The organism is Streptomyces sp. NPDC023527 (assembly GCF_055560115.1).
The window spans coordinates 1-57,671 of the sequence record NZ_JBVHJJ010000017.1; the positions used below are offsets into that span (position 1 = coordinate 1).

Genomic DNA, 57,671 nt, shown 5'->3' on the forward strand with positions numbered 1-57,671 from the left:
AGTCTGGCGTTGACTTTTGGCACGCTGTTGAGTTCTCAAGGAACGGACGCTTCCTTTGGTCCCGTTTCCGGGCCCTCCGGGCGCTTCCCTTCGGTGTTCCACCACTCTATCAGGACTTTTCCCGCTCCCTTACCGCTCGTTTTCCGCAGTCACAATGGACACACGGGCATACAGAAGCGGATCCGGGAAATGGATCGTATCCGATAGGTTCCGCCCTCGCCTCGCTCGCAGTTGTCTGCGGCCTCGGTCGTGGGCAGGGATCCGACAGTACATGTCCTGGCTCCGGCGAGGCAAATCGATTGTTGAGCCCTTCCGGCCGCCTCCATGGTCGCCTCCATGGTCACGGAGAGTTCCGTCGGCCGACCCTCGCTCGTGCGGAACCCTCAGTTCCTATGACATACGCTTCTGACCAGTGCGTCGTCCAGGACAGGCAGTGACGGCGCGTGATGAATCTCCACCCCTGGGAGGCTTCCCATGACCACCGTGACGTCCCCTCTTGCCGGACGTGCCATCGGACTCGCGGCAGTGCCCGATCCGGTCTTCTCCGGCGCGATGGTGGGACCCGGTACCGCCATTGACCCCGTGCGTGAGCCCCATGCCGCGGTCTCGCCCGTCGACGGCGTCATCGTCTCGCTCCACCCCCACGCGTTCGTCGTCGTCGACGCGCTCGGGCACGGTGTGCTGACGCACCTCGGCATCGACACCGTGCAGCTCAACGGCGAGGGCTTCGAGCTGCTCGTCAACAAGGGCGACACCGTTACGCGCGGGCAGGAAGTCGTGCGTTGGGACCCGGTCGCCGTCGAGCAGGCCGGCAAGTCGCCGATCTGCCCTGTCGTCGCGCTCGAGGCCACTGCCGACTCGCTCGGCGATGTTCGCGAGGACGGCGATGTCAAGGCAGGCGACTCGCTGTTCAGCTGGCAGTAGGCCGACCCCGTCCCCGGTAAGAGGGGACGGCACGTACGACATCCACCGCGGCGGCCCGAGCCGCCGCATCAACCGGAGACGGGTGAAATGGAGACAACGCTGCGAGGCGTCGGCGTGAGCCACGGTGTGGCGATCGGCGAGGTGCGGCACATGGGCACGGCGGTTCTCGAGCCGCCGGCCAAGCAGATCCCGGCCGATGAGGCGCCGCGCGAGCAGGGGCGCGCCCGCCAGGCCGTGGAGGCTGTGGCCGCCGACCTCATCGCGCGCGGCAACCTGGCCGGTGGCGAGGCCCAGCACGTGCTCGAGGCCCAGGCCATGATGGCGCAGGACCCGGAGCTCATGGCGGACGTCGAACGGCGCATCACCGTCGGCAGCACCGCCGAGCGTGCGGTGTACGACGCCTTTGCCGCCTACCGCGCGCTGCTCGCCAACGCCGGCGAGTACCTGGCCGGCCGGGTGGCCGACCTCGACGACGTGCGGAATCGTATCGTCGCGCGTCTGCTGGGCGTTCCGATGCCGGGCGTGCCGGACAGCGACGAGCCCTACGTGCTGATCGCGCGGGACCTCGCGCCCGCCGACACCGCGCTGCTCGACCCGACGCTGGTGCTCGGCTTCGTCACCGAGGAGGGCGGGCCGACCAGCCACAGCGCCATCCTGGCGCGGGCGCTCGGCGTGCCGGCGGTCGTGGCGCTGCCCGGCGCCGGCGAGCTGACCGAGGGCACGGTCGTGGCCGTCGACGGCAGCACGGGTGACATCTTCGTCGACCCGAGTGCCGAGAAGCGCGCCGAGCTGACGAAGGCCGCGGAGGCGCGCAAGGCCGCTCTCGCCGCCTCGTCCGGTCCGGGTGCGACGTCGGATGGGCACAAGGTGCCGCTGCTCGCGAACGTCGGCGGTCCGGCGGATGTGCCGGCCGCGGTCGAGGCGGGTGCGGAGGGCGTCGGTCTGTTCCGTACCGAGTTCCTCTTCCTGGACGACAGCAAGAAGGCGCCGTCCGAGGAGAAGCAGGTCGAGGCCTATCGCAAGGTGCTCGAGGCGTTCCCCGAGGGCCGTGTGGTCGTGCGGGTGCTGGACGCGGGCGCGGACAAGCCGCTCGACTTCCTGACGCCGGCCGACGAGCCCAACCCGGCGCTGGGCGTGCGCGGTCTGCGGACGCTGCTGGACCACCCGGCCGTGCTGCGCACGCAGCTCACCGCGCTGGCGAAGGCCGCCGAGGGACTGCCGGTCTACCTTGAGGTCATGGCCCCGATGGTGGCGGACCGTACGGACGCGAAGGCGTTCGCGGACGCGTGCCGTGAGGCCGGGCTGCGGGCGAAGTTCGGTGCGATGGTGGAGATTCCGTCCGCCGCGCTGCGGGCCCGCTCGATCCTCCAGGAGGTCGAGTTCCTGTCGCTGGGCACCAACGACCTGGCGCAGTACACCTTCGCCGCCGACCGTCAGGTCGGCGCGGTGTCGCGGCTCCAGGACCCGTGGCAGCCGGCGCTGCTCGACCTCGTCGCCGCGTCCGCCGAGGCCGCCAAGGCCGAGGGCAAGAGCTGCGGCGTGTGCGGTGAGGCCGCCTCGGACCCGCTGCTGGCCTGCGTGCTGACCGGTCTGGGTGTGACCAGCCTGTCCATGGGTGCCGCGTCGATTCCGTACGTGCGCGCGACCCTGGCGAAGCACACGCTGGCCCAGTGCGAGCGTGCCGCCGCCGCGGCCCGTGCCACGGACACCGCCGAGGAGGCCCGTGTGGCCGCGCAGGCGGTGCTGTCCGGCGAGTGAGCCGGTGGCGCTCGACGCCCCTTTGACGTGAGGTGCCCCGCCGACCGGCGGGGCACCTTTCGCGTATCGGCTCGCGTATCGGCGCGTCGGTGTGTCAGTGCGTCATCCCGGCCTCCCCCTCCCCCGGTTCCTCCAGGGGGATGCCCGCGCGGTAGTCGACGCCGGGCTCGGGGGGCACGGGTTCGCCGGTCCGCGCGTCCGTGCAATAGGCGGCGAAGACCTCGGCTTCGCTGAGGGGCCTCAGCCATCCGTCGCGCAGGCTCCAGCCCCGTACGGTGTCGCGGCTGCCGGGCACGGTGGTGCGCAGGACGACGCCACCGGGGCGGTCGGTGGCGATGCCGGCGGCCAGCACCGTGCAGAAGACCAGGGTCGCCGCCTCCCTCAGGTGCAGGAGGCCGTCCTCGCGGTGCCCGGCGTGGAGGACGGCGACGAGCGGTGTCTCCCCTTCGGCCGGGACGCTGCACACCAGGTGGTGCGCGCCGGGTCCGACCGCGCGGACGAGTCTGCGCAGCGCCTGGGTGGCGCGGGCGAAGGCCGCCCGGCCGGTGTCCTCGCCGCAGGAGGCGCAGTCACCGCCGCGGGTGAGGAGGGCGGAGGCGTATTCCCAGGTGGCCTGCTGTTCCGCCTCGTTGATGAGCTGCGGGAGCAGGCGCCTGATGGGCTGGCCCTCGTAGGTGAGCCTGGTGCCGGTCGCGGCGATCTCCGCCGTGTAGCGGGTGCGGCTGGCGGGGGTGTCGGGGTCGAGGTGGGCGTCGGCGCAGAACTCCTCGTAACCGACGGGGTCGAAGAGGGCGACGCTCGTGTGCGTGCCCTGTCTGCTGAGTGAGTGCAGCAGGCCCTCCATCTGCCGCAAATACGTCGCGTGGTCGTCGAAGTGGAAGGATCCGTATCGCCGCATGGCGGCGAAGTCGGCCTCGTCGGCCAGCACGGCCACGGTGCTGGGCACTTCGCGGCGCAGTGCGCGCCGCGCCTTCAGTTGTCGATTGGCCTCGTTCCTGGCGTGCGCCATCTTTCCCCCTCGGCACGAACGATCAATGCTCACTCACCGTAACCGAGGGCACTGACAATGCCGTCCGCTCGCGGTCGCGCACCAGTCGTCGCTGTGCGCAGGACACGGCGGCGAGGCCGGTGCCGAAGGCGAGCCAGCCGAGGGGGCCCGCCGCGATGGCGGCGGTCACGGTCAGTGGTCCGACGCTGCGCTGGACGGCTTGGCTGAGGCCGTGGACCCCGAGGTAGGCGCCCTGGGCCGTGGGCGGGGCGAGGGCGACGGACAGTTCCCAGGACACGGTCGCGTGGAGCATCTCGGCGACGGTGAAGGCGGTGGCGGCCAGGATGAGCGCGACGGCGGCGAGCCATGGGGTGCCGGTGGTCGAGGCGGCGAGGGCGGCTCCGCCGGCGAGGAAGACGGCGGCCAGGGGCAGCAGGGCGTTGCGGGCGGCGGACGGGGTGGTGCCGAAGCGTGCGAAGGGGACCTGGAAGCAGACCACGAGCACGTTGTTGAGCACGAGCAGGAGGGGGACGAGTCCGTGCGGCGCGGTCGTGGCCGTCACCGCCCACAGCGGCAGACCGATCTTGAAGACGGAGTCGTCGAGGAAGAGGACGACTTCTGTGGCGGTGTAGGCGAGATAGCGGCGGTCGCGCCAGGGGTTGGCCGGTGATGGCGCGGAAGGCGTCCCGGACGTGCCGGTGGTGACGATCCGGGAGGCCGACGGCGGTTCGCCGCAGCGCAGGCTCAGTGCCGCGGCGGCGACGAAGGTGAGCGCGTCGCCGATGAGCAGGGCGCGGTAGACGGTGGCCGATCCAGCGGTGAGGGCCGCGGCCGCCACGAGTCCGCCGACGGCCCAGCCGATGTTGGAGGAGGTGCGGTTGACGGCCTGGTAGCGGGCGCGCTCGGAGCCGGCGACGCGGGTGGCGTAGAGCCTGGTGAGGACGGCGGACGCGCGGTCGCCGAGGCTGCCGACGGCGGCGATGGCGAGCAGGGCGGGCAGGTCGGTGGTGGTGAGGAGGGCGAGCGAGGCGGCAGCGCGTACGACCTGGACGGCGAACAGCAGGGGCCGCAGGGGCATCCGGTCGGCCAGGAGGCCGCCGAGCGGTGGGCCCGCGATTCCGATGGCGCCGGAGACGCCGAGCAGGAGGCCGATCTCCGCGGTGCCGAGTCCGGCGACGTAGGTGAAGTAGAGGGCGGCGGTCGCCCCCCAGAGGCCGGAGCCCATCTTGTCGACGAAGGTGACGGCGAGCATGCGGCGGCCGTCCGGTCCCCCGGGTATGTGCATGAAGTGTTTCCCCCTTGACCCGACGCTCTTGACCGAGCATTTGTACTGATACATACTCAGATCTGTGGCAACACAATATGAGTTCACGGGTACGAACGCCAAGGGAATCGCCGCGTCCATCGAACGGGGCGTCGCCGACGGGGCCCTCCCGCCGGGCAGCGCGCTGCCGCCCGTACGCACGCTGGCCGAGCGGCTCGGAGTGAGTCCGGGGACGGTCGCGGCCACGTACAAGGAGCTTCGCGGGCGCGGCATCGTCATGACGCGCGGGCGTGGCGGGACGGTGGTGGCCGAGGCCCCGGCGGTCGCCTCCCGGCGGCCGCCGAAGGTGCCGGAGGGGCTGCGCGACCTGGCGGGCGGCCATCCCGACGAGGCGTTCCTCCCGCACGGCCTGCCGTCCGTGCGGCTCGTGCCGGGGGCGCGTTCGCACCGGTCGTCGCCTCGGGTGGCGCGGCTGGAGGAGCTCGTCCGCGCCTGGTACGAGCGGGACGGCGTGCCGTCGGGCCATGTGACGTTCGCGCACAGCGCGCTCGACTGTGTGGCACGGCTGCTGTCGGTGGAGCTGCGGCCGGGTGACACGGTGGCGATGGAGGACCCGGGCTACCACCATCTGCTGGATCTCGTCCCCGCGCTGGGGTTCCGGTCCGTGCCGGTGGCGGTGGACGACGAGGGGATGCGGCCCGATGCCCTGCGGTCCGCGCTGCGGGCGGGCGTCCGGGCGGTGGTCTACAGTCCACGGTCGCAGAATCCTTACGGCGGGTGGTTCTCGCCCGAGCGGCGCGACGCCCTGGCGGCGGTGCTGGCGGAGGCGCCGGATGTCCTGGTCGTCGAGAACGACCACACGGCGGAGATCGCGGGGGCGCCGCTGCACAGCCTGACCGCGCGCGGACCGGCGCGGTGGGCCCAGGTCCGTACCGTCACCAAGTACTTGGGCACGGATCTGCGGTGGGCGTCGCTGGCGTGCGACGCGACCACGCTGGCCCGGCACGACGGGCGGCTGCTGCTGACGTCCGGCTGGGTGAGCCACGCCCTGCAGGAGGCGGTGGCCGGGCTGCTGACCGACGCGGCGACCCAGGCGCTGGTGTCCGAGGCCCATGACACGTATGTGCTGCGGCGCGAGGCCCTGCTCGGGGAGTTGGCGCGGCACGGGATCGCCGCGCACGGGGCCAGCGGGTTGAACGTGTGGGTGCCGGTGCGGGATGAGGCGGCGGTCGTCAATGGGTTGCGGTCGGCGGGGTGGTGGGTCGCCGCCGGAGCGCGGTTCCGCATTGCCGCGGGGCCGGGGGTCCGGGTCACGACGGCGGGTCTGGGGGTGGCGGAGTCGGTGGGGTTCGCGGCGGACTTCGCCGCGGCGCTGGGTGAGACGCAGGCCACGTATGGGGGGTGAGGGGGTGGGTGCGGCTGGGTGGCTGGCGTTTTGTCCTCAACCGCCGGACGGCTGGTGTTTTGCCCTCAATCGCCGGACGGGCTCGGTGGTACCGCGGGCGGCTCGGTGGGGGCTCGCGTCCTGTCCTCAACCGCCGGACGGGCTTGATTTTGCGCGGTCGCGGGCCAGCTTCTCGTAGAAGTGGAGGAGGTCGACGTTGTCGACCGAGCCGGGGTTGACCGCCTTTTCCATGGGGGTGCCCTGGAGGAGGCGTTTGACCGGGACCTCTATGCGCTTGCCGGTGAGGGTGTGCGGGATGCCGGTGACCTCGATGACCTCGTCGGGGACGTGGCGGGGGGAGAGCTGTTGGCGGATGGTGCTCTTGATGCGGTCGAGGAGGTCGTCGTCGAGCTCGGCGCCGGGCGCGAGATGGACGAAGAGCGGCATCCAATAGCCGCCATCGGGCTGTTCGACGCCGATGACGAGGGACTCACGGATCTCGGGGAGCCGTTCGACCGCCTCGTAGATGTCGGCGGAGCCCATGCGGACACCCTGGCGGTTGAGGGTCGAATCCGAGCGGCCGTGGATGACGACGCTGCCGCGTGAGGTGAGGGTGATCCAGTCGCCGTGGCGCCAGACGCCGGGGAACATGTCGAAGTAGCTGTCGTGATAGCGGCTGCCGTCGGGGTCGTTCCAGAAGTGGATCGGCATCGACGGCATGGGGCCCGCGACGATCAGCTCGCCGACCTCGTCGACGACGGGCTTGCCGTGCGCGTCCCACGCCTGGAGGTCGGTGCCCAGGCAGGGGGCCTGGAGCTCGCCGATGTGCACCGGCAGGGTCGGCATGGCGCCGGCGAAGCAGCTGCAGACATCCGTGCCGCCGCTCACCGAGGCGATCCACATGTCCTGCGCGACCTCGTCGTGGATCCAGCGGAAGCCGTCGGGCGGCAGCGGTGAGCCGGTGGTGGCGACGCACTTGACGCGGGAGAGGTCGAAGTCGCGGCCCGGGTGGACGCCGGCCTTGCGGCAGGCCATCACATAGGCGGCGGAGGTGCCGTAGAGGGTGGCCCCGGTGCGTTCGGCGATGCGCCACTGGGCGGCGGTGTCGGGGTAGCCGGGGCTGCCGTCGTAGAGGACGACGGTGGAGCCCACCAGGAGGCCGGAGACGAGGAAGTTCCACATCATCCAGCCGGTCGAGGTGTACCAGAAGAAGCGGTCGCCGGGGCCGAGGTCGCAGTGCAGGGCGAGCTGCTTGAGGTGTTCGACGAGGATGCCGCCCTGGGACTGGACGATGGCCTTCGGCAGGCCCGTGGTGCCCGAGGAGTACAGCACCCACAGCGGGTGGTCGAAGGGGACCTGCTCGAAGACCGGCTCGACGTCGGCCGAGGTCAGAGCGTCCCAGTCGAGCGCGCCTTCGGGGGCCGGGGTGCCCAGCAGCGGGATGTGGACGACCGCGCGGACCGTGGGCAGTCCGGCGCGCAGCTCGGCGACCGTCTCGGCCCGGTCGTGGCGCTTGCCGCCGTAGTGATAGCCGTCGACGGTGAAGAGGACGACGGGCTCGACCTGCTGGAAGCGGTCCAGGACGCTGCGGGCGCCGAAGTCGGGCGCGCAGGAGGTCCACACGCCGCCGACGGCGGCGGTGGCGAGCAGGGCGACGACGGCCTGCGGGATGTTGGGCACATAGGCGCTGACGCGGTCGCCGGGGCGGACGCCGAGGCGGCGCAGCTCTGCCGCGAGGGAGCCGACCCGCGCGCGGAGCTCGGCCCAGCTCACCGGGGTGGGCTCATGGGCCTCGTCGACGTGCAGGAGGGCGGGCTCGGCGGCGCGGGCGGGGTCCTCGGCGGTGCGCAGGGCGTGCTCGGCGTAGTTGAGGTGGGCGCCGGGGAACCACCGGGCGCCGGGCATCGCGGGATCGGCGAGGACCCGCTCGTACGGGCTGGAGAAGCGGACGTCGCACCACTCGGTGAGGGCCTGCCAGAAGTCCTCGACGCGCTCGACGGACCAGCGGTGCAGCGCGGCATAGCTCGCGGCGGGGTCGCCGGCGACGGGGGCGGGCGCGCCGTGGCGCTCGGCGGCCCAGGCGTGGAAGCGGGTGACCTGGGCGCGGGCGACGCGGTCCTGGCCGGGGGTCCACAGGGGCTCCGGCTGGGTGGCGGGCTGCGGTGCGGTGGTCATCTGGCTGCTCCCGGCTGTACGCGTCGTGGGCGTCGCCGCGCGCACCGGCGGGTTCTGCGCGGGACACGGCTGACGAGGACGATGCCATGTGATCGACTCGTACACCAGCCCTGTGGATAACCCGCGGCGGCCGGCGGGCTCCCGGCGGGGTGAACGACAGTTGAACGCACCACGCGCCCGCGGGCCGCGGTGGCAGGCTGAGCAGCATGGATGCGCGGGATCTGCGGCGGTTGATGAGGACGGTCGGGACGGCACAGGGGCTGCGGTCCGTGCGGTCCGCGTGGCGGCGGCGCCGGGCGGACGCGGCGGGGCTGCCACGGCCGGGCGCGGAACGGGCGCGGGTGCCGGGCGCGGCGCTGGGGGCCGATCCGGGGCCCGGCGGCGGGGTGGTGAGGTTCGCCCGGTCGTCGCTGCTGGTGCGGGTCGCGGCGGGCGGCGCGGTGTTCTGTGGCTGGGACGGTGCCGGGCCGGATCCCTCCTACGCGCTGGCCGGGCCCGTACCGGAGGTGGACGAGCGGGCCGTGCTGGAGCCGGACAAGGACGGCGGCTGGCGGGTGGTGTCCGAGCGGGTGCTGGTGGTGGTGAGCCGGCACGGCGCGGTGGAGGTGCGCACGCCCGGCGGGGTGCTGCTGCGGCGCGATCTGCCGCCGCGCTGGTGGGAGCCGGTGGATCCGGCCGCCGGGCGGACCGCGGGGGCGCGCTGGACGCAGCGGTCGGAGGTGCCGGCGGACGCCCGGTTCTTCGGGCTGGGCGGCCGGGCCGCGGGCCCTCGGCTGCGGGACGGCTCGTACCGGCTGTGGAACACCGATCCGGGGCCGTTCGAGCCGGAGGAGGATCCGCTGTACATCACCATGCCGGTGCAGCTGGTGGTGGCGGACGCCGGCACGCATCTGGCCTTTCACGACAACTCCTGGGACGGCCGGGTGACGTTGCGGGAGGGCGAGGAGGGGGCGGGCTCGGGGCACGACCGGCCGGGCCGCTGCGAGCTGCGGATGGACGGCGGGCCGCTGCGCTCCTGGGTGATCGTGGGTACTCCCGCGCGCGTGCTGCACGGCTGGGCGGCGCTGACCGGGGGCGCGGCGCTGCCGCCCGCCTGGGCGCTGGGTCACCACCACGCGCGCTGGGGATTCGGCAGCGAGCGGGAGGTGCGGCGGGTGGTGGCGGGCTATGTGGAGCGGGGTCTGCCGCTGTCGGCGCTGCATCTGGACATCGACCACTACCGCGGCCACCGGGTCTTCACCGTGGACCGGGAGGCTTTCCCGGATCTGCCGGGGCTGGCGGCCGACCTGCGGGAGCAGGGGGTGCGGCTGGTGTCCATCGTGAACCCGGCGGTGAAGGCCGAGCCGGGTCTGTCGGCGTACGACAGCGGTACGGAGGCGGGGGCGTTCGTGCGGGACGCCCGGGGGCGTCAGGTGCGCGGGGTGGTGTGGCCGGGCGAGGCGGTCTTCCCCGACTTCACCGATCCCGCGGTGCGTGAGTGGTGGGGCGGGCTGTACGCGGAGCGGCTGGCGCAGGGTTTCGCGGGCTTCTGGCACGACATGAACGAGCCGGTGTCGTTCGCGGCGTTCGGCGATCCGACACTGCCCCTGTCGGCCCGGCACGCGCTGGAGGGCCGGGGCGGTGACCACCGTGAGGCGCACAATGTGTACGGGCTGACCATGGCGCGCGCCGGCTATGAGGGCGTGCGCGCGCTGCGGCCGGACGACCGGCCGTTCCTGTTCTCGCGGTCCGGCTGGGCGGGCATGCAGCGCTACGGCGGGACGTGGTCCGGTGACGTGGCCACCGGCTGGCCGGGGCTGCGGGCGTCGCTGGCGCTGGTGCTGGGTCTGGGGCTGTGCGGGGTGCCGTATTCCGGTCCGGACATCGGCGGGTTCACGGGGTCGCCGTCGCCGGAGCTGTATCTGCGCTGGTTCCAGCTGGGCGCGTATCTGCCGCTGTTCCGTACGCACGCGGCGGTCTTCGCGGGGCGCCGGGAGCCGTGGGAGTTCGGCGCGGAGATCCTCGAACACGCGGGGGCGGCGCTGCGGGAGCGGGTCCGGCTGGTGCCGTATTTCGTGACGCTCGCGCATCTGGCGCGGCGCACCGGTGCCCCGTACGTCCGCCCGGTGTGGTGGCGTTCGCCCGAGGACCGGGCGCTGCGGGACTGCGAGGACGCGTTCTTGCTGGGTGATTCGCTGTTGGTGGCGCCGGTGCTGGAGCAGGGTGCGGACCGGCGGGCGGTCCGGCTGCCGCGGGGGCGGTGGTACGACACGGCGACGGGGCGGGCGCACGAGGGGCCGGGGCAGGTGTTGCTGGACGCTCCGCTGTCGCGGATCCCGGTGCTGGCGCGGGCGGGTTCGGTGGTGCCGGTGGCCGGTGCGGACGGGCAGGTGGAGCTGGAGGTGTGGGCGCCCGCCGCGGGGCGTACGGGCGGCGGGGTGCTGATCGCGGACGCGGGTGACGGCTGGGGGCCGGTGGAGGTGGCGCGCTTCACGACGCGGCTGCGGGGCACGGAGGTGGAGGTCGAACAGGAGGGCGCGAGGGAGGTGGCGTATCCGGTGCGGGTGCGCGGGGTGAAGGACGACGGGTGAGCGCGAGGAGCCGGGGTGCGCAGGGTGAAGGACTACAGGTGAGCGCGAGAAGCCGGTGCGCGGCTCTTCCCTCCGTGCCCGTCTTCCTGGTATCGCAGGGCGCATGCCAGCACTCCGCGTCGCATTGCGTGCTCTCGCCCTTCCGCTCGCCGCCCTCCTGGCCCTCTCGTCCGCGCCCGCCGCACGGGCGGAGTCGGTGCCGGGCCGGCCGAAGGGGTTCGTGGCCCTCTCGGACGTCGATCCCACGATCGTCCAGGAGATGCGCTACGCCACCGTGCACAACTTCACCGGCCATCGCGTGGACGGCTACCGGCGTCCCGTGTGCCTGCTCACCCGCCCGGCCGCCGAGGCCCTGCGCACGGCGCAGCGTGCCGTGCTGCGCCGTGGGTACACCCTGAAGGTCTACGACTGCTACCGGCCGCAGCGCGCGGTCGACGACTTCGTGGCGTGGGCGGAGGACCTCGGCGACGAGCGGATGAAGGGTGAGTTCTTTCCGCGCGTCGAGAAGTCGCGGCTGTTCGAGGACGGCTATATCGCCGCGAAGTCCGGGCACAGCCGGGGCAGCACCATGGATGTGACGCTGGTGCGGCTGCCGGTGCGGCCGACGCGCCCCTACGTGCCCGGGGAGCCGCTCGTGCCCTGTTACGCGCCCAGGGCGGAGCGTTTCCCCGACAACTCGGTCGACATGGGCACCGGTTACGACTGTTTCGACACGCTGTCGCACACCCTCGACCCACGGATCCAAGGTGCTCGGCGGACGAACCGGCTGCTGCTCAAGTCGACGCTGGAGGAAGCCGGTTTCGTCAATCTGGCGGAGGAGTGGTGGCACTTCACGCTCCGCGGCGAGCCGTTCCCGGACACCTATTTCGACTTCCCCGTCCGCTGAGGCGGTCCTGGCCCGTCGGCGAGGGTCGTCCCCGTGCTGTCGTTGCGGAGGCCCAGCCGCAGGTGGATGATCCGCGCCAGGTCGGCGATGGTGCCGTTGCTGCGCAGGAGCTCCATGGGCGGAATGTCGATGTCGTACTGCTGCCGCAGGGTGACCAGCATTTCGGTGGCCATGAGGGAGTCCGTGCCGTATTCGTCGAGCCTGCGGTGGTGGTCGAGCTGATCGGCGGGCAGCTGCAGGACGTCGGCGAGCATGCCGGCCAGGGAGGTGGCGATGAGTTCCAGGGCTTCGTCGGTGGTCATTCCGGCGAGAGCCCGCAGCAGCTCCTCGTGAGTGGTGGCTCCGCCCTCGACGAGCGCCGGCAGCAGGTCGAACAGGCGCGGTGCCCCGATGGTCGGCAGCAGCCGGTGTGCCACGGCCCAGTTGAGGCGTGCGGCGCCGGTGAGCGGCACGTCGGCGACGAGGACGTCGTCGGCGACGTCGAACGCCTCCCGGAGGGTGATCGGTTCCAGCCCGGCCCGGGACAGGAAGGGGGTGAGGTCGTTGCGCACCGCGTATCCGGTCTCGCCCAGGGCTCCCCAGGCGATCGCGGTGCCGGGCAGGCCGTCCCGGCGGCGCCGGCGGATCAGGGCCTCCAGGGCGAGGTTGGCGCCCGCGTAGGGGGCCTGGGCGATATTGCCGGTGGCCGAGGCGACGGAGGAGTGGACGAGGAAGAGGTCCAGGGACCGGTCGCGCGTCACGGCGTCCAGGACCGCGGCGCCGGCCAGTTTGGGGGCGAGGACGGCGCGGAGGCGTTCGTCGGTCAGTTCGGTCAGGGGTGCGTCGTCGAGGTGCATCGCGGAGTGGACGACGCCGCGGAGGGGGTGCCCGGTGGCGTCGGCTTCCTCCACGACGCGGCGCACGGCGGCGAGGTCGGTGACGTCGGCCGCGTGGGCGCGGGCGGTGACTCCCCGGGCGGAGAGTTCCGCCAGGAGGGCGGGCGCTTCCGGTGACCGTTCTCCCCTGCGCCCGATGAGGTCGAGGTGACGTGCTCCCCGGTCGGCGAGCCAGCGGGCGGTCGCGGCGCCGAAGCCGCCGAGGCCGCCGGTGACCAGGTAGGTGCCCTGCGGGTCGAGGCGGGGTGCCGGCCGGTGGCGTTCGACGGTCACGGGGTCGTCGGAGGGGTCGAAGGAGACCACGGCCTTGCCGATGTGCCGGGAGTGCTGGAGCAGGGCGAAGGCGTCGGCGATCCGGGCGGCCGGGTGGACGCTGTGGATGAGCGGCCGGCAGCGCCCGGTGCGGATCGCCGTGGCGACCTCGGTGAACTGTGCGCGGGCCAGTTCCGGTTCGGCGAGCAGCGCGGTGAGGTCGACCCCGAAGAAGGCGATGTTGTTGGCGAACGGCCGCAGCAGCAGGGGCTTGTTCTCGTGGATGTCGCGCTTGCCCAGCTCGACGAAGCGGCCGCCGGGGCGCAGCGCCTCCAGCCCGCGGGTGATGGCCTCGCCGGCGAGGGAGTTGAGGACGACGTCCACGCCGCGGCCGCCGGTCAGCTCGCGGACGTCCTCGGCGAAGGCCAGGGTGCGTGAGTCCAGGACGTGTTCGGCGCCGAGGGCGCGCACCAGGTCGCGTTTGAAGGGGTTGCCCGCGGTGGCGACGACACGGGCGCCGCGCCGGCGCGCGTACTGGAGGGCGGCGAGGCCGACGCCCCCGGCGGCACCGTGCACGAGGACCGTCTCGCCGGGGGCGAGCCGGGCGAGGTGACCGAGGCTGTAGTGGACGGTGAGGAAGGCGATCGGCAGCGTGGCGCCCTCGGTGAACGACATGCTCTTGGGGAGCCGGCCCACGGCGTGCTCGACGGTGCGGACGTGGGAGGCGAACGCGCCGGGAGCCAGGGCGAAGACGCGGTCGCCCGGTCGCACGGAGGTCACCCCGGGGCCGGTCGCCGTGACGAGGCCCGCGCATTCCATGCCGACCCCGGTGGCGGCCGGGCCGTGGCGGGGATCGGCGGGCAGGAGGTCGACGGCCTGCATGATGTCGCGGTAGTTCAGGGCGGCGGCGCGGACGGCGACGACGACCTCGCCCGGGCCCGGTGCGGGGATGTCGTTCTCCACCCAGGCGAGGCGGTAGCCCATCCCGAGGTCGCGCACCTCCAGGGAGAAGGCCGGTACGCGGCTGCCGTGGGCCGTTCCCTGGGGGGCCTCGGTCCACTCCACCGTGCGGGGGACGAAGCGGCCGCCCGCGGTGAGGGCGATCTCGTCCTCCTCCGTGGGGGTGAGGAGTTCGCCCACGACCCGCCGGCCGTCGGCGGCCGCGTCGTCGCCGCGTTCGAGGGAGAGGCGCTTGACGGTCACATGGGGGTGTTCGTTCGCCAGGGAGCGGGTGGCGCCCCACAGGGCCGCCGTGTGGGGGTGCGACGCCTGTTCCGGCGCGGGCAGGGCTCCGGTCGGCCGGGTCACCAGCCACAGGTGCGGCTGCCGGCGGTCGCCGAACTGCTCGAAGGCGGTGGCGAGGGCGCGCAGGACGGCTGTTCTGCGGGTGGTCAGGTCCAGCAGGGCATCGGCGGGGAGCGGCTCGGGGGCGTCGTCCAGTACGAGGACGACCGTCACGGCCGGCCGGTCCTCGAAGAGCTCGCTCCAGTACCGCGGGTCGCCGCTCGCCCCGGAGGCGCGCAGGACCGCGGCGCCCGCGGTTTCCAGCGCCGCGGCCACCGCGCCGGGCAGGTCCGTACGGTCGCCCTCCTCACCGGCCACGATCCAGGACCGGGTGCCGTCGGGCGCCGGCAGCGGCGTCTCCGGCACCGGACCCCCCGGGGCGGCTGCGAGCAGGACCGACATCCCGGCGGGGACGTCGCCCTTCTTCCTGTCGCCGGTGCGCACGACGCCCGTGAATCCGCAGTCGCGCAGCAGGCCGGGCCACTGCCGGGCGGGGAGCAGGAGGGAGTCCGGGCGGAGTTCGCGGTCGGTGAACGCCCAGAAGCTTTCGAGCATTCCGAAGAGCGGGGCGAGGACTTCGTGGTCGTGCATCTCCATGGCCAGGAGATGGCCGCCCGGGGCCAGCAGCCGTTTCGTCCCCCGCACCGCCCGGGCGAGGTCCTTGGCCGTGTGCAGGGCGTTGGCCGCCACGACGACGTCGAATGTGCCCGGGACGAGGCCCTGCGCACAGGGGTCGGTGTCGAGGTCGAGCGTCCCGTACGTGACGAAGTCATGCGCCGCGAAGCGCTTCTCGGCCCGTGCGACGAACAGTGCGGAGAGGTCGGTGAAGTGGTAGCGGGTGCGGTCGGGCGGCATGACCGGCAGGAGGGCCGCGGTGGTGCCGCCGGTACCGCCGCCCACTTCCAGGACGCGCAGCGGCCGGCCGGCGGGCCACAGCGCGGCCATCTCCCGTACCAGCGCCTGCAGCACCCGGTTGTGGAACCGCATCAGGGGGCTGATGTCGAAGAACTGCTCGAACCTTTCGGGGCCGCCCTCCTCGAACAGGGCCTCCACGGCGTTGCTCTCCCCGAGCAGGTCCTCGAAGTCCGCCGCGCGTCCGTACAAGGAGAGGTCCGCACCGAATGCGGGGAAGTCCCGGCCCATCCGGAGCATGCGCTCGGCCGCGTCGAACCCCGCCGGGGCCAGGGTCCACCGGCCGTCCTCGATCCACCTCGCCAAGGCGCCGTGGCGCTCCGCCAGGGCGATGAGCTGGGTCAGCAGACGGCGGTGGCGGGGCAGGACACCCGCGTCCAGCAGGTCCTCGACGCTGAAGGGGCGGGCAGGGTCGGGCAGCAGAGAGGCGATGCCCTCCCCCACGCCTTGGGCGACGCATTCCTTGAGCCCGTGGAGCACCTGGTCGTAGCGGAAGCGCCGCCAGTCGTCCCGCAGTTCGCGGATGCGCGGCCGGGCCGCCGCCAGGATCGTGGCGGGGCGGGGCAGCGGAGATCGCTCCGCCGGTGCGTCCGGGTGAGGCGCGGCCCTCATGACGAGCCGGTGCCGTTTCAGCGGAGTGGTGCCCGCTCGGTCGAAGCGCCGCAGCCGGCAGCCCTCCAGCTCGGCCGTGACCGTGCCGTCCTCATCCGTGACGGTGATGTCCCAGCAGATCTCGGTCCGGGTGCGTCCGCGGTCGCGTACGTGCACGAGGCCACGGGGTGCCGGGGTGCGCCAGATGCGGATCGCGTCGAACGCGGAGGGCAGGTAGCCCCGCTGCCCGTCCGTCACGAGGTCGGTCACGAGCGGCAGCCCCGCCTGGAGCGCGCCGTCCAGCAGGGCCGGGTGCACCACGTACCCCTCGGACGGCAGGTCGTGGCGGTAGGCGGCCAGGGTCTCCCCCTGTCCCACGCGGACGTCGTGGAGGGGCCGGAAGGCGGGGCCGTAGTCCAGGCCGAGGGCGGACATGGCCCGGTGGTGCGCGTCGCCGTCCATGCGCCGATCACACCGCTCGCGCACGGCGTCGAAATCGGGGGCGGGCGGCCGGCGGCGCAGCAGGGGCCGGACGCGTCCCCGGGCGTGGAGATCGGGCGTACCTCCGCGTCCCCGCCCGGCGGTGACGGTGAGGATTCCGTCGTCGGGTGAGAGGGTGCTCTGCAGGTGGACGGTGCCGGGGTTCTCCCAGGGGATGACGAGCACACGGGTCAGGTCGAAGGCCTCCACCTCCGTCGGGCCGTTCCACAGGCGTCTTCCGGCCGCCAGGGCCATCTCCGCGTAGCCCGTGGCGGGCATGATGACCGAGCCGCCGACCCGGTGGTCGGCCAGCCAGGGGACGAGTACCGGATTCACGGGGCCGTGCCAGGCCGGCTCGGCGAAGGGGAGCCGTTCGCCCAGCAGCGGATGGTCGTAGAGGCCGTTGCCCGCGCCACCGGTCCATGCCTCCGGGCCGCCGTTCCAGTGCGGTTGACGCTGCCAGGGGTAGGCGGGGAGGTCGCTCACCCGGCCCGGGACGGGGAAGTGGGCGCTCCAGTCCACGGTGGCCCCGGCGGCGATCGCGCGGGCCACGGCGGTGCGCAGGGCGACCGGACCGGCCTCCTTCCGGGAGAGTGTCGGAACGACGGCGACCGGTGAGGTGTTGCGGGCGGCCGCCCGCAGGTGCGGGCAGAGGATGGGCTCGGGTCCGACGTCGACGAAGACGTCGAATCCCTCGCTCATGAGGTGTTCGACCGCCGACCGGAACCTCACCGGGCGGCGTACGTTGTGCCACCAGTAGTCGGCGTCCAGGGCGGTTCCGTCCACGGGTCCGCCCGTGACGGTGGAGATCATGGGGAGGTGTGCCGGGCCGGGCCGCAGCCAGTCGAGCGCGGCCTTCAGGGGCTGCTCGACCGGGTCCATGGCCCTGCTGTGGAAGGCGTGGTCGAGACCGACGTCGACGCAGGGCGTACCGCTGTCCCGGTCCAGGGTGTCCGCCAGTCGCGCGAGCTGGTCGGCGGGGCCGGAGAGGGTGACGTGGCGTTCGGAGTTGACGCAGGCGATCTCCAGGTCCGGGAAGGGCGCACTCACCCGTGCGGCCTCCTCGGGGGTGAGGGCGACGACGGCCATCCGGCCCTTCCCGGCCGTCACGGCCTGGGCGCCGCCCCGTGCGGCGACGAGCCGCGCGGCGTCCTCCAGGGTCAGTGCGCCCGCCACGTGGGCCGCCGTGATCTCGCCGACGCTGTGCCCCACCACGGCCTGCGGGACGATGCCCTGCTGCCGCAGCGCCTCCACCAGCCCCACCTGGACGGCGAAGAGGAGCGGCTGCGCGACCTCCGTGGCGGAGAGCCGGACCTCCTCGGCCGGGTCCGTCAGCAGGTCCACCGCCGACCACCCGACGTGCGGTGCCAGTGCGGCGTCGGCCGCTTCGACGCCCTTGCGGAACGCCGGGCTGCCGGTGAGCAGGTCTCTCGCCATGCCCGGCCACTGCGCGCCGTTGCCGGGGAAGGCGAAGACGACGCGGCCGCGGCCGACGGTCTGTGCCGTGGCTCCGTTCCGCTCCTCCGGCGGTGCGTCGGCCTCCTCGGGCGACCGCTCGGCGAGCCGGGTGAGTCCCGCGGCCGCTTCCGCGGCGGTGTCGGCGATGACGACGGCACGGTGCGGGTGCTTCCCGCGCCGCCGGCCGGCGGTGTAGGCGAGGTCGTAGAACGCGTCGGGTCCCGCCTCCGCCAGGTGGTCCGCCGTGGCGCGTACGGCGGCGTCCAGGGCCGTACGGGAGCGGGCGGTGACCACGAACGGGCGCGGGGCGGGCGGGGGCACCGAGCGGGGCGGGAGCGGTGGGGGTGGGGCCAGGATGACGTGCGCGTTGGCGCCCCCGAAGCCGAAGGAGTTGATCCCGGCCACGGAACGGCCGTCGACGGCGACCGGGCCGGGCTCCAGGGCCGGGGCCAGGCGCAGGGCCGCGAAGTCGATGTGCGGGTTGGGCGGGGTCGCGTGCAGGGTGGCCGGGATCGCGCGGTGGCGCAGGACCAGGAGCGCCTTGAACAGGCCGGCCATGCCGGAGGCGGGTTCGAGGTGCCCGAGGTTGGACTTGACCGAACCGATGGGCAGGTCCCGCCGGGTGCGGCGGGTGCCGAGGGCTCTGCCGACGGCCCGGCACTCGGCGGGGTCCCCCACGGGTGTGCCGGTTCCGTGCGCCTCGAGGTAGACGAGGTCGTCGGGGTGCACGCCGGCCCGTGCGTAGAGGTCCCGCAGCAGGGCCTCCTGGGCCTCCGGGGACGGGAGGGCGAGCCCCATGGTCCTGCCGTCGCTGTTGGTGGCGCAGTCCACGACGACGGCGTGGACGCGGTCGCCGTCGGCGAGCGCGTCGGCCAGCCGCTTGAGCAACACCACGCCGCCGCCCTCGGCCCGTACGTATCCGTCGGCGTCGGCGGAGAAGGACCGGCAGCGGCCGCTGGGCGAGAGCATGGACGCCTGGGAGAAGCCCACGAAGTGGTAGGGGCTCAGGAGGAGGTTGACGCCGCCGGCGAGAGCGGCCCGGCCGGTGCCATCGAGCAGCGTGCGGCACGCCTCGACGAGCGCGACCAGCGACGAGGAACAGGCGGTGTCCACGGCCATGCTGGGACCGCGCAGGTCGAGGAAGTGCGAGAGCCGGTTGGCGGCGATGGCGGAGGCCGCGCCGGACATGGTGTACGCGTTGACGCTGTCGGTCATCAGCATCTGCAGGGCGCCGTAGGAGTGGTCCGAGATGCCGATGTGGACGCTGGTGTCCGACCCCGCCAGTGCGGCGGGCGCGATGCCCGCGTCGTCGCACGCCTCCACCGCCATCTCCAGCAACAGGCGTTGCTGAGGGTCCATTTGGGCGGCTTCCTTGGGGGCGATGCCGAAGTAGTCCGCGTCGAATCCGGCGATGTCCGTCAGGAATCCGCCTGCGCCGGTGCAGCTCTTGCCGGGCCGCGGCATCGAGGTGTCGACGAAGCGCGTGGCGTGGAAGCGTTCGGGCGGCACCTCGGTGACCAGGTCGCGCCCCGCCCACAGGGCCTGCCAGAGTGCGTCGAGATCCGTGATGCCGCCGGGCAGCCGGCAGGAGGCCCCGACGATCGCGACCGCCCGCTCCGCCTCGTACGCGTCCATGTCCGACCACCCGGCCTCTCACGCAGACGGCGAGCGGGCCCGTTCACGCCTGCCCTCCCATGGAGAGCGTGCGGAACCGGGCGGGTACGGCACAATCGACCCCTCACTCCTTCGAGTGAACGGTCAACCAGCGCGGGCGCATCGCCCATGGTCGAAGGGGTGAGGCGCGCGGAAGCGCAGGCGAGCGCCTGACGGGCCGCGGGCGCCATGACGCACCCTTTGAGGCGGTTGACCACCAGGGTGACAACTCCCCTTTGGGGGAACGCACTTGAGCGCGGATGATGTATACGCGCGGTCTGCCGGGCCCGCCACCGCTGGGGTATCGTGCCGTGGCCACGCAGCAGCCTCTTCAGGTCAGGAGACGCCATGACGGGCTCGTACGTCGCCGCGATCGACCAGGGCACCACCTCCAGCCGCTGCATCGTCTTCGACCGGGCGGGCGCGGTGGTGGCCGTCGACCGGCGTGAGCACCGGCAGATCTTTCCCCAGCCGGGCTGGGTGGAGCACGACGCCGCCGAGATCTGGTCGAAGGTGCGGTCCGTGGTGGCGGGTGCGCTCGCCGCGGCGGGGCTGCGGGCCGACGAGCTGAGCGCGCTGGGCATCACCAACCAGCGGGAGACCACCGTCCTGTGGGACCGCTCGACCGGCAAGCCCGTGCACAACGCCCTGGTCTGGCAGGACACGCGCACCGCCGCGCTCTGTGCGGAGCTGGGCGGCGCGGACGGCCAGGACCGGTTCCGCCAGGCCACGGGGCTGCCGCTGGCCAGCTATTTCTCCGGCCCGAAGGTGGCCTGGCTGCTGGAGCACGTGCCGGGGTTGCGGCGGCGGGCCGAGAACGGCGAGATCGCGTTCGGCACCGTCGACTCCTGGCTGATCTGGAATCTGACCGGCGGACCGGACGGCGGCGTGCACGTCACGGACGTGACCAACGCCGGGCGCACCCTGCTGATGAACCTCGCCACCCTCCAGTGGGACCCGGCCATCCTGGCCGCGATGAACATCCCCGAGGCGCTGCTGCCGGAGATACGTTCCTCCGCCGAGGTCTACGGGACGGCGGTGGGCCCGCTCGCCGGGGTGCCGGTGGCCTCGGCGCTGGGTGACCAGCAGGCGGCGCTGTTCGGGCAGACCTGCTACGGGGTGGGCGAGGCCAAGAACACGTACGGCACGGGCAGTTTCCTGCTGCTCAACACGGGCGGCACGGCGGTGCCGTCGAAGAACGGGCTGCTGACGACGGTGGGCTACCGGCTCGGCGGCGAGGAGCCGGTGTACTGCCTGGAGGGGTCGATCGCCGTGACGGGCTCGCTGGTGCAGTGGTTCCGCGACCAGCTCGGCCTGATCCGCTCCGCCGGGGAGATCGAGTCGCTGGCGGCGAGCGTGCCCGACAACGGCGGCGCCTATGTGGTCCCCGCGTTCTCCGGGCTGTACGCGCCCTATTGGCGCTCCGACGCCCGCGGTGTCATCACCGGGCTCACCGGCTACGTCACCAAGGCGCATCTGGCGCGGGCCGTGCTGGAGGCGACGAGCTGGCAGACGCGCGAGGTCGTCGACGCGATGTTCCAGGACTCCGGGGTGCGGATCAGCTCGCTCAAGGTGGACGGGGGCATGACCGCCAACGCGCTGCTGATGCAGCACCAGGCGGATGTGCTGGGCGTGCCGGTGATCCGCCCCGTGATCTCCGAGACGACGTGCCTGGGCGCCGCCTACGCGGCGGGGCTGGCCACCGGGGTGTGGCGGGACCCGGACGAACTGCGGGCGCACTGGCGGCAGGACGTGGAGTGGACGCCCCGGATGGGGGCGGCGGCGCGCGAGGGCGAGTACCGCAACTGGCGCAAGGCCGTGGAGCGCAGCTTCGGCTGGCTGGAGCCCGGCCGCTAGGCGCTTTGGCGGCCCGCCGCCCCCGCCGCTCCCGTGGCGATGGCGTGCTCGACGACGGAGACCAGGACGTGCTTGACGGACTCGCGTTCGCGGGCGTCGCACAGGATCACCGGGACCTCGGGGTCGAGGTCGAGGGCATCGCGCACGTCGTCCTCGGGGTAGCGGTCGGCGCCGTCGAAGCAGTTGACGGCGAGGGTGAAGGCGATGCCGCGCCGCTCGAAGTAGTCGACGGCGGCGAAGCAGTCCGCGAGCCGCCGGGTGTCGGCGAGGACGACCGCGCCGAGGGCGCCGCGGGCGAGCTCGTCCCACAGGAACCAGAAGCGGTCCTGGCCGGGGGTTCCGAAGAGGTAGAGGACGAGGTCGTCGCGGAGGCTGATGCGCCCGAAGTCCATGGCGACGGTGGTGGTGCGCTTGCCCTCCACGCCGGCGGTGTCGTCCACCGGACGGCCCGCCTCGGTGAGCAGCTCCTCGGTGCGCAGCGGTTTGATCTCGCTCACCGCGCCGACCATGGTGGTCTTGCCGACGCCGAAGCCGCCGGCCACCAGGAGCTTGAGCGCCACCGGATCGGTCGCGGAACGTTTGCGTCCGCGGTCAGAGCGCCCGAAGACCATGGTTGTCTCTTCCTTCGATGTGCAGGGACCCGCGCGGCACCTCACGAGCCGGCGGGGCGATGACCTCCCCCGTGCGGGGTGATCGTTCCGTAAAGACCATGGTCACGACAACCCCCTTCGGCGAAAATCCGACCGCCCGGTCCGATTCGGCCGGGCGGCGGGCCCCGGCGCTCAAAGCGCCCGCAGGCCGTCGATCACCTCGCGCAGGATGCTCGCGTCGGGCAGTTCCGCCGGCGGCACCGGACGGGAGACCCGGACCAGCCCCGCGCCCATCAGGTCGCCGACGAGCACCCGCACCACACCGACCGGCAGGTCGAGGCCGGTGGCCAGCTCCGCGACGGACCGGGGCTCCTCCTGGGTGAGGTCGACGATGTCGAGGTGTTCCGGGGACAGCGTCCGGTCGGCGAGGGCGTGGGCGCCCCCCGGCGGCACGGTCAGGCCCTCGTCGGCGATGACGACGGCGATCAGGTCGAGCTCGCCCTCGGCCGCGCTGCGGGTACGGCCGCGGGTCATGGCGTACGGGCGGACGACCGGTCCCGCGGCGTCGTCGTACCAGCGCGCCGCCGCCTCCTCGGCGGGGTTCGCCCACGAGGGAGCGGCGGGCCCGGTACCGTCTCCGGTCATGCCCGCCGTCACTCGTCGGCGGCCACGCCGGTCCGCGGAGCGGTGGCCAGGTGCGCGCCCACTCGCTTGACGAGCAGCGTCATCTCGTAGGCGACCAGGCCGATGTCGGAGTCGGCGTCGGCGAGCACGGCCAGACAGCTGCCGTCGCCGGCGGCGGTGACGAACAGGAACGCCTGGTCCAGCTCGACGACGGTCTGGCGGACCGTGCCCGCGTCGAAGTGCCGGCCGACGCCCTTGGCGAGGCTGTGGAAGCCCGAGGCGACGGCGGCCAGATGCTCTCCGTCCTCCCGGGAGAGGTCCTTCGACGAGCCCTTGGGCAGGCCGTCGCCGGAGAGGACGAGCGCCTTGCGGATGGTGCCGACGCGCTCGACCAGTTCGTCGAGGAGCCAGCTCAGCTCGCCCGCGGCCCCCTCCTCGCCCGCTTCGGTCGGCGCGGTACGTATGACGGCGGTGCGTATCGCGGCCTTCGGTGCGGTCATGGACCGTCCCCCTCAGATGTGGTTCCTGGTGCTGTCGTTCTCGGCGGAGTGCCGGGTGGTGTGACGTGCGTGGTCCGTGGTGGGTCCGCCTCATTCTCCTCCCGGCCGCGCTGCCAGCCGCGCTGGAGGGCGGCCATGCGCGCCCGTACCTCGTCGGCGTCGCGCTCGGGCTCCGGACCGGCGGCCTCCGGAGCGGCCGCGGCCCGTCCGTGCGACGGCGTCGGGTCGCTCCTCAACTGCGGTGCGAGGCTGGCCTGGCGGACGCGCCGGGGCAGACCGCCGGTCGGCGTACGGTCCTCCGCCGGCTCGTCCGGCGTGTCCGGGGACTCGACCCGGCGCCCGTGGTCGGAGACGAGCACGGGAGGTCGGCGGCGCGGGAGCGGGAAGGGCGTGTCGTTCGCCTGGTGATGCTGCGCGTCCTCGTCCTCGCCCGTCCGGCTCTCGAACGGGCAGGGTTCCGGCTCCTGTTCCCGCGCCCCGCCGGGCGGCGCCGCGAGGGCCGACAAGGGGGACAGCGGTCCCACTCCGCGGGACGGCGTCTGCTCGCCGGTGTCCTCGTCCGCGCCCGGACCCTTGCCCGCGGACCCCTCGGTGAGCAGGGCCAGGGGGATGAAGACGGCGGCGGTGGTGCCGCCGTACGGGGACGGCTGGAGGGTGACCCGTACGCCGTGGCGCTGGGCGAGGCGGCTGACGACGAACAGCCCCAGGCGGTCGGTGTCGGAGAGCTCGAACTCCGGGGTCTCGGCGAGCCGGAGGTTGGCCTCCAGCAGCGCGTCCGGGGACATGCCCAGGCCGCGGTCGTGGATGTCGAGGGTGAAGCCGTTGGAGACGCGCTCGCCGTGGACCTGCACGCCGGTGTGCGGCGGGGAGAAGACGGTCGCGTTCTCCAGGAGTTCGGCGAGGAGGTGGGTGAGGTCGCCGACGGCGGGGCCGAGCACCGACAGGCGGGGCAGGCGGCGCACCTCGATCCGCTCGTACGCCTCGACCTCGGCGACGGCGGCCCGTACGACGTCCATGAGCCGGACCGGTTTGCGCCACTGCCGGGCCGGGGCCGCGCCGGAGAGAATGACCAGGCCCTCGGCGTGGCGGCGCATGCGGGTGGTGAGGTGGTCGAGGCGGAAGAGGTCGGCGAGTTCCTCGGTGTCCTCGGTGCGGCGCTCCATGGCGTCGAGGAGGGCCAGCTGGCGGTGGAGGAGGACCTGGCTGCGGCGGGCGAGGTTGACGAAGACGTCGGAGACGCCGCGGCGCATGTCGGCCTGCTTGACGGCGGCCTCGACGGCGGCGCGCTGGAGGGTGTCCAGGGCCTTGCCGACCTGGCCGAGCTCGTCGGAGCCGTAGTCGCGGTGCGGGGCCTCGGTCTCCACGTCGACGCGTTCGCCGGCGGCGAGGCGGCGCATCACGCTGGGCAGCCGTACGCCCGATGCCTCGTGGGCCTGCTTGCGCAGCCGGCGCAGGTCCCGGATCAGGCCGCGGCCGACCCGGAAGGAGATGGCGAGCGAGCAGACGAGGGCGGCGAGGCCGAGGACGCCGGCGACGGCGGCCTTGGTGAGGACGCCGATGGCGACGGGCTCGACGCGGTCGGCGTAGCGGTCGCCGGCCTGGGAGTTCATCTTGGCCAGTCCGTCGAGGACGGTGCTGGCGGCGCTCTGCCAGCGCTGGGCGTCGACGGCGTGCGCGGAGCGGCCGGGGGCGGCGAGGATCACGGCGTCCTCGGCGGTGCGCAGCGTCTGGGCGTCGGCGCCGCGCCAGTAGTCCTCGAAGGTGTTGCGCTCGGTGGCGGGCAGCACGCCCAGGCTGGTGCGGTAGAGGACCTGGCGCTCGGCGACGCGGTCGGAGACGGCGCGCAGTTCCTGTCGGCTCAGGGCGCCGGCGGTGAGGGCGGCGGCGAGGAGGGCGTCCTCGCGGGAGAGCGCCTCGCGGGCCCGGGCGATGCCGACGAGGGCGCGGCCCTGCTTGTCCATGTCGGCGTCCTGGAGGGCGCTGAGACTGCCGAGGAAGGCGTAGTAGGGCTCGACCAGCTCGTTGTACGCCTCGTACGCGCCGCGGCGGCTGATGGTGTCCTCCTCGACCCTGCGGCGCAGGCTGTCGAGGTCGTCGAGGCTCTTCTCGATGCCGGTGAAGCGGTCGGCGGCCTCGGAGCTCATGTCGTCGCGTACGTCGGTGCGGGCGCGGGCGCGGAAGGTGTCGACCATCGTGTCGGTGGCGCCCTGCCGTTCGCGCAGCGCGGCGAGCGCGTCGGAGCGGCGGGGGTCGGCGAGGTAGACCAGGGTCTGGCGGCGTTCCTTCTGCAGGGCGCGGACCATGTCCTCGGCGGGGAAGCCGACCTTGCGCATGACGTCGGCGACGGAGAGCAACTGGGCGGCCTCGCTGCCGGTGATGACGGTGGCGAAGGCCCACAGTCCCGTCAGCGACACCAGCGGCACGAGCAGCAGCGCCACGATCTTCCGGCGGATCGACTTCCCGCGAAAGCGCATGGCCTCCCCAACGTCAACCCCCGGCGCACGGGGTGGTGTCCCGACAACAATGCGGCGTGAGCCTACTACTGCGAGGTACGAGTCTCGAAGACCAGTACGGCCGTCCGCCCCGGCCGGGGCACCCTATGGCTGGAATTCGGCACCCGTGGGAACTCTCGGCCCCCTTGGTTCGCTCTTCATTCAAGGGGAAGCCGACGAGGGGAAGCCCAAGGCGAGGGGGGAGCCGACATGGAACGCGAGCACGCCCGAAATCGCGACATATCTCCGTACGGGCCCCGGTCGTTGTGGGTCGAGGAGCCCGCCCGGCGCCACCGGATGCCGGACCCGGTCCGCACGGCCGCGGTGCGCGCGGTGCTGATCATCGCGGTGACGATGGTGCAGGCGATGATCGCGGCGCTGTTCACCCTCGGCGGTTCGTGGCTGGCTCTTCCGGCGTTGCTGTGCTCGCTGGCGAGTGTCGTGGCCGCGACGTGGGCGGTGCTGGATGTGTGGGTGACGCGTCAGGTGTGGCGTCAGCGCCATGGAGTGGTGTCCGTTCCCAGCAGTTCGGCGCGGGCGGCACGGGAGATACGCCGGGCCCGGCGGCCACGCTTCCCCTGATTCTCAACTGCCGGGTAGGTTCGGCGGTTGACGGTGCGTGCGCCGGTCGCGCGACGGTCGGGTTGAGGGGGGGCGGCACGATGGCGGAGCGGGAGCGGGCGGTGCATCGCATTCCGGGGATCCTGCGGGACAGCGGCTGGACGGTGTGTCTGGTCGGCGAGGAGCAGTCGGGCAAACTGGCCCAGGTCACGGCGGGGTTGCGGCACGGCCCGGATCCCTCGGGCTCCGGGAAGCTCATCACCTCCGGCTTCTCCTACTGGGGCCTGGAGTCGACGGTGGCGTGGGCCCACGCGTGCAATGACCTGTATTACCCGGTGATGCGCGAGAGCATCGGCTCGTTCAGCCGCCGCTGGCGCGCCCTGGCCGACAGGCTCCCGGCCGGTCCGCTGCACTATGTGAGCCTGGGGCCGGGCACGGGCCAGAAGGACCAGGCCGTGCTGCGCCATCTCGACGGCCGGGGCAGAACGGGCTGCTATCTGCCGGTGGACGTGAGCGCCGAGATGCTGCGGCTCGCGCAGCGCGAGGCGCTCCAGCATCTGCACGTACCGGCCGCCGATGTGCTGCCCGTACAGCTGGACTTCTCCATTCCGGGCAATCTCGACCGGCTGAGCACCCTGGTCCGCCGGACGGTGGGCGACGAGCCGGTGCTGTATTCGCTGCTGGGCAACACCCTCGCCAATTTCGACAGCGACACCCCGCTGCTGGCGATGCTCGCCGAGAAGCTGCTGCGCCCGCAGGACCGCTTCCTACTGGAGGTCGCCGGCACGGCCGGGCAGGACGAGGCGGCCGCGCGGGCGGCGGCCCAGGAGTACGAGAACAGCCCGCGCTTCCGGGAGTTCGTCACCAGCGCGCTGATGCAGTACACCGATCTGCGGATCGACCTCAACAGCCTGTACTGCGAAGGGCTGGTGGAGGACGATCGGGCCCTGTTGGTCAAGGTCGTCTACCGCAACCGCACCGGCGGCCCGGTGGTGCTGACGCTGCCCGACCGCAGCACGGTGCCCTTTCCCGACCAGGACACCATCCGGCTCTACCTCAGCCGTAAGTACACCCGGGCCGGGCTGGAGAAGATGCTGGTGGACGCGCGGGTGATCAAGGTGGGCGAGACCCATGACGCCGGGCACGCCGCCTTCGACCGGCCGGCGTTCGGGATGTCGCTGCTGTTGCTGGAGGCGGGGGACGTGCCGCGGCCCACCGGGCCGAATCCGTTCAACTCCTGACGGCCGGCCCGATGGTTCGTCCTTCACCGGGTCGTCCGGCGGTCCTGCTGGGCCGGCTCAGCCGGCAGTTCTTCGCCGCCGCCACCATCGCCTGTCTGCTGTTCGCGCTCGGCATCTGCGGCTGGTGGCTGGCGACCGCCGACGAGGCGGACAGCCACTTCGAGCCCGCCACCTCCGGGCTCGCCCTCGTCGCCGCCATCACCGGGGTGTACGCGGAGCGGCGCGCGGCGGCGCGGGAGCGGCGCGCCCAGTCGCTGTGCGCCCTGGCCGAGGAGCTCGTGAAGAACACCGAGCTGCTCACCGGGGAGGGCTTCGCACCGTTGGACCCACGGGCGCCGCGGGCGCGGGTGCACCCGCGCCTGGTGCAGTCGGCCACCGACGCCGCACTGGTCTCCGGGGTGTTCTCCGAGCCCGGCCACGACGAGCTGCTGGCCCTGCTGCACCGTTGGCGGGACGCGGTGCACGACTTCAACCGGCGGCTGGACCTCGCGGAGCTGCGCACGTACGTCGGCGAGGTCCCGGCGGCCGAGCTGTTGGCGATCGACGCGGCCATGCACCGGGAGGACGGGCAGCTCGCGGGGTTGCGGCGGCAGCGCGGCGTCCTGGAGGCGCTGTTGCGCGAGCGCTACGCGGAACAGCCGGGCGTCGCCGCCCGGCTGGACCGGCTCGGCTGATCCGCTAGGACCGGCCGGTGGACACCGCGGTGCCCTGGGCCGGTTCCTCCTCCGCCGGGCGGCGGAACATCCGCGTCGCGGTGATCTCGCCGTGCACCCGCTCGGCCTCCGGGTCCTGCTCCTGCGGCAGGCCCGGCCGCAGGTGCTCCTCGACGCTGATGTACTTCAGGCCCGCCCGCAGGTCGGCGTCATTGCGCAACCGGATGACCAGCGGGAACTCCGCCAGGGCCGTGGTGTCGAAGAGGCCCGTGGTGTAGAGCAGCTGGACGCCCAGCGCGTCGGCGACGGCTCGCTGGAGCTCCAGCAGATACGTGGCGTTGGCGCGGCCGATGGGGTTGTCCAGGAACAGCGTGCCGGCGTGCCGCTGCTTGTCGCGGCCCCGGTCGTTGCTGCGCAGCGCCGCCATGGTGCAGTACAGCGCGATGGCCGCGGTCAGCAGCTGGCCGCCGGAGAACACGTCGCCCATCTGACCCACCGGCACCCGCTCGGCGCGCAGCACCGCGTCCGGCTTGAGAATCTCCACGGCCACGCCGCGCGGCTGGAGCGCCGCCGCCACGCCCCGCAGCAGCAGCGACATGCCGTCGCGGCGCAGGTCGGAGTTCTTCTTGACGGCGGAGCGGGTCGCCTCGTCGATGACCTCGCCCAGCCGGTCGGTGAGCGTGGCCTGGTCCGGGTCGTCGAAGCGGATGCGCAGGAACTCCTGGCCCGACCACTCCCCCAGGCCCTCGGGCAGCCGGGACAGCCGCTGCGCCGAGCGCAGCGTGGTGAGCGACGACTCCACCAGGCCGCGGAGCCGGTCGACGATGCTGTCGCGGTTGCGCTCCAACTGCTCCAGCTCGTCGGTGAGCACCCGCAACCGGGGCGCGAACGCCTCCGCCCAGGCGACGGCGTGCTCGGGCAGGGCGGCGGCGGGCAGCTCCCGGATCTGCTGGCGGGCGGGGGTGCGCACCTGCTCGTACCGGGTGGAGTTGGCGTGGCGCACCAGCACGTCGCTCGCCTCGCGGACGGCGGCCTCGGCCGATGACAGCTCGCCGGCGCAGCCGCGCAGGGAGCGGCGGGCCTCGGCGGCCGCCTGCCGGGCCTCCTCCAGCGTGCCGGCGTACGGCTCGGGGCCGTCGGCCTCGTCCTCGGGGGTGTTGTCGCGCAGCAGGTCGCGCAGGAGGGACGCGGTGTCGTCGAAGCCGCCGGCGGCGTCCTCGGCGGAGCGGTGGGCGCGCAGCAGGTCGCTGTGGGCCCGGCGGGCGCTCTCCAGGGCGTCGTCGCGGGCGGCGAGCTCGGCGGTGGCGGTGCGCAGCAGCTCCTTGGCGCGGTCGGCGTCGGCGGGCGCCAGGTCGTCCGGGAGCTCGGTGTGCGTCTCGCCGTCGGCGGGGGCGAGCCGCTCGGCCTCGCCGCGCAGCCGGCCGAGCTGCTCGCTGGCGGTGGAGGCGCGGGTCTCCAGCATCTGTACGAGCGCCTCGGCGCGGGCCGCGGCGGCCTGGCGGGAGGGGCCGTCGGCGCCGTCGGTGCCCTCCAGGAGTTGGGCGGCGCGGGTGCGGACCTTGTTGGTGAGGCGGTCGAGCTCGGCGCGGGCGGCGCTCTCGTCGCTCTCGGCGCGGGCCTGTTCGGCGCGCAGGTCGGCGCCGACCCCCACCTTCTCGTACAGCTGCGAGGCGGCGCGGTAGGCCTCGCGCAGGGCGGGCAGGGACGTGGTGGCGGCGGGTGCCTCGGTGGCGGCGACGTCGTCGGGGGCGCCCGCGATCTCGGCGCGCTCGGCGCGCAGGGCGCGGGCCGTGCGGCGCGCGTCGTCGGCGGCGCGCTGGGCGGCGCGGCGGTCCTCGTCGGCGGCGCGGGCGCGGTCCACGAGGACGGCGGCGCGCTCCTCGGCCTCGGCGGCCTCCTCGGCCAGCTCGCGCAGCCGGGACTGCCAGGAGGCGCGCTCGCGGAGCCGGTATGCCAGACCCGCGAGGGCGTCGGCTACGCGGCGGGCGCGCTGGGCGGTCTCCTGGCGCTCGTCGCGGAGCCGTGCCGTCTCGGCGGCGGCCTCGTCGGCCTCCGTACGGGCGGTGCGCAGCTCGGCCAGCTCGCGCCGGGCGGTGTCGGCGGCGGTCCGGGCGCGCCCGGCCTCCTCGGCCAGCTCGGCGAGGCGGCCCGCCGGGCAGCCGGCGCGCCAGGACGCCAGCCGTGCGGCCAGCGTGCGGTCGCCGGCGAGGCGGGACGCTATGGCGCGGATCTCCTCGTCGCGGGCGGCGGCGCGGGCCCGCAGGGCGTGCCGTTCGTGGTCGGCGGCGCGCTCGTCGTGCATGGCGGGGTTCGGCGGCACGAGGAAGACGCCGGTGTCGTGGACGTCGGACGGCTGTGCGGGGGCGAGGAGCGCGGCGGAGGTGCCGACCGCCACGGCGGAGCGCGGCAGCAGCGAGGCGGCGCCGAGGACCTCACGGGCGCGGGCGTGGGAGTCGGCGTCGGTGATGACGACGCCGTCGACCAGCTCGGGCCGGGCGGCGAGCACCGCCGCGTGGTCGGCGGGGTCGACGGCCTGGGCGAGGTAGCGCCAGCCGGGGAGGGCGGGAATGCCGTGCTCGCCCAGATACTCGACGGCCGCGAGGACGTCGGCGCTGGGTGGCAGCAGCCCGCCGTCGCCGAGCGCGCCGAGGATCCGGGCGTCGTCGGCGGCGGCGGTCTGGAGGTCGAACATCTGCCGTTCGGAGCTCGCGACGCTGCGGTCGAGCATCTCGCGCAGCGCGTCGGCGTTGCGGTCGAGCTCCTCGGCGGTCAGCGGACCGTTCGCCGTGGGGCGGCCGGCGGCCGCGGCGCCGGCGGTCGCGGCCGCCCAGGTGGCGCCGGGGTAGCCGGCGGCCACGCCGCCCTCGCCGGGCGCCGCGGCCCGCGGGCCCGGCACCTGGCCGGTGGCCTGCGGCTGGGGAAGGCCGAGGAGTTCGACGATGCGCTGGTCGGCTCCGAGGGATTCGGCGGCGCGGCGCTCGGCGTCGTAGGCCGACTCGGCCGCCGTGGCGGCGTCGGCGGCGCGGGCGGCGGCCAGCTCGCAGCGGGACTCGGCGGCGGCCGTCTCCTTGGCGTGGTCGGCGGCCCGGCGGGCCTCTTCGCGGGCCGTCTCGTAGGCGGCGACGGCGGGCTTCTCGGCGTCGCTGGCGGCGAGCGCGGCGCGGGCGGGGTCGGCGTCGGGCTCGGTGTCGTCCAGCCAGCCGGCGCGGACGGCCTCGGCGGTCTCCTGCTCGACCTCGGCCAGGCGCTGGCGCAGGTGGCCGATCTCGCTGCGGGCGCGCTGGGCCTCGGTGGCGGCGGTGGTCGCGTCGCGGTGGGCGGCCTCGCCGGCCTCCTGGAGGGCGGCGGAGCGCTCCTCCTCCTTGTTGGCGAGCCGCTCGCCCTCCTCGGCGGCGGTGTTGAGGGCCCGTACGAGCTCGGTGGCGGCCTGGGCGCGGGCGGCGAGCGCCGGGGCGGCGTCCCGCTCGGCCTCGCGGATGGCGACGGCGACACGGGCGGAGCGGTCGGCGGCGGCGCGGTGGCGGAGGACGGTCTCGGCGGCCTGCCAGGCGGAGTGCAGCGTACGGGCGTCGAGGAGCTCGCGGCGCTGGGCGGCGGCGGACTTCTCGGCGGCGGCCAGGGCCAGGGAGGCGTGGCGGTAGGCGATCTCGGCGGCGACCAGGGAGCTGCGGCCACGCTCGGTCTCGGCGTCGGTGACGGCGTGCGCGGCGGTGGCGACCCGCTCGGCGAGCTCGGCGGCGCGGCCGCGCTCCTCGAGGCCGCGCGCGGACAGCCGGCGGGCGAGGGTGCGGGTGCGGCGCTCGGCGCCGGCGTGCACGCCGCGGGCCGTCTCGCGCTTGACGGCGGACTCGGCGATGCGGGAGAGCAGGTCGAGGGAGCCGGCGGTGAAGTCCCGCTCGGCGGTCAGCTCGGCGCGGCGGCCGAGCTTGTGGGCGAAGCCGTGCACGAGGTCGGCGAGGCCGTCGGTGTCGCGGGTGTCGGTGACGGCGCGCAGGAGGAGGTCGGTGAAGTCGGAGTCGTTCTTGACGGCGAAGAGGCCGGCGGCCTCGCCCTCGTCGGCGTTCATCTCGCGCTGGTAGCGGAAGAGTTCGGGGTCCAGGCCCAGCTCGCCGAGGTGTTCGTTCCAGCGCTCGTGGATCTCCTCCCACACCACGTCGAGGTTGGGGTAGGCCTTGCCGGCCTCGGTGAGGACGTCGCGGAAGCCCTTCATGGTGCGGCGGCGGCCGCGCGCGCCGGAGGCGCCGTCGGCGGCCGGGCGCATCGCGGTGGCCTCGGCGACGGGCAGCGAGTCCAGGCTCAGGCCCGGGCCGGGGCGGAAGGAGTACCACGCCTCGGCGAACTTGCGGGGGTCGCCCGAGACCTGGCGGCCGCGCCACTCGCTGACCTTGCCGACGACGATGGACTCGCCGGTCAGGACGTGCTGCCACTCCAGGGCGACGTGCCCGCAGTCGTCGGCGAGGAGGAACTTGCGCAGCACGCCGGAGCTGGCGCCGCCCAGGGTGTTGCGGTGGCCGGGCAGCATCACGGAGAAGATCAGCTTGAGGAGGACGGACTTGCCGCCGCCGTTCTCCAGGAAGAGCACGCCCGCGGGCGCGGGGCGGCGCGGCGGCCCGGTGGGCTCGTCCTCGAAGAACTCCGCCTGGGCGGGCGCCGGGGAGGACACCGGCTTGCCGACCCCTCGCAGGTCCAGCACGGTGTCGGCGTAGCGCGCACCGGCGGGCCCGATGGAGTAGAGGCGGACCCGGGACAGCTCGTACATGGCGGCGGACTCTCGTTGTGTGCGGGGTGTGGTCGGGGGGGGCTGGCTGTCAGGACGAGTGGAAGGGGAGGCCGGCGTCGGCGACCAGGTCGAGGTCGTCGGCGTCGTCCGGGGGCAGCAGGGTGGCGCCGCCGTCGCCGACGGGCACGACGCCCAGCTCCAGCAGCTCGGCCATCGCGGCGTTGCCTGCCATGTCACGGACCTGGAGCTGGTAGCGGGCGGTGGTGCGGTACGCGCCGCCGGCGTCGTCGCCGGTGCGCTGGAGGAAGCCGGAGTCGACGAGGAAGGCGACGGCCTTGGCGATGATGCCGGTGGTGGACCCGGCGAGGCGGCGGGCGTCCTTGGTGGCGCCGGTCGCGCTGCGGCGGGCGTACACCCGCCAGGCGGCCTCCAGGCCGGGGGCGCCGGTGGTGGGGTCGGTGTTCTCGCCCTGCTCGGCGGCCTTCTCCTCCAGGCGGCGGCAGGCCTGGCGTACGAACGCGTCGACGCCGTTGACGGTGATGCGGCCGATGTAGCCGTCGTCGGCGAGGTCCTCCGGGCGCGGGAAGGCCAGGGCGGCGACCGCGAGGTGGGCGAGGCCGTGCAGGAAGCGGTCGCCGGAGTCGGCGGTGGCACGGCGGGCGTAGTCGCCCATGCGGACGGCGAAGACGGAGTCCTCGGCGGCGGTGACGGCCATGCCGGCCCGGGTGGACACCTCCAGCACGATCAGCCCGAGCCCGGCGGCAACGGCGTCGGCCAGGCGCGCGAAGGCGGGGTCGTCGCGGTGGCGGCGCAGGAGCTCGGCGTACTCCGCGTCACGGGCGGGCAGCAGCTTGGGCTGCAGCCCGAACGCGATGAGCCGGGCGGCGTCGGCGGCGTCGGCGGGCGTGACCTGCGCGCTCCCCGCGGGGCTCGATTCCGCCTCCGGCACGTCCGGCTGCGCCGGTTCGTGGACGTCGTACTCAGTCACGGTTTAGCTCCCGCTGGGTTCCATGGGGTGAGGTGGGCCGGGCTGCGGCCGGGTGACTCCGTCGGGGTGGCCCGCTGTCGCGGCGGGAGGCTGTGCCGTGAGTGCCGTGACGGCGGAAGGGCCGCGCACCGGCGCCCCCGGACGGCCACCACGGCCGGTACGGCACCGCCGGGCGACTCCGTCGTGGTGATCCGCCGTCGCGGCGGGAGGTCCTGCCGGGACCAAGCGTGGGCCGCGCCCACGACCTCGCCGCGACGGCGCGACGCCGCACGGCGCAGCCCGGCGGTGCCAGGCCGCCAGCAGGTGCGGACGGCCACCACGGCCGGTACGGCACCGCCGAACAACGCCGTCGGGGTGACCCGCCGCCGCGGCGGGAGGTCCTGCCGGGACTGCGAAGGGGCCGCGCACCGGCGCCCCCGGACGGCCACCACGGCCGGTACGGCACCGCCGAACAACGCCGTCGGGGTGACCCGCCGCCGCGGCGGGAGGTCCCACCGGAGCGAAACAAGGGCCTCGCCCACGACCCCGCCGCCACGGCGCGACGCCGCACGGCGCGGTCGTACTCCGGGAGCCGGCCGCATGGCCATCACGCCGCCTCCGCTCGGTCCGCCGCCATGCCCGCCGCGTCCAGGAGGGCCGTGCCGACGATGAGGTCCGCGCCGCCGAACTCGATGTCGTCGAGCTGCGTGCCGTCGTCGACGGCGAAGAGGAGGGATTGCTCGCCCTGGCGGTAGGCCGTGCCGACGGACGGGCTGGCGGCGTGGACGGCCAGCAGGGCGACCAGGTAGGGCAGTTCGGGGTCGCGGCGGCGCGCGTCGGCCAGCAGGCCGGAGAGGCGGCGGGGCGCGTCCGGGGGCAGGGTGAGCAGCTCCATCGCGCTCGCGAGCTGCTCCTCGCTGAAGCGGCTGTCGTCCGGCGTCTCGACCAGGTCCGGCTCGGGCATCTCCACACCGAGGTGCTCCCGCTCGGCCGGCGGTGTCAGGAGCATCTCGACGAGGTCGCCGACCCGCACGGACGCGGGCGTGCGCAGCCCCGTGCCCCGGGCGAAGAACGCGTCGGTGACGCGCCCCGCGTCCTCGACGGGCAGCGGCAGCAGCGGCGCGAGGAGCTGGCCGTACAGGTCGAGGCCGGACGAGGCGGCGGGGGTCGCGAAGGCCTGCCGGTCCTGTTCGGCGCGGAAGAGCGGGCCGGCCTCCAGCAGCCGGGACTGCAGCTGCGTGTGGCGGCGGATGCAGTCCTTGACGATGTCAACGAGCTCGGCGGCACGCCGCTTGTGCTCGGGGTCCTCCGCCTCGTCCCGCGCCTTGCGGATGTTGGTGAGGATCGCGTTCTCGTGGCGGTAGCGGTCGGCGACGTGGTCGAGCGCCTCGGCGATCATGTCGGGGACCGTGCGCAGCCAGTCGACGGCGCGGACGTTGCGGCGGGTGGCGTCGAGGGTCTTGCGGAGGGTCTCGGCGTACTGCACCGTGCGGTAGCGGGCCTGCTCGGCGGCGAGCTGGGCGTCGGCGAGGCGGCCCCGGCTGATGAGGACCTCCAGCTTCACCTCGGCGGCGATCTGGGCGCTGGTGACGTCCGTGTCGAGCGCCCCGACCAGGACATTGACCGCCTCGTCGGTGGTGCGCAGGAAGACCGTGCCGCCGTGGCCGGGCACCTCCTCGACGAGCTTGAAGTCGTAGTCGCGCCGCACATAGACGCCGTCCTGGCCGAACGTGCCGTAGACGGCGCGGAAGCCCCGGTCGACGCTGCCGACGTTGATGAGGTTCTCCAGGACCCAGCGGGCGACGCGCTCGTGCTCGGCGTGGGGGCGCTCCGGCGCCTGCGCGGCGACGCGCGGCAGCAGGCGGGCCACTATCTGCTCGTGGTCCGCGCCGGTGTCGAAGTCCATGTTGAGCGTGACGAGGTCGATCGCGGCGAGCGCCACCTCGGCCATGGCGTAGACGCCGTACTCACCCGCGAGGTTGGCCTTGCGCGCGTCGAGGTCGTGCAGCGGCGCCGTGCAGGCGAGCGCGCGCAGCCGACGGGCCAGGCCCTCGTCGGCGGCCGGGCCCGGGGCCGGCCGCGAGGACCCGTTGAGCTGGGGCGGAACCGTCGCCGGGGCTGGAGAAGTCACGTCGCACAGAGTAGGCGCTCACACTGACAACGGACGAAACGGCACGGGCGAAATGCCCGCCCCGTCCTAGTGTGTGGCCCCGCCCACCGCACGGATGTCCTCGACGCGCCCGGCGGCGGTGACCGCGATCACACGCAGTGCCTCGGCGACGGCGGCCACGGGGAGTGACGGCAGGGCCCGGTCGGTGACCTGTTCGGGCGCGTACGGTACGTGCACGAACCCGCCCCGCAGCCCGGGGTGTTCGGTCGCGGCGAGGTGCATCAGACCGTAGAAGACGTGGTTGCAGACGAAGGTGCCGGCGGTCTGGGAGACGGAGGCGGGCAGGCCCGCCTCGCGCACGGCGGCGACGCACGCCTTGACGGGCAGGGTGGCGAAGTAGGCGGCGGGTCCGCCCGGGACGACGGGCTGGTCGACGGGGCTCGCGCCGGCGTTGTCGGGGATGCGGGCGTCGTCGATGTTGACGGCGACGCGTTCGACGGTGATGTCGGGGCGGCCGCCCGCCTGGCCGACGCAGAGCACGAGGTCGGGGCGGGCCGCCGCGACGGCGTCCCGCAGTGCGTCCAGGGCGCCGCCGAAGACGCACGGCAGTTGGACGCAGGTGAGTTCGATCCCCTCGGGCGGATGCTCGGCGGCGGCGCGGACGGCCTGCCAGGACGGGTTGACGCTCTCGCCGTCGAAGGGCTCGAAGCCGGTCAGCAGTACCCGGGTCATGCTCTCTCTCCCCAGCCTCTCAGAAGGCGACCAGCGCCATGATCACGATGTTGCAGCCGAGCAGCGCGACCGCCGTGGGCAGTTGGGCCTTGATCGGCCCGTACTGGTCCTTGAGCTCCAGCAGGGCGGCGGGGACGATGTTGTAATTGGCGGCCATGGGTGTCACCAGAGTGCCGCAGAAGCCGGCCAGCATGCCGATGGCGAGCACGGCGGGCGCGTTGCCGTGCTCCTGGACCACGAGGACCGGCCAGCCGACGGCGGCGGTCATCACGGGGAAGGCCGCGAAGCCGTTGCCCATGATGATGGTGAAGAGGAACATCCCGACGCAGTAGACGGCGACCGCGATGTAGAGGGAGTGGTCGGGGAGCACCGCCGTGGTGATCCTGCGGACCTGGTCGCCGACCCCGGCGACGGAGAAGATCGTGCCGAGGGTGGCGAGCAGCTGGGGCAGCAGCATCGCCCAGCCCATCGACTCCAGCATCGAGCGCCCGGCCTGCAGCGGGGCGGAGATCTTCCGCTCGCGCAGCATCACCATGCCGACGGCGAGGGCGACGACGGAGCCGATGCCGAGCCCCAGAATGGTCTCGCTGCCCTTCTGCAGGACCGGTTCGCCACCCACGGAGAGCTTCTTGACGACGACGGCGCAGAGCAGGGCGACGACGGGGATGGTGAGCGCGGGCACGAACAGGCGGCCGCCGAAGCGCCGCGCGCTCGCCTCCCGGGCCCGCCGCTCCCGCACCTCGGCCTCGCCCGTACGGCCCGTACCGCGCCCGGTGAAGCCGCAGCCGGCGAGGCAGACCATGGCGAGGACGGCGGCGCCGAGCGGTCCGGCGGGTGCGGACTTGTCGGCGACCCAGGTGCCGTAGATGAAGCCGAGGCCGAGCAGGCCCCAGAAGGCGGCGGTGCCATGGCGCTTGGGGTTGGTGCGGTCGGCGAGCATCTGGGCGGCCATCACCAGGAAAATGGCGCCGACGAGCCAGTAGAACCACTCGGCTCTGATCACTTGACGGCCTCCTTGGTGTCCCCGGCCGTCTCACCGGCGGGCTTGCCCGCGGACTCCCCGGCCATCGCCCGCTCCAGCGCCCGGTCCAGGCGCAGCAGCCGCCAGCCGTGGACGGCCAGGGCGCACAGGGCGGTGGGGATGGCCCACAGGGCGAGGCTGAGCGGTTCGAGGTGGGTGTGGTAAGTGGTGTTGACGAAGCCGGTGATGAGCAGGATGGAGCCGACGGCGAGGAAGACGTCCTCGCCGAAGAAGAGCCCGACGTTGTCGGCGCTGGCGGCGAACGAGCGCACCTTCTCGCGCGCCTTGTCGGTCAGCGGTCCCAGTCGGCGTTCGGCGGCACCCTCGGCCATGGGGGCGGCCAGCGGCCGGACGGTCTGGGCGTGGCCGAAGACGCTGTAGAGGCCGACGGCGGCGGCGATCTGGCGCAGCAGGAGGTAGAGGGCGAGGAATCGGCCCGCGGTGAGCCCGGCGAAGCGGGTGACGATCCGGCGGGCCTGCTCCTGGAGCCCGTAACGCTCCAGGAGGCCGATGACCGGGAGGGTGATGACGAAGATCGTCACCGAGCGGCTGGAGGCGAATCCGGTGCCGAAGGCGGCCAGGACCCGCTGCGGCGAGAGGCCCCCGAGGAGGCCGGTGACGATGCCCGCGGCGCCGACCACGAGCAGAGGGTTGCGCCTCGTGGCGAAGCCGAGCACGACCACGAGGACGCCCAGGAGAACGATCATGCGTCCCGCCTTCCGGGGTGTCGGTCCTCACTCGAACGAGTGAAGCGACTTGGCGAGGAGGCTAAGATATTGTTCAACAATCCTCAAGAGGCTTGACTTACGTTTCCGCATCGCTCTTGATCGCTGATGTGCGTAGTGCCTGATGCCCGTACCACCCGCCGTCCGCACCACCCGAATCCGCCTGATATCCGTACGCTCATTGGGGGACGCCATGGCCCTGTCCACCGCGCAGCGCGTGGCCGACGTGCTCCGCGACCGCATCCAGGCCGGTGTCCTGCCGCCCGGTACCCGTCTGTCCGAGGAGGCGCTCGGCCGGGACCTCGGCGTCTCGCGCAACACCCTGCGCGAGGCGTTCCGGCTGCTCATCCACGAGAGCCTCGTGGAGCACCTGCTCAACCGCGGCGTCTTCGTGCGGGTCATGGCGCCGGCGGACGTCACGGACATCTACCGCGTACGAGCCGCGCTGGAGAGCGCGGGCGTACGAGCCGCCGCCGGCGCGCCGCGGTCGCTGCGCGCCGCCGTCACCGAGGCGGTGGACCACGCCGAGCGGGCGGCCGCGGCCGAGGACTGGCGGGAGGTCGGCTCGGCCGACCTGCGGTTCCACCGGGCGCTCGCCGCGCTGAGCGGCAGCCCCCGCATCGACTCGGCCATGGACCGGTTGCTGACCGAACTGCGCCTGGCCTTCCACGCGATGCCCTCGCCACGCCACTTCCACGAACCGTTCCTGCTGCGCAACCGCGCCCTCGCGAAGCTGCTGGAGAACGGCGAGTACGACCGCGCCGAGGCCGAGTTGATCACCTATCTGGACGACGCCCGACGACTCATCCTCGACGCGATGCGGGAGACCTCCTCATGACCGGACCGACGAGCGGACCGACCTCCGGACCGACGACCGGCACCGCACCGGCGCACGACGCCGCGCCCGCCACCGAAACCATGCCCGCCACCGACGCCGCGCCCGCCCACAGCGCCGCCCTCGACCTCAACGCCGATCTCGGCGAGGGGTTCGGCCGCTGGCACCTGACCGACGACGACGCCCTGTTGTCGGTCGTCACGAGTGCGAACGTCGCCTGCGGCTTCCACGCCGGTGACCCCTCCACCATGCGGCGCGTGTGCGAGCGCGCCGTCGAGCGCGGCGTCCGCATCGGCGCCCAGGTCTCCTACCGCGACCTGGCCGGTTTCGGCCGGCGCGCCATGGACGTGCCCCCGGACGAGCTCGCCGACGAGATCACCTATCAGATCGGCGCGTTGCGCGCCTTCGCGCGGGCGGCCGGCTCGGACGTCGCGTATGTGAAGCCGCACGGCGCGCTCTACAACCGCGCGGTCACCGACGCCGAGCAGGCGGCGGCCGTCGTGGCGGGCGTGCTGCGCTCCGGCGGCACCCTGCCCGTGCTGGGCCTGCCCGGCTCGCGGCTGCACGAGGCGGCGGAGCGGGCCGGGCTGCCGGTGGTCACCGAGGCGTTCGCGGACCGCGCCTACACAGCCGCCGGCACGCTCGTCCCCCGTAGCGTCGCCGGCGCCGTCGTCCTCGACCCCGACGCCGTCGTCGCACGGTCGGTACGGCTGGCCCGTGAGGCGACCGTCACCGCCCTGACCGGCGAGGACGTCACCGTCCGCGCCCGGTCGCTGTGCCTGCACGGCGACACCCCCGGCGCCGCCGGACTCGCCCTTCGGGTGCGCGCGGCGCTGGAGGCCGCGGGCGTCACCCTGAAGGCGTTCGCGTGACCACCACCGAGACGGCGCCCCGCGTCCTTCCCGTGGGGCGGCACGCCCTGCTCGTGGAGGTGGCCACCACCGAGCAGGCCCAGGCCCTGCACGCGGAGTTGCTGCGCCGCCGTGCCGCCGGCGACCTGCCGCCCGTGCGCGAGATCGTCCCGGCGGCGCGCACCGTCCTGCTCGACGGTCTGGACGAGCCGCGCGCACTCGCCGCGGCCATCCCGCACTGGACCGTGCCACCGCTCACGGCCGCCGACAGCGAGCCCGTCGTGCTGCCGGTCCGCTACGACGGCGCCGACCTCGCCGAGGTCGCGGCCCTGTGGGGCGTCGCCGAGGACGAGGTCGCGCGCGTGCACTCCGGGCTCGAATTCCGGGTGGCCTTCTGCGGCTTCGCGCCCGGCTTCGGCTATCTGACCGGCCTGCCGGAACGGCTGCACGTACCGCGCAGGGCGACCCCGCGCACCACCGTCCCCGCCGGATCCGTCGGCCTGGCCGGCCCGTACACCGGTGTCTACCCCCGCTCCTCCCCCGGCGGCTGGCAGCTCATCGGCCGTACGGACGCGGTCCTGTGGGACGCCGGGCGGGAACCGGCGGCGTTGCTCTCGCCGGGCACGCGGGTGCGCTTCGAGGTGAGCGCGTGAGCGGGCTGACGGTGGTCCGGGCCGGGGCGCTGACCACCGTGCAGGACCTGGGGCGGCCCGGCCACGCGCACCTGGGCGTCGGGTGTTCGGGCGCGCTCGACGAGCCCGCGCACCGGCTCGCCAACCGCCTGGCCGGCAATCCCGTGGAGTACGCCACGCTGGAGACCACCCTCAACGGCTGCGCGGTACGGGCCGACACGGCGGTGACCGCGGCGGTGACGGGGGCGCCCTGCCCCGTGCGTGTCGACGGCCGGCCGGTGGCGTGGGGCGCGGCGGTGCGGGTGCCCGCGGGCGCGGTGCTCGACGTGGGGCCGGCGGCCCACGGGTTGCGCGGTTATGTGGCCTTCGCGGGCGGCGTCGCCGTGCCCCCGGTGCTCGGCAGCCGCTCCCGCGACCTGCTCTCGGGCCTGGGGCCGGAGCCGCTCACGGAGGGCGCGCGGCTGCCGCTGGGGGCGCCCTGCGGGCCGCCCCCCGACGCCGACGCCGTGCCCTTCGCCGGACCGCCCCTCGACGAACTGGTCCTGCCGGTCGTGCTCGGCCCGCGCGCGGACTGGTTCGCCCCGGACGCGCCGCGCACGCTGGCCGGCGGCGGCTACACCGTGGCGTCCGCGAGCAACCGCATCGGCCTGCGCACGGACGGACCCGCCCTCACCCGCGCCCGGGAGGGCGAACTCCCCAGCGAGGGGATGGTCCTCGGCGCCGTCCAGGTCCCCCCGGACGGCCGCCCCGTCGTCTTCCTCGCCGACCACCCCACCACCGGCGGCTATCCCGTCATCGGTGTCGTCCCCGAGTCCTCGCTGGCCGCCGCCGCCCAGGCCGTGCCCGGCACGGCGGTGCGGTTCGTGCCCGTACGGGCGTGAGCGCCGACGGCCCCACGCCCGGTACGGGCCGATCCATCGTCAGTCCATGCCGCGGATGATGTGCGACTCCGCGTCCGCCTCCTCACCTGTGGTGTCGGGCGTCTCGCGGGTGATGGCGCGGCGGGCCCGTACGGTCTCCTCCAGGCCCTCCCCCCGACCCGGCGCGCGGTCGCTCTGTCTCTTGAGCTGGTCCACGACGGTTTCCTTTCCTGGTGCTTCCCCTGATCCCCGGCTGGTCCCCACCGGTCCCCGGCGACGCCGCCGGCACCGCCGGACCCCGTGTCCGGTCGTGCGTCCGGAAAGCGACGTCCGGGTTTCCCCAGGGTGACGTCTTGAAACCGATGGCCACCACACCGGATATAGCCAGATATGAACTCCCCCACCCATGTGGCGAATGTCGGCATAAACGATAAAATGCAGGCAGGTCCGAACTGACACTGAAAGAAGGTGGCTGACGTGACCGCCCCAACGTCGCCCCGGATCGATCACCACCCGGACATCGTCGCCCTCCGGGCCGTCTCCGAAGAGAACACGGCGACCCCCGTCGCCCAGGCCGTCGAATCCCTCGCCCTTCTCTGCGGCATCTATCTGGCCGCATCACCATGGATTGTGGGGTTCAGCGGCTCAACCACCCTGACCGTCAACAACCTGATTGTGGGTGTCGCCTTCGCTTGCCTGGTCAGTGGCTATGGCCCGGCGTATGAGCGCACCCACGCCATGAGCTGGGCCGCGCTGGCCCTCGGCGCCTGGACGATCATCGCCCCCTGGGTGACCTCCGGGCATCCGTTCGCCACCCGCGCCAACGTCAGCAACGTCATCGTCGGCGTCCTGGCCTGCCTGGTCGCCCTCGCCCTGGCGGGCATGGGAAGGATCCGCGCACGGCGCTGAGCGGCGGGGCGGCAGCGCCGAGTGAGCACGAGGAGTTCCCTCGTCCGCTCCGCCTCCGCTCTCGGTGCCTACGCAGGACCAGGCCGATTCACATCGCCGACGGCACCGCCGCCCGGGTCCCCGGGCGGCGGTGCCGTTCTCGCGCCGCGAGCCACCGCCTCCGCCCGGCCGCCGTTCACCCCTGGGGATGAAAACTCAGGTGATCTTCCGAGTTGATGACTCCACCGGACGGGAACGGGCAATGCTCCCCTCTCGCTGATCACCACCGACCCCACGAGGTGCGAGCCATGCCGACCGTACGCGCTGCCGTCTTCGAGCTGTTGCGCTCCCGCGGGGTGACGACCGTCTTCGGCAATCCCGGCTCCACCGAACTCCCCTTCCTCCAGGACTTCCCCGACGACTTCCGTTACGTACTCGGCCTCCAGGAAGCCGTGGTGGTCGGCATGGCCGACGGGTTCGCGCAGGCGACCGGCAGCACGGCCCTGGTCAACCTCCATACGGCGCCGGGCGTCGGGAACGCCATGGGCGCCATCGTCAACGCCGCCGCGAACCACACCCCGATGGTCGTGACGGCCGGCCAGCAGGTGCGGGCCATGATGACCATGGAAGCGCTGCTGACCAACGTCGACGCCACCGCCCTGCCCCGGCCCGCCGTGAAGTGGGCGTACGAGCCGCCGCGCCCCCAGGACGTGCCCGCGGCGCTGGCCCGCGCCTTCCACGTGGCCGAAACGGCGCCCCGGGGCCCGGTGTTCCTGTCGCTGCCCATGGACGACTTCGACGTGGAGCTCGACGAGGCCGAGGCCGCCGCCGCCCGGAACGTGGCGCGGCGCCGCGTCGGCGACGACTGCGCGGCGGCCGGTCCCGCCGTCGAGGCGCTCGCACGGCGCCTGGAGGAGGCCGTCGACCCCGTTCTGGTGACGGGCGGTTCGGTCGACGCCGAGGGCGCCTGGGAGGCGGCCGTGGCGCTCGCGGAGCGCCGGGGACTGCCGGTGTGGGCCTCGCCCGTCGAGGGCCGCCCCGGCTTCCCGGAGGACCACCCGCTCTACCGGGGCGTGCTGCCGGCCGCGCTGGCGCCCCTGGCGAAGACCTTGGAGGGCCATGACCTCGTGCTGGTCGTCGGGGCGCCCGTCTTCCGCTACTACCCCTACGTGGCCGGGCCGGTGCTCCCCGAGGGCGCCGAGCTCGTCCTGCTCACCAGCGACCCCGGCGAGGCGGCACGCGCCCCGGTCGGTGACGCGCTCGTGGCGGGCCTTCGGCCCACGCTGGAGCGGCTGACCGAGCTCGTCGAGAAGAGGGACGGCCCGAACGGCGGCGAGGCGGCGGCCCGGACGGCCGACGCCGAGGAGCCCGCCGCCGGCCCCATGTCCGCCCGCACGGCGCTCGCCGCCGTCGCGAGCGCCGCGCCCCCGTCGACCCTGTGGGTGAACGAATCCCCGTCCAACCTCCAGATCTTCCGCGACCTGGTCCGCGTCGGCCGGCCGGGCTCCTTCCTCACCACGACCGGCGGCGGCCTGGGCTTCGGACTCGCGGCCGCCGTGGGCGCGCAACTGGGCCGCCCGGAGCGGCCGGTGGTGGCCGTCGTGGGCGACGGCTCCGCGCAGTACGCGATCACCGCGCTGTGGACCGCCGCCGCCTGCCGCGCCCCCGTGACGTTCGTGATCCCCGCCAACCAGGAGTACGCGATCCTCAAGTGGTTCGGCCGGTTCGAGAACACCCCGGGCGTGCCCGGCCTGGATCTCCCCGGGCTCGACCTGTGCGCGCTCGCCCGGGGTTACGGCGTGACCGCCCACCGGGCCACCGGCCCGGCCCACCTCGCGGAGCTGGTCGCCGCGGCCACCGCCCGCACCGACGGCCCGGTCCTGATCGAGGCGCCGGTCACGACCGTACCGCCGACCCTCTGAGCCCTGGCCCCCGCCCTTCTCACCCGCCCCGGCCCCCGTCCGTCTCCTGGTGCTCTGGAGCTGCCCATGACCGTATCCGTCGAGAATCCGCTGCTCGCGGCCCTGCGGGAGGTACTGCCCGACGCGGCCGTGCTGACCGGGGACGACGAACTCGACCTGCACAGCCGCGATTCCGCGCCCTTCAGCGAGGCGGGCAGACCCGCCGCCGTGGTGTGCCCCGAGACCGTCGACCAGGTCCAGGAGGTGCTGCGCGCGGCTCGGGCGTACGGCATTCCCGTCGTGCCACAGGGGGCTCGTACGGGCCTGGCCGGCGCCGCCAACGCGGTGGACGGCTGTCTGCTGCTGTCCATGGTCCGCATGAACCGCGTCCTGGAGATCGACACGGCGAACCGCCTGGTGCGCTGCGAGCCCGGCGTCGTCACCGCCGACCTCGCGGCGGCCGTCGCCGAGCACGGCCTGTGCTATCCGCCGGACCCGGCCTCCTGGGAGCTCTGCACGATCGGCGGGAACATCGCCACCGGCGCGGGCGGGCTGTGCTGTGTGAAGTACGGCGTCACCGCCGACTACGTCCTCGGGCTGACGGTCGTCCTGGCGGACGGCGAGGTGCTGCGCGTGGGGCGGCGCACGGTCAAGGGCGTCGCGGGTTACGACCTCACGCGGCTGTTCGTCGGATCCGAGGGCACGCTGGGCGTCATCGTCGAGGCCACGCTGGCGCTGCGGCCGCCGCGGCCGCCGGCCCTCGCCCTGCTGGCGCGGTTCGCCTCCGCGGCGGACGCGGGCGGGGCCGTGGCGGCGATCATCCGGGCCGGCCACATCCCCTCCGCGCTGGAGCTGCTGGACCGCACGACCACCGGGGCGGTCGCGGCACTCGGCCATCCGCTGCTGGCCGGTGAGGCGGCGGCGACGCTGATCGTGGCGAGCGACGCGCCCGACGCCGCCGAGGCGGTGCGGGCGATGGCGGACCTCTGCCGGGACGCCGAGGCGCTCTCCGTCACGGCGGCCGCCGACCAGGAGGAGAGCCGACAGGTCCTCGACGCCCGGCGGATGGTGCTGCCGGCGCTCAGCGCGCACGCCACGTCGCTGCCCGGCGACGTGACGGCGTTCATCGAGGACGTCGCGGTGCCGCGCGCCCAACTGGCCGCGCTCATCGACCGGATCGAGCTGATCGCCCAGGAGTACGGGCTCTACATCTCCACCGTCGGCCACGCCGGTGACGGCAACCTCCACCCGACGGTCGTCTTCGACCGCTCCGACCCCGACGCCGTGCGACGGGCGAAGGACGCCTACGACGCCATCATGGCCGCCGGCCTGGAGCTGGGCGGCACCATCACCGGCGAGCACGGCGTCGGCACCCTCAAGCGTGACTGGCTGGTCCGCGAACTCCCGCCGCGCAACCTCCGGTTGCAGCGGGACCTCAAGCGTCTGCTGGACCCCGAGGGGCTCCTCAACCCCGGGAAGGTCCTCGCGTGAGCCACCTGTACGACGTCCCCGGCGCGGGCACGGACCGCGCGACCACGCTGCCCACCGCGTCCGCGAGCGAGAACCTCCGGCTGGCGCTCGTCCACTTCCTCCCCACCTACATCAAGGGCGTCTTCCGGACGCGGCCCCGGATCGCCGCGCTCGTCGCCCGGTTCGACCCCAGCCGGCGCAGCCTGGAGACGATGCGCCGGATGCGCCGCCGGTACGGCCGGGGCCCGGTCCTGGTGCGCGGCACCGCCGGGCCCACCCTGCTCGTCCTGGACGCCGAGGACGCCAAGCAGGTGCTGGCCGGGCCGGTGGAGGTGTACGCCGTCGACACCTGGGAGAAGGTGACCGGCTTCGCGGGGGTCCAGCCCGAGGCGCTGATCGCCTCGCACGGCCGGCAGCGCACGGTCCGCCGGGCGTTCAACGACGCCGTGCTGGACGCCGGCTGCCCCGTGCACCGGCTCGCGGACCACTTCCTGCGGGTCGTCGGCGAGGAGGCCGCGGCCCTGCTGGGTCCGGCGGCGGTGGACGGGCTGGCCCCGGAGGCGATCCGGGAGCGCTTCGAGCGCGCGGGGCGGCGCTGCTTCCTGGGCGAGGCGGCCGCGGACGACGTGGAGTTCTCCCGGCTGCTGGGCGAGCTGCTCGCGGAGGCCAACTGGATGGGGGCCCGCCGCTGGCGCGCCGCCGCCATGCGGCGGGCCCGGCGGCGCATGATGCAGCGCCAGTCGCGCTATCTGGCCGAGGCCGACCCGCGCAGCCTGGCCGGGCTGTTCGCCGCCGCGCCCAAGGGCCCCGAGACGTTTCCCGACGCCCAGGTCACCCACTGGTTCATGGCCCTGGCCGTGGTGCACGCCGCCGCCGTCCAGACGCTCGCGCTGCTCGCCACGCACCCCCGGCACCGCGAGCGGGCCGCCGCGGAGGTCGCGGCGGCCGACGGCGCGCACGGCCCGCGCACGGCCGCCGGTTTCCGCGAGATGCCGTACGTCCGCGCCTGCGTCCAGGACGCGACGCGGCTGTGGCCGCCGGTCGGCAGTCTGCTGCGGCGCACGACCGCCGAGACGCGCTGGCGGGGCGCGGTGGCGCCGGGCGGCGTCAATGTCCTGGTGCCCGCCGCCTTCCACGCCCGCGACGGCGAACGGATCGACTACGCGCACCGGTTCACCCCCGAGAACTGGCTGGACGGCACCGCGGAGGCCGACTGGGCCATCAGCCCGTTCAGCCGGGGCGAGGCCCGGTGCAGTGGCATGGAGCTGGGCCTGCAACTGGCCACCGGCTTCGTCGCGGAGCTGCTGCGCGGCGGCGAACCGGTCGTCACCGGCATCCGCCTGAGCCCCGACCGGCCCCTGCCCCACATCTTCGACACGACACGGCTGCGGATCGGCGTCCGCCCGGCGCGGCCGGTGGAGGACACATGACGACGACCGACAGCGCCCCCGGGGCCGAGAGCCCGGGGGCCGGGGGGCCGGGACTTCCGGCCGGGCCGGAGAGCGGGGACGCCGCGGCGAGCACGGACGCGCCGGCAGTTCCCGCATCCCGGGAGCCGCTGGACACACCCGTGAGCGCGCCCCTGCCGCCGCTGCCCGGTGACCTTCCGGACACCCCTGAGGCCCCGATCGCCTCGGAGCTCCCCGACACCATCCCCCTGCACGCCACCCCCCTCGCCGCCGTCGCCCGCTCCTTGAGTGAGACGGCAGGGCTCATCCGGGACGCGGGCCGTGCGGTCACGGCCGTCGCCACCGATCCCGCGCTGCTCGCCTCGATCGGCCGTTCGCCGCGGCTCGGGGCCCGGGCCGCGTACGCCGTGGCCCGTACGCTCGTCGAGCCGGCGGGGCTCGGGTACGCGCCGGACGGCGGGCGCGTGGGCCGTGCGGCCTGGGTGGGCGGGGTGTTCACCAGCCGTCCGAGCCTGGCGGTCGACGTGGCGGTCTCCGCGCTCAAGCTCCGCATCCGGCTGTGCGCGGTGCGGCACCCGGAGTTCGCCGAGGAGGGCCCGGTCCGGCGGATGCTGACCGCCATCGAGGCCGACCACCAGACCCTCGCGCTGCGCATCCTGGGGGAGAACGTACGCGCGCGGGGCGCCCAGCGGGCGCTGGCCGCGCTCGCGCCGTGCCTGTCCGAGGTGATGGCGTGGAACGCCCTGGTGGACGAGAATCCGTTCAACGACGCGGCGGCCTGGTGCATCGTCAAGGGCACCCGCGCGGACGGCGACCCGCTGCTGGGCACCACCATCGGCGCGTGGGCCCGCTGGGACCGCGGGCCGGGCCGGGCGGTGGCCGAGCCGCAGGACCCGGAGTTCCTCGCCGGGCTCGACGACAGCGGTGGCATCAGCGGGCACCTGCGCAACATCGCGGCGCTCGGCTGCGACGGCCGGATGATCATCCAGCGGGTCAAGGGGCCGGACGGCCGCACCCGGCACCTGGTGCTGCTGCCCGGCATGGCCTTCGGCCTGCCGCGCAACCCCAGCCCGCAGGACCTGGTCGGCGCGGTCACCGCGGTGGGGCGCAACGACTCCCCGTACACCCGGGCGGCCCGCAAGGCGATCGCCCAGGCCGTCCCGGACGGCGCGGAGATCGCGCTGGTCGGCCACAGCCAGGGCGGTATCGCGGCGATGAACCTGACCGAGCTCCCCGAGGTCAATGAGCGGTGGCGGCTGACGCACGTCGTCGCGGTCGGCTCGCCGATCGACCACAAGCGCCCCCTGGACCCCCGCACCCGGGTCGTCAGCCTCGTCAACGAGCACGACGTGGTGCCCAATCTGGAGGGCCGCAGCCCGGTGTCGGTCTTCCCCGTGCCCGCCGGCTGGCTGGAGGTCACCTGGGTGGACCCCACGCACGACTTCCCGCAGTGCCACAGCGTCGAGGTGTACGCGCAGGGCCTCGACAAGGTCGTTCCCGAGGCGCGCGACCGGGTGGACGACCTGCTCGCGCCGTACCGGGGCCTGGTCGAGGAGACCGTCGTGCACCGGCTCCACGACCGCTGACGCCCGCCCCGCCGACCGGCACCCCGCCGTCCGCACATCCCTGATGGAGAGCTATCGATGACGCCCGTACCGCGCCCCCGCCGCGAGTGGCACTCCCTGCCGTTCCCGCTCGCGCTCCTGGAGCTCAAGAGACAGCGGGAGCTGCTGCGCGCGCACAATCTGTACGACACCTACGGCGCCGGCGGTGAGCGCCCGCGCCGGCCGAGCCGGAATCCGCTGCCCTACCGCAGCTACGACGGTTCCGGTTACGACCCGGACGACGCCGACATGGGCCGGGCGGGCACCCGCTTCGACCGCAACTGCCCGCTGCCGGAGACCTTCCCGGACGCCGAGGACACGGGGCTGTTCTCGCCCAGTCCGCGCGAGGTCAGCCGGCAGCTGCTGGCCCGGCGCTCCGGGTTCCGGCCCGCGCCGACGCTGAACATGCTGGCCGCGGCCTGGATCCAGTTCCAGAACCACGGCTGGTTCAGCCACGGCGACAACAAGGTCGACGAGCCGCTGGACGTACCGCTCGCGCCGGACGACGACTGGGCGCGATGCCCGATGCTGGTGCGCCGCTCCCGCCCCGACCCGGTCCCCCACGCCGACGCCACCCGCCCGCCGACGTACGAGAACACCGTGACCCACTGGTGGGACGGCTCGCAGATCTACGGGTCGAGCGAGGCGCGGTGCCGGGCGCTGCGGACGGGCGAGGGCGGCAAGCTGGCCGTCCAGGGCGGCCGGCTGCCCGACGAGACCCACCCGGGGCTGTCCGGCATCGACCTGACGGGGTTCAACGACAACTACTGGGTCGGTCTGTCGCTGCTGCACACGCTCTTCGCCAAGGAGCACAACGCGATCTGCGACCGCGTCGCCGCGGCGCACCCCACCTGGGACGACGAGCGTCTCTTCCACACCGCCCGGCTGGTGAACGCCGCCGTCATGGCCAAGATCCATACGGTGGAGTGGACACCGGCGGTGATCTCCCATCCGGTGACGCGGGCGGCCATGCACATCAACTGGTACGGGGTGCTGCCGGCCCGGCTGCGGACCAAGGTCAGGCGGTTCGGCAAGGGGGAGGCGCTCTTCGGCATCCCCGGCTCGCCCGCCGACCACCATTCGGCGCCGTTCTCCATGACCGAGGAGTTCGTCAGCTGCTATCGGCTGCACCCGCTGGTGCGGGACGAGTACGAGATCCGCTCGCACCGCTCGGGGGCGCTCATCGACCGTACGGACTTCGAGCCGCTCCAGGCGCTGGCCACCCGGAAGGCGGTGGACCGCTGGGGCTGGTCGGACCTGCTCTACTCCTTCGGCACCATGAACCCCGGTGACATCACGCTGCACAACCACCCCGACTCGCTGCGCGATCTCGCCCGGATCTCCGGGGAACACGTCGACGTCGGCACGGTGGACATCCTGCGCGACCGCGAGCGCGGCGTCCCGCGCTACACCGCCTTCCGGTCCGCGCTGCACCGCCCGCCGGTGACCGGGTTCGAGGAGCTGACCGGCGGTGACGTGTCGCTGGCGGCCGAGCTGCGCGAGGTGTACGACGGCCGGCTGGACCGCGTCGACACCATGGTCGGGATGTACGCCGAGCGCAGGCCGCGGGGGTTCGCGTTCAGCGACACGGCGTTCCGGATCTTCGTGCTGATGGCGTCGCGGCGCCTGAAGAGCGACCGCTTCTTCACCTCCGACTACCGGCCCGAGGTCTACACCCCGGAGGGCCTGGAGTGGATCGACCGCACCGGCATGGTCGACGTGCTGCTGCGTCACCACCCGGAGCTGGCCTCCTCGCTGGAAGGGGTGCGCAACGCGTTCGCGCCCTGGCGGATGCTGCGACCGGGAGGGATCGGCTGATGGGGACGTACGAGACGGAGCACGCGCCCTGGTCGCGGCCGGTCCGCGCGCAGGCGGAGGTGTTGCGCGAGCAGGCCGGGAGGCTGCGCGCGAGCGCGGCCGCGGTCGATCTTCCCGGCGTGGAGGGCACGGTCTGGCGGCGGCGGATCGCCGTCCACGCGGACCGCGCCGAGGCGGCCGCGCGGTCCCTGGAGCGCGCGGCCGAGGCGCTCGCCCGGCACGAGGAGGTGCTCGCCGCTCTCGCGCGCCGGCGGCGGGAGAGCGGCGGGGCGACGCGGATCGAGTGAGGCGGGCTAGCCGGCGAGGGCCCGCGCCGCGTCCCGGGCGTACCAGCGGTCGTCGCGCAGCTCCGCCAGGCCGTGCCCGGCGAGCCCGTTGACGTGCTTGAGGACGGTGCGCGCCTGATAGCCCACCGCCTCGGCCAGCTCGTCGAGGGACGCCCCCGCCTCGCCGTACGCGCGCAGGCCCTCCCAGGTGCGGGTGGCGTGGCGGCCGAGGCCGGGATCGGCCGGGGTGGGGCCGGGTCCGTCGGCGGCGGTCCGTGCCACGGGCTGCGGGCGGGCCTGCGGGGCGGCCTGCCGGGCGGGGCCGACCGGCCGCGGGGTGCGGTCGACCCGGCGGTGCCGACGACCCTTCTGGCGTTTGCTCATGGGTGTACCACTGCTCCGTCCTGTGGCGGTTGTCCGCTGTCGTCCTGCTCTTCCCGGGTCAACTCGGGGCGATGTCGGGCGGTTACGGTCATTCCACCGTGTGTGCGAGCGTCGCGTGCGAACGACCCGCCGCGCACGGCGGCACATCGACGGTCCCGGCCGCGCGCGCGGGGGCGCCCGGCTCGTGGCACGCTTCCCGTTTACCGCCGCCGCACCCCATTCCTGAAGGTTCGTTCGGATACCTCGGGTTTCGTTCAGGTGACGCGGTCGAAGAGTGCTCAGTGTGACCGTGGAATCCGTGCGACGCGAGGACAGTGACCGGAGCGCGGCGACGGCGGAGCGCTCCCTGGCGTCCCGGCGGCGGGGGCAGGAGGCGCTGCTGCTCACCCTGGCCGTCCTGATCAGCTGTTTCGGCTACGCGTACACCGGGCTGTCCGTCAACGGCGAATTCCCCGACGGCTTCATCGGGTTCGCGGGGACCGTGGTGTGCCTGGCGCTGGTCCCGCATCTCGCGATCCGGCGCCTCGCCCCCCGCGCCGATCCGCTGATCCTGCCGCTGGCCCTCCTGCTGTCCGGACTCGGGCTGATACTGCTGTACCGGCTGGACTTCGCCTACAGCGCGCGTTACGAGGGGTCCGAGCCCACCGCCTCCGAGCAGTCGCTGTGGACGGTGCTCGGGGTGGCGGTGTGCGTCGGGGTGCTCCTCGTACTGCGCGACCACCGGCGGCTGCGGCGCCACATCCACGTGGTGATGGCCGGGGCGCTGGTGCTGCTGATGGCGCCCGCGTTCTTCCCCGGTGACACCTATGGCGCCAAGCGGTGGATCTTCGTGGGGCCGCTGTCCCTCCAGCCCGGCGAGTTCGTCAAGATCATGATGACGGTGTTCTTCGCGGGCCATCTGGTCACCCACCGGGACGCGCTGGCGCTGTCCGGGCGCGGCGCGCTCGGCGTACGGCAGCCACCGGGCCGTCAGCTCCTGCCGCTGCTGGGGGTGTGGGGCCTCAGCCTGCTGGTCCTGGTCTTCGAGCGGGACCTCGGCACCTCTCTGATCTTTTTCGCGCTGTTCGTGGTGATGCTGTACACGGCCACCGAGCGCACCGGCTGGGTGGCCGTCGGCGTGCTCCTGGCGGCCGCGGGAGCCACCGCCGTGGGTTCGGCCGAGCCGCACGTCCAGGGCAGGATCGCCGTCTGGCTGCACCCGTTCGCGGTCTATCTGCCCAAGGACCGGCAGCCGCCCGGCACCGGTTCCGAGCAGCTCGCGCACGCCCTGTTCGGCTTCGGCAGCGGCGGCGTCACGGGCACCGGACTGGGTCAGGGCCACCCGGAGCTGATCGGCTTCGCCGGCCGCAGCGACTTCATCCTCACCACGGTCGGCGAGGAGATGGGGATGGCCGGGACAATGGTGGTGCTGATGCTCTACGCGCTACTGGTCCAGCGCGGCATGAGCGCGGCGCTGGACTCGCCCGACCCGTTCGGCAAGCTGTTGGCGTCGGGGCTGGCCGCGGCGCTGGCCCTCCAGGTGTTCGTGGTGGGCGGCGGGGTCATGGGCCTCATCCCGCTGACCGGCAAGGCCCTGCCGTTCCTCGCCAAGGGCGGCTCGTCCCTGGTCGCCAACTGGCTGCTGGTGGCCCTGCTCGTGCGGATCAGCGACAGCGCGGGACGGGCCCGGGAGGCGCGAGCGCCCGCGTAGAAGTGGTCCTTCCTGTTCGGGAAAGAGCGTGGCCGCCGAGGCGGAGGGGGCCTACCGTTTGGGTGCAGACGACATCGGTACGGGGGACGCGAGAGAGGTGACACGGATGACCACCGCGGACATCGAGCCCGCCGCCTATCCGTTCTATCCGTTCAACGAGGCCACCGGGCTGGCCCTGTCCGAGCTGTACGAGCGAGCGCGCGGCGCCGAGGGGCTGCTGCGGGTCCGCATGGAGTACGGCGAGCCCGCCTGGCTCGTCACGCGGTACGCCGACGCGCGGCTGGTCCTCGGCGACCGGCGGTTCAGCCGCGCCGCCGAGGCGGACCACGACGTGCCCCGCCAGTCCCCCGGCCGGCGCGAGGGCGGCCTGCTGTCCATGGACCCGCCCGACCACAGCCGGCTGCGCACGCTGGCGACAAAGGCGTTCACCGTCCACCGGGTCGAGCGGCTGCGGCCGGACATCCGCGCCCTGGCCGAGGGGTTGCTGGACGAGCTGGTGGCGGCGGGGCCGCCCGCCGACCTCGTCGAGGACTTCGCGCTGCCCATTCCCGTGGCCGTGATCTGCCGGCTGCTCGGCGTACCGGTCGAGGACCAGCCGCGCTTCCGCGTCTGGAGCGACGCGGCACTGTCGACCAGCCCGCTGACCACGGAGGAAATCGACGCCGACACGGAGGAGTTGCGCGCCTACATGGCGGAGCTGGTCGCGGCGCACCGGGCGCGTCCCGCGGCGGACCTGATGACCGCGCTGATCGAGGCGCGCGACGTGGACGACCGGCTCTCCGAGCTCGAACTGGTCGATCTGTGCGTGGGCATCCTCATCGCCGGCCACGAGACCACCGCCACCCAGATCCCCAACTTCCTGTGCACCCTGCTGGACCACCCGGGCCGGCTGGAGCAACTGCGCGCCGACCCCGGCCTGATCCCCGGTGCCGTCGAGGAGCTGCTGCGTTTCGTGCCGTTCGGCGCGGGCGCCTCCTTCCCCCGCTACGCCACGGAGGACATCGAGGTGGGCGGCACACTGGTACGGGCGGGTGAGCCGGTCCTGGTGGCCGTCGGCGCCGCCAACCGCGACGCGCTGCGCTTCCCCGACCCCGGCACCCTCGACTTCGCACGGCAGGGCAACCAGCACCTGGGCTTCGGCCACGGCGTCCACCACTGCCTGGGCGCGCAACTCGCGCGCGTGGAGCTCCAGGAGGCGCTGCGGGCGCTCGCCCTGAAGCTGCCGGGCGTCCATCTGGCCGGGGACATCGTCTGGAAGACCGAGATGCTGGTCCGCGGGCCGCGCTCGATGCCGGTGGCGTGGTGAGACACGCCGGGGCACAGTAGGGGGTGTACCGGAGGCAAGTGAGCGGCGTGTGTCGTGGGTAGGTTCCCGGCGCCCGGGCCGACTTGGCCACTCCCACCGAAGGGGACGTCATCCCATGCCGGAGGTTCGACCGTCACCACGCCGGGGCGGTGCGCTGTGCGCGCTGCTCCTCACGCTGTTCACCCTCGTCACCGCCGTCGGTGCAGCGCCACCGGCCACCGCCGACGGCTCCGGCAGACCCGTCGTCGACACCGACCACGGGCCGGTGCGCGGCCGGGCGCACGGCGCGTACGCCACCTTCGACGGCATCCCCTACGCCGCGCCGCCCACGGGCCCGCTGCGCTGGCGGCCCCCCGCGCCCGCCGCGCCCTGGCAGGGCGTACGGGACGCCGGGGAGCCCAGCGCGCCCTGCGCGCAGGTGCCGCAGTTCGGCGGTGACGGCAAGGCCACCGGTTCGGAGGACTGCCTGTATCTGAACATCACCACGCCCACGCGCCCCGCGCCGCGCGGGGGACGGCCGGTCATGGTGTGGGTGCACGGCGGCGGATTCACCGTGGGCACGGGCTCCGACTACCGCCCCGAACCGCTGGCGGTCCAGGGCGACACCGTGGTCGTCACCGTCAACTACCGGCTGGGCATCTTCGGTTTCTTCGGTCACCCCGAGCTCGGCGCGCCCGACTTCGGACTCGCCGACCAGCAGGCGGCGCTGCGCTGGGTGCGCGCCAACGCGGGCCGCTTCGGCGGCGATCCGGGCCGGGTGACGCTGTTCGGGGAGTCGGCGGGGGCGTTGAGCACCTGCGCGCACCTCACCTCGCCGGCGGCGGCCGGCCTCTTCCACCGGGCCGCGCTGCAGAGCGGCTCGTGCATGACGACCATGCCGCCCGGCAGCATGACCCCCGACCTGCCCGCGTACAAGCCGTTCGTGCCCCGCGAGCAGGTCGAGGCCGCCGGCACGGCGGCGGCGCGCGGGCTGGGCTGCGACCGCCCGGGCGCGGTGCTGAGCTGTCTGCGCGGCCTGGGCACCGAACGGCTGGCGACGGCGCAGCTGATGCAGTCCTTCTCCGGCGTCGCCTACGGCAACGCCTTGCTGCCCGACCGGCCCGACCGGGCCCTGGAGCACGGCCGCTTCCACCGCGTACCGGTCCTCCAGGGCACCACGCGCGACGAGATGCGGCTCTTCGTCGCGTTCACTCTCAAGGAATTCCCCATCCGTGACGACCGCGACTACCGGGCCCGGCTGGTCCGCTCCTTCGGTGACGCGGCCGGTGCCGTCGAGGCGCTGTACCCGGCGGCGAAGTACCCGACGCCCGCCCTGGCGTGGGCCGACGCGCTGAGCGACGCCTCGTTCACCTGCGGCGCGCTGCGGGCCGACCGGTTGCTGGCCGCGCGCGTCCCCACGTACGGCTATCGGTTCGACGACCGGGGCGCGCCGCCCGTCATGCCCGGGCTGCCGGTGGTGAAGGACTTCCCGTACGGCGCGGCGCACGGCTTCGAGCTGCCGTACCTGTTCACGATGGCGACGGATCCGCCTCTCTCGGCCGCACAGGGCGCCCTGTCGGCGACCATGGTCGATTACTGGACGCGGTTCGCGCGCACGGGCGACCCGAACTCCTCCGGCGCGCCCTCCTGGCCCCGCTTCGGCGCCTCGGGTCCGGCGCTGTCCCTCGCGCCGGGCGAGGACGGCGTCAAGCCGGTCGACGCGGTCACGGAGAACCACTGCGCCTTCTGGGACGCACACCGCGTCTGATGCGGGTGTGGTGCGCGGGGCGCGTGGCCGTTGCACCATGAGGGGCATGCTGCTGGCCGAGATCGCCCGTGTGTCCCACGAGGTCGCCGCGACGAGCGCGCGGTCGGAGAAGACCGGCCTGCTGGCCGGTCTCTTCCGGGCGGCCGGTCCCGACGAGGCTCCGATCGCCATCACCTATCTGGCGGGCCGGCTGCCGCAGGGCCGGGTCGGGATCGGCTGGAGCGCCCTGCGCGACGCCCCCGCCCCGGCCGACGCACCCACGCTGACGGTCCGCGACGTGGACCGGACGATCGACGCGATCGCGGCCGTGGCGGGCAAGGGCGCGCAGACCGAGCGCAAGCGGCTGGTGCACGCCCTGATGGGCGCGGCCACGGAGCGGGAGCAGCGGTTCCTGCGGGGGCTGCTCGGCGGTGAGCTGCGGCAGGGCGCGCTCGACGCGCTGGCCGTCGAGGGGCTCGCGGCCGCGGCGGGCGCGGACCCGGCCGACGTGCGGCGGGCGGTGATGCTGGGCGGCTCGTCGGCCGCGGTCGCCCGGGAGCTGCTGGAACGGGGGCCGGCGGCGCTGGCGGACTTCCGGCTGGAGGTGGGGCGCCCGGTGCAGCCGATGCTGGCGCACACCGCCAAGGACGTCGACGAGGCGCTGGACCGTCTCGGCCCGTGCGCGGTGGAGGAGAAGCTCGACGGGATCCGGGTCCAGGTGCACCGCGACGGCGAGGAGGTACGGATCTGGACCCGCACCCTGGAGGAGATCACCGAGCGGCTGCCGGAGCTGTCCCGGGTGGCGCGGGAACTCCCGGTGACCCGGGCAGTGCTGGACGGCGAGGTCATCGCCCTGGACGAGGAGGGCCGCCCGCGCCCGTTCCAGGACATCGCGGGCCGCGTCGGCTCCCGGCTGGACGTGGCGGACGCGGCGGTGACGGTGCCGCTGTCGCCGGTCTTCTTCGACCTGCTGACCGTGGACGGCCGTGACCTGCTGGCCCTGTCGGTGACCGAGCGCCACGCGGAGCTGGCGCGCGTGGTGCCCGAGCCGCTGCGCGTACGCCGGCTGGTGGTGGCGGACCCGGCGGACGAGGGCGCCCGCGCGGCGGCGCGGGAGTTCGCGGCGGCGGTGCTGCTGCGCGGCCACGAGGGCGTGGTGGTCAAGGCGCTCGGCGCGCCGTACAGCGCGGGCCGGCGCGGGGCGTCCTGGCTGAAGGTCAAACCGGTGCACACGCTGGACCTGGTGGTCCTGGCCGCGGAGTGGGGCCACGGCCGCCGCACCGGCAAGCTGTCCAACCTCCACCTGGGGGCACGGCGCCCGGACGGCTCGTTCGCGATGCTCGGCAAGACGTTCAAGGGGCTGACGGACGTGATGCTGGCCTGGCAGACGGAGCGGCTGAGGGAGCTGGCGGTCAGTGACGACGGTTTTGTGGTGACGGTGCGGCCGGAGCTGGTGGTGGAGATCGCGTACGACGGGCTCCAGCGGTCGACGCGGTATCCGGCGGGGGTGACGTTGCGGTTCGCGCGCGTGCTGCGGTACCGGGAGGACAAGCGGGCGGAGGAGGCGGACACGGTGGAGACGGTGCTGGCGGTCGGCGAGGCCGGCTGAGGCCCCGGAGGGAGCTTGCCCCTGCCCCGCCGCCCGGCGTTCGATGACCGGGGTCCGGGGCGGAGCCCCGGCACCACCGGTTGACGTCCGCCGGGCGGAGGCGACGGCTTCTCCCTACTCGCCCCGGAAGAGCTCCAGCAGGTCCTGGCGCCCGAACACGCCGGCCGCCTCGACC

40 protein-coding genes and 1 pseudogene (1 of these 41 running past the window's edge) are annotated in these 57,671 nt (G+C 74.0%); 24 read left to right on the forward strand and 17 right to left on the reverse strand.

What is annotated here, in order from left to right; translation table 11 throughout:
* The first annotated feature begins 474 nt into the window (after positions 1–474).
* A complete protein-coding gene (locus ACZ303_RS28540) occupies positions 475–924 on the forward strand; it encodes a PTS sugar transporter subunit IIA (protein WP_467343350.1) in 450 nt (149 codons plus the stop codon).
* Between the two features lie 87 nt (positions 925–1,011).
* Entirely contained in the window at positions 1,012–2,682 is a 1,671-nt protein-coding gene (gene ptsP / locus ACZ303_RS28545) for a phosphoenolpyruvate--protein phosphotransferase (RefSeq protein ID WP_467343351.1), read from the forward strand.
* Between the two features lie 94 nt (positions 2,683–2,776).
* On the opposite strand, the gene ACZ303_RS28550 is transcribed toward ptsP, so the two are convergent.
* Positions 2,777–3,691, reverse strand: a complete 915-nt coding sequence (locus tag ACZ303_RS28550) for a hypothetical protein (RefSeq protein WP_467343352.1) — start codon at positions 3,689–3,691, stop codon at positions 2,777–2,779.
* A 22-nt stretch (positions 3,692–3,713) separates the two neighbouring features.
* On the reverse strand, positions 3,714–4,955 hold the full coding sequence (locus ACZ303_RS28555; protein ID WP_467343353.1) for an MFS transporter: 1,242 nt from the start codon (positions 4,953–4,955) through the stop codon (positions 3,714–3,716).
* A gap of 64 nt (positions 4,956–5,019) precedes the next feature.
* Here ACZ303_RS28555 and ACZ303_RS28560 point away from each other — a divergent pair, with 64 nt between their 5' ends.
* The gene (locus ACZ303_RS28560) at positions 5,020–6,339 is read left to right on the forward strand and encodes an aminotransferase class I/II-fold pyridoxal phosphate-dependent enzyme (protein ID WP_467343354.1); all 1,320 of its coding nucleotides are present in this window, start codon (positions 5,020–5,022) and stop codon (positions 6,337–6,339) included.
* A 126-nt stretch (positions 6,340–6,465) separates the two neighbouring features.
* Here the strand turns inward: ACZ303_RS28560 and ACZ303_RS28565 are convergent, their stop codons facing one another.
* Positions 6,466–8,493 (reverse strand): acetoacetate--CoA ligase, encoded by a 2,028-nt coding sequence (locus ACZ303_RS28565; RefSeq protein WP_467343355.1) that lies wholly within the window; start codon positions 8,491–8,493, stop codon positions 6,466–6,468.
* Between the two features lie 206 nt (positions 8,494–8,699).
* On the opposite strand from ACZ303_RS28565, the gene ACZ303_RS28570 reads away from it, so the two are divergent.
* Both ACZ303_RS28570 and ACZ303_RS28575 read left to right on the forward strand, forming a co-directional pair.
* Positions 8,700–11,063 (forward strand): glycoside hydrolase family 31 protein, encoded by a 2,364-nt coding sequence (locus ACZ303_RS28570; RefSeq protein ID WP_467343356.1) that lies wholly within the window; start codon positions 8,700–8,702, stop codon positions 11,061–11,063.
* 103 nt (positions 11,064–11,166) lie between these two features.
* Positions 11,167–11,949 (forward strand): M15 family metallopeptidase, encoded by a 783-nt coding sequence (locus tag ACZ303_RS28575; RefSeq protein WP_467343357.1) that lies wholly within the window; start codon positions 11,167–11,169, stop codon positions 11,947–11,949.
* On the opposite strand, the gene ACZ303_RS28580 is transcribed toward ACZ303_RS28575, so the two are convergent.
* Complete coding sequence (locus ACZ303_RS28580; protein ID WP_467343358.1) at positions 11,925–19,436, reverse strand: SDR family NAD(P)-dependent oxidoreductase; 7,512 nt, start codon at positions 19,434–19,436, stop codon at positions 11,925–11,927. The two genes, ACZ303_RS28575 and ACZ303_RS28580, sit on opposite strands and share 25 nt — an antisense overlap.
* 366 nt (positions 19,437–19,802) lie before the next feature.
* Here ACZ303_RS28580 and glpK point away from each other — a divergent pair, with 366 nt between their 5' ends.
* Positions 19,803–21,311 carry a glycerol kinase GlpK gene (gene glpK / locus ACZ303_RS28585; protein ID WP_467343359.1) on the forward strand — a complete coding sequence of 503 codons (1,509 nt, stop codon included), beginning with the start codon at positions 19,803–19,805 and terminating at the stop codon, positions 21,309–21,311.
* Here glpK and ACZ303_RS28590 read toward each other — a convergent pair.
* From ACZ303_RS28590 to ACZ303_RS28605, 4 genes are all read right to left on the reverse strand, one after another.
* A complete protein-coding gene (locus ACZ303_RS28590; RefSeq protein WP_467343360.1) occupies positions 21,308–21,922 on the reverse strand; it encodes a GTP-binding protein in 615 nt (204 codons plus the stop codon). The genes glpK and ACZ303_RS28590 overlap by 4 nt on opposite strands.
* A gap of 171 nt (positions 21,923–22,093) precedes the next feature.
* On the reverse strand, positions 22,094–22,546 hold the full coding sequence (locus ACZ303_RS28595; protein ID WP_467343361.1) for a DUF742 domain-containing protein: 453 nt from the start codon (positions 22,544–22,546) through the stop codon (positions 22,094–22,096).
* A gap of 8 nt (positions 22,547–22,554) precedes the next feature.
* Positions 22,555–23,025 (reverse strand): roadblock/LC7 domain-containing protein, encoded by a 471-nt coding sequence (locus tag ACZ303_RS28600; RefSeq protein ID WP_467343362.1) that lies wholly within the window; start codon positions 23,023–23,025, stop codon positions 22,555–22,557.
* Entirely contained in the window at positions 23,022–25,499 is a 2,478-nt protein-coding gene (locus ACZ303_RS28605; protein WP_467343363.1) for a sensor histidine kinase, read from the reverse strand. Before ACZ303_RS28605 ends, ACZ303_RS28600 begins: the two co-directional genes overlap by 4 nt.
* A gap of 228 nt (positions 25,500–25,727) precedes the next feature.
* On the opposite strand from ACZ303_RS28605, the pseudogene ACZ303_RS28610 reads away from it, so the two are divergent.
* The 3 genes and pseudogenes from ACZ303_RS28610 to ACZ303_RS28620 all read left to right on the forward strand — a co-directional run.
* Positions 25,728–26,084: pseudogene (locus ACZ303_RS28610) on the forward strand (hypothetical protein); the annotation flags it as partial.
* Positions 26,085–26,200: 116 nt separating this feature from the next.
* Positions 26,201–27,319 carry an L-histidine N(alpha)-methyltransferase gene (locus tag ACZ303_RS28615; protein ID WP_467343364.1) on the forward strand — a complete coding sequence of 373 codons (1,119 nt, stop codon included), beginning with the start codon at positions 26,201–26,203 and terminating at the stop codon, positions 27,317–27,319.
* A gap of 11 nt (positions 27,320–27,330) precedes the next feature.
* Positions 27,331–27,993, forward strand: a complete 663-nt coding sequence (locus ACZ303_RS28620; protein WP_467343365.1) for a hypothetical protein — start codon at positions 27,331–27,333, stop codon at positions 27,991–27,993.
* A gap of 4 nt (positions 27,994–27,997) precedes the next feature.
* On the opposite strand, the gene ACZ303_RS28625 is transcribed toward ACZ303_RS28620, so the two are convergent.
* The 6 genes from ACZ303_RS28625 to ACZ303_RS28650 all read right to left on the reverse strand — a co-directional run bounded on the left by ACZ303_RS28625 (position 27,998) and on the right by ACZ303_RS28650 (position 38,229).
* Entirely contained in the window at positions 27,998–32,731 is a 4,734-nt protein-coding gene (locus ACZ303_RS28625) for a coiled-coil domain-containing protein (protein WP_467343366.1), read from the reverse strand.
* Positions 32,732–32,780: 49 nt separating this feature from the next.
* Positions 32,781–33,680 carry a hypothetical protein gene (locus ACZ303_RS28630; protein WP_467343367.1) on the reverse strand — a complete coding sequence of 300 codons (900 nt, stop codon included), beginning with the start codon at positions 33,678–33,680 and terminating at the stop codon, positions 32,781–32,783.
* Positions 33,681–34,266: 586 nt separating this feature from the next.
* Positions 34,267–35,790, reverse strand: coding sequence for a hypothetical protein (locus tag ACZ303_RS28635; RefSeq protein WP_467343368.1), 1,524 nt, complete (start codon positions 35,788–35,790; stop codon positions 34,267–34,269).
* A gap of 66 nt (positions 35,791–35,856) precedes the next feature.
* Complete coding sequence (gene pcp, locus ACZ303_RS28640; protein ID WP_467343369.1) at positions 35,857–36,501, reverse strand: pyroglutamyl-peptidase I; 645 nt, start codon at positions 36,499–36,501, stop codon at positions 35,857–35,859.
* A gap of 19 nt (positions 36,502–36,520) precedes the next feature.
* Positions 36,521–37,504 (reverse strand): DUF979 domain-containing protein, encoded by a 984-nt coding sequence (locus ACZ303_RS28645; RefSeq protein ID WP_467343370.1) that lies wholly within the window; start codon positions 37,502–37,504, stop codon positions 36,521–36,523.
* Positions 37,501–38,229 carry a DUF969 domain-containing protein gene (locus tag ACZ303_RS28650; RefSeq protein WP_467343371.1) on the reverse strand — a complete coding sequence of 243 codons (729 nt, stop codon included), beginning with the start codon at positions 38,227–38,229 and terminating at the stop codon, positions 37,501–37,503. Before ACZ303_RS28650 ends, ACZ303_RS28645 begins: the two co-directional genes overlap by 4 nt.
* 142 nt (positions 38,230–38,371) lie before the next feature.
* On the opposite strand from ACZ303_RS28650, the gene ACZ303_RS28655 reads away from it, so the two are divergent.
* The 4 genes from ACZ303_RS28655 to ACZ303_RS28670 all read left to right on the forward strand — a co-directional run bounded on the left by ACZ303_RS28655 (position 38,372) and on the right by ACZ303_RS28670 (position 41,446).
* Entirely contained in the window at positions 38,372–39,085 is a 714-nt protein-coding gene (locus ACZ303_RS28655) for a GntR family transcriptional regulator (RefSeq protein ID WP_467343372.1), read from the forward strand.
* Positions 39,086–39,165: 80 nt separating this feature from the next.
* Complete coding sequence (locus ACZ303_RS28660) at positions 39,166–39,954, forward strand: LamB/YcsF family protein (RefSeq protein WP_467343474.1); 789 nt, start codon at positions 39,166–39,168, stop codon at positions 39,952–39,954.
* Positions 39,951–40,586, forward strand: a complete 636-nt coding sequence (gene pxpB / locus ACZ303_RS28665; protein WP_467343373.1) for a 5-oxoprolinase subunit PxpB — start codon at positions 39,951–39,953, stop codon at positions 40,584–40,586. Before ACZ303_RS28660 ends, pxpB begins: the two co-directional genes overlap by 4 nt.
* The gene (locus tag ACZ303_RS28670; protein WP_467343374.1) at positions 40,583–41,446 is read left to right on the forward strand and encodes a 5-oxoprolinase subunit C family protein; all 864 of its coding nucleotides are present in this window, start codon (positions 40,583–40,585) and stop codon (positions 41,444–41,446) included. Before pxpB ends, ACZ303_RS28670 begins: the two co-directional genes overlap by 4 nt.
* A 39-nt stretch (positions 41,447–41,485) precedes the next feature.
* Here the strand turns inward: ACZ303_RS28670 and ACZ303_RS28675 are convergent, their stop codons facing one another.
* Entirely contained in the window at positions 41,486–41,641 is a 156-nt protein-coding gene (locus ACZ303_RS28675; RefSeq protein WP_467343375.1) for a hypothetical protein, read from the reverse strand.
* Positions 41,642–41,902: 261 nt separating this feature from the next.
* Between ACZ303_RS28675 and ACZ303_RS28680 the strand changes: the two genes are divergently transcribed.
* The 7 genes from ACZ303_RS28680 (at position 41,903) to ACZ303_RS28710 (ending at position 50,802) form a co-directional block, all read left to right on the forward strand.
* Positions 41,903–42,334 carry an SPW repeat protein gene (locus ACZ303_RS28680; RefSeq protein ID WP_467343376.1) on the forward strand — a complete coding sequence of 144 codons (432 nt, stop codon included), beginning with the start codon at positions 41,903–41,905 and terminating at the stop codon, positions 42,332–42,334.
* A 287-nt stretch (positions 42,335–42,621) separates the two neighbouring features.
* On the forward strand, positions 42,622–44,235 hold the full coding sequence (mdlC, locus tag ACZ303_RS28685; RefSeq protein WP_467343377.1) for a benzoylformate decarboxylase: 1,614 nt from the start codon (positions 42,622–42,624) through the stop codon (positions 44,233–44,235).
* A 66-nt stretch (positions 44,236–44,301) separates the two neighbouring features.
* Positions 44,302–45,705, forward strand: coding sequence for an FAD-binding oxidoreductase (locus ACZ303_RS28690; RefSeq protein WP_467343378.1), 1,404 nt, complete (start codon positions 44,302–44,304; stop codon positions 45,703–45,705).
* Positions 45,702–47,114, forward strand: coding sequence for a cytochrome P450 (locus ACZ303_RS28695; protein WP_467343379.1), 1,413 nt, complete (start codon positions 45,702–45,704; stop codon positions 47,112–47,114). The genes ACZ303_RS28690 and ACZ303_RS28695 overlap by 4 nt, the downstream gene beginning before the upstream one ends.
* A gap of 140 nt (positions 47,115–47,254) precedes the next feature.
* A complete protein-coding gene (locus ACZ303_RS28700) occupies positions 47,255–48,679 on the forward strand; it encodes a hypothetical protein (RefSeq protein ID WP_467343380.1) in 1,425 nt (474 codons plus the stop codon).
* A 57-nt stretch (positions 48,680–48,736) separates the two neighbouring features.
* Complete coding sequence (locus ACZ303_RS28705; RefSeq protein WP_467343381.1) at positions 48,737–50,515, forward strand: peroxidase family protein; 1,779 nt, start codon at positions 48,737–48,739, stop codon at positions 50,513–50,515.
* A complete protein-coding gene (locus ACZ303_RS28710) occupies positions 50,515–50,802 on the forward strand; it encodes a hypothetical protein (RefSeq protein ID WP_467343382.1) in 288 nt (95 codons plus the stop codon). Before ACZ303_RS28705 ends, ACZ303_RS28710 begins: the two co-directional genes overlap by 1 nt.
* Positions 50,803–50,808: 6 nt before the next feature.
* Here the strand turns inward: ACZ303_RS28710 and ACZ303_RS28715 are convergent, their stop codons facing one another.
* Positions 50,809–51,165, reverse strand: a complete 357-nt coding sequence (locus ACZ303_RS28715) for a hypothetical protein (RefSeq protein ID WP_467343383.1) — start codon at positions 51,163–51,165, stop codon at positions 50,809–50,811.
* Positions 51,166–51,454: 289 nt separating this feature from the next.
* On the opposite strand from ACZ303_RS28715, the gene ACZ303_RS28720 reads away from it, so the two are divergent.
* The 4 genes from ACZ303_RS28720 (at position 51,455) to ACZ303_RS28735 (ending at position 57,496) form a co-directional block, all read left to right on the forward strand.
* Positions 51,455–52,855 (forward strand): FtsW/RodA/SpoVE family cell cycle protein, encoded by a 1,401-nt coding sequence (locus ACZ303_RS28720; protein WP_467343475.1) that lies wholly within the window; start codon positions 51,455–51,457, stop codon positions 52,853–52,855.
* 106 nt (positions 52,856–52,961) lie between these two features.
* On the forward strand, positions 52,962–54,161 hold the full coding sequence (locus ACZ303_RS28725) for a cytochrome P450 (RefSeq protein WP_467343384.1): 1,200 nt from the start codon (positions 52,962–52,964) through the stop codon (positions 54,159–54,161).
* A 115-nt stretch (positions 54,162–54,276) separates the two neighbouring features.
* A complete protein-coding gene (locus ACZ303_RS28730) occupies positions 54,277–55,908 on the forward strand; it encodes a carboxylesterase/lipase family protein (protein WP_467343385.1) in 1,632 nt (543 codons plus the stop codon).
* 46 nt (positions 55,909–55,954) lie between these two features.
* Positions 55,955–57,496: an ATP-dependent DNA ligase gene (locus ACZ303_RS28735; protein WP_467343386.1), complete on the forward strand. Its 1,542-nt coding sequence runs from the start codon at positions 55,955–55,957 to the stop codon at positions 57,494–57,496.
* 114 nt (positions 57,497–57,610) lie between these two features.
* Here the strand turns inward: ACZ303_RS28735 and ACZ303_RS28740 are convergent, their stop codons facing one another.
* Positions 57,611–57,671: the end of an ankyrin repeat domain-containing protein gene (locus tag ACZ303_RS28740; protein ID WP_467343387.1), read on the reverse strand. 353 nt of this gene lie beyond the right edge of the window; the window shows 61 of its 414 coding nt (coding positions 354–414); the start codon falls outside the window, past its right edge; its stop codon occupies positions 57,611–57,613.

Coding starts and splice junctions, on each gene's coding strand:
- ACZ303_RS28540 (WP_467343350.1), top strand. CDS start 475: ATGACCACCGTGACGTCCCCTCTTGCCGGACGTGCCATCGGACTCGCG.
- ptsP (WP_467343351.1), top strand. CDS start 1,012: ATGGAGACAACGCTGCGAGGCGTCGGCGTGAGCCACGGTGTGGCGATC.
- ACZ303_RS28550 (WP_467343352.1), bottom strand. CDS start 3,691: ATGGCGCACGCCAGGAACGAGGCCAATCGACAACTGAAGGCGCGGCGC.
- ACZ303_RS28555 (WP_467343353.1), bottom strand. CDS start 4,955: ATGCACATACCCGGGGGACCGGACGGCCGCCGCATGCTCGCCGTCACC.
- ACZ303_RS28565 (WP_467343355.1), bottom strand. CDS start 8,493: ATGACCACCGCACCGCAGCCCGCCACCCAGCCGGAGCCCCTGTGGACC.
- ACZ303_RS28570 (WP_467343356.1), top strand. CDS start 8,700: ATGGATGCGCGGGATCTGCGGCGGTTGATGAGGACGGTCGGGACGGCA.
- ACZ303_RS28575 (WP_467343357.1), top strand. CDS start 11,167: ATGCCAGCACTCCGCGTCGCATTGCGTGCTCTCGCCCTTCCGCTCGCC.
- ACZ303_RS28580 (WP_467343358.1), bottom strand. CDS start 19,436: ATGGACGCGTACGAGGCGGAGCGGGCGGTCGCGATCGTCGGGGCCTCC.
- glpK (WP_467343359.1), top strand. CDS start 19,803: ATGACGGGCTCGTACGTCGCCGCGATCGACCAGGGCACCACCTCCAGC.
- ACZ303_RS28590 (WP_467343360.1), bottom strand. CDS start 21,922: ATGGTCTTCGGGCGCTCTGACCGCGGACGCAAACGTTCCGCGACCGAT.
- ACZ303_RS28595 (WP_467343361.1), bottom strand. CDS start 22,546: ATGACCGGAGACGGTACCGGGCCCGCCGCTCCCTCGTGGGCGAACCCC.
- ACZ303_RS28600 (WP_467343362.1), bottom strand. CDS start 23,025: ATGACCGCACCGAAGGCCGCGATACGCACCGCCGTCATACGTACCGCG.
- ACZ303_RS28605 (WP_467343363.1), bottom strand. CDS start 25,499: ATGCGCTTTCGCGGGAAGTCGATCCGCCGGAAGATCGTGGCGCTGCTG.
- ACZ303_RS28620 (WP_467343365.1), top strand. CDS start 27,331: ATGGTTCGTCCTTCACCGGGTCGTCCGGCGGTCCTGCTGGGCCGGCTC.
- ACZ303_RS28625 (WP_467343366.1), bottom strand. CDS start 32,731: ATGTACGAGCTGTCCCGGGTCCGCCTCTACTCCATCGGGCCCGCCGGT.
- pcp (WP_467343369.1), bottom strand. CDS start 36,501: ATGACCCGGGTACTGCTGACCGGCTTCGAGCCCTTCGACGGCGAGAGC.
- ACZ303_RS28650 (WP_467343371.1), bottom strand. CDS start 38,229: ATGATCGTTCTCCTGGGCGTCCTCGTGGTCGTGCTCGGCTTCGCCACG.
- ACZ303_RS28655 (WP_467343372.1), top strand. CDS start 38,372: ATGCCCGTACCACCCGCCGTCCGCACCACCCGAATCCGCCTGATATCC.
- ACZ303_RS28660 (WP_467343474.1), top strand. CDS start 39,166: ATGCCCGCCACCGACGCCGCGCCCGCCCACAGCGCCGCCCTCGACCTC.
- mdlC (WP_467343377.1), top strand. CDS start 42,622: ATGCCGACCGTACGCGCTGCCGTCTTCGAGCTGTTGCGCTCCCGCGGG.
- ACZ303_RS28690 (WP_467343378.1), top strand. CDS start 44,302: ATGACCGTATCCGTCGAGAATCCGCTGCTCGCGGCCCTGCGGGAGGTA.
- ACZ303_RS28705 (WP_467343381.1), top strand. CDS start 48,737: ATGACGCCCGTACCGCGCCCCCGCCGCGAGTGGCACTCCCTGCCGTTC.
- ACZ303_RS28710 (WP_467343382.1), top strand. CDS start 50,515: ATGGGGACGTACGAGACGGAGCACGCGCCCTGGTCGCGGCCGGTCCGC.
- ACZ303_RS28715 (WP_467343383.1), bottom strand. CDS start 51,165: ATGAGCAAACGCCAGAAGGGTCGTCGGCACCGCCGGGTCGACCGCACC.
- ACZ303_RS28725 (WP_467343384.1), top strand. CDS start 52,962: ATGACCACCGCGGACATCGAGCCCGCCGCCTATCCGTTCTATCCGTTC.
- ACZ303_RS28730 (WP_467343385.1), top strand. CDS start 54,277: ATGCCGGAGGTTCGACCGTCACCACGCCGGGGCGGTGCGCTGTGCGCG.
- ACZ303_RS28735 (WP_467343386.1), top strand. CDS start 55,955: ATGCTGCTGGCCGAGATCGCCCGTGTGTCCCACGAGGTCGCCGCGACG.